This window comes from Corynebacterium sp. NML140438 (assembly GCF_001875725.1).
Lineage (GTDB): Bacteria > Actinomycetota > Actinomycetes > Mycobacteriales > Mycobacteriaceae > Corynebacterium.
Map to the genome: position 1 here is coordinate 401,560 of NZ_MLCQ01000017.1, position 57,671 is coordinate 459,230.

The window sequence follows — 57,671 nt, forward strand, 5'->3', positions numbered from 1 at the left end:
CGGGCACGGACGCGCGCTCATGGACATCACGATGAGCGTCGGCATCGTTGTGCTGCTGCTCGCTTGGTTGTGGCTGTGGCGGGCGCGCCCCTCCCTCGACACGGTGCAGCGAGCCACCTGGCTGTGGACAGCCCCGCTGGCGGTCAGCGCACCGATGCTCTCACGCGATGTGTACTCCTACCTCATGCAGGGCGCCATGCTTCGCGACGGCTTCGACCCCTACTCGGAGGGCGCGGCCGTCAACCCTGGTCCGCTGTTGTGGGAGGTCTCCCACGACTGGCGAAACACCACTACCCCGTACGGCCCCCTCCACCTGGGCCTGGGCAAGCTGATCACGCTGGTGACCGGTGACAGTGTGGGCGCCGGGATTGTTGCGTATCGTTTGTTGGCGCTGGCGGGGTTCGCGCTCATCGTCGTCACGGTCCCGAAGATTGCGAAACGCCTCGGGGGCGATGCCGCGTTTGCGCTCTGGATCGGTGCGACGAACCCGCTGATGTTGCTGCACATGGTTGGCGGGATGCACAACGAGGCGGTCATGGTGGGCCTGGTCAGCGTCGGTATCCTCTTGGCGCTGCGCAACCCGGCAAGCGTTGCCACGTTTAGCGGCGCAATCGGCGTGGTGGCGGTCGCGGTGTCGCTGAAGGCCACGGCGGCCGTCGCGATGCCGTTCATCGTGTGGCTGATGGTTTCCCATTTCGCTGGGGCATCGGCGTCGTTGGTAAAAAAGTGCACCGCGTTCATCATCTCCGCTGCGTGGTCGATCGCGTTGACGGTTGGAGTGCTCTACGTGGTCACCGCGGTATCGGGAGCATCCTGGGGCTGGCTTGCTGAGATCTCTGGCAACTCGAAGGTCATCAACCCTCTAGCAGGCCCCACGCTCGTTACCGAGATCCTCACTCCAGGGTTCCAGCTTTTCGACGACCACTTCTACTACAACAGCCTCCTCGGCATCGCGCGTACGGCGTCGTCCCTCCTGATGCTGGCAGGCCTGGCCGTCGTGTGGTGGTGGTTCCGCCCCAAGCCAGGCGCAGCGAACGATGTTCGGGCTGTGCAAGGCACAACCGCCGCGTACGTCGTCGCGTTTGTCACCAACGCGGTGACGCTCCCCTGGTACTACGCATCAATCCTCGGACTCGTGGGAACGTTCCGAGCTCCGCGGTGGGTCCAGCAGATCGCGGTGGGGGCCAGCGTGATCATCGTGTTGGCGTTTACTGGCGGCGGCAACCACCGCTTCTACGACGCCTGGTTCCTCGTCGCCGCGCCGTTCGTGGCCTTCGCCGCCGTCCTTGCGGTGTGGCCGGTCCAGCGGACTACAGCGCCATCGCCTGTGCGCGGCGAATAACTTCGCGGGCGCCGTGGCCGTGTAGCGCATCGATCGGCCGGCCTTTGAGGGACTCGTCAGGGGTAAATAGGTATTGCAGGGATTCTTCAGGGGTGAAACCGCCGTCGGCAAGCACGGTGATGGCCCCGCTGATAAACTTTGACAACTCACCGTCTGCCAGCAGGAGTGCAGGGATGTAGTTCACACCGTCCTTGCGGTACGCGAGGAGCTTGTCGGAGTGGACATAGTCATGGATTTTTGTGACTGGAACGCCGAGCGTTTCCGCGACTTCGGGAAAGGTCAGCAGTTCATCGTGTTCGAGCAATGAATCAATAGTCTGTTGAGCACTCACGTCCGACAGTTTACGCGTGGAGTGCTCCTTGGGCCATACTGGAGCGCATGGCACAGCTCGCAGTTGGAGACACGCTGGACAACCGGTACATCATCGATCGCCCCATCGCTCGCGGTGGCATGGCGACGGTCTACCGCTGCGTCGACACGCGTTTGGGACGAGAAGTGGCCGCCAAGGTGATGCACGAGTCCTATGTGCATGACAGTGTGTTTCGTGAGCGGTTTCGTCGCGAAGCGCGGGCAATGGCACAGCTGTCCCACCCCAACCTAGTCAACGTGTACGACTTCGCGGCGCAAGGCGAGCCAACAAACCAAGTGTTCTTAATCATGGAGCTGATTACCGGCGGGACGCTGCGCGAGCTGCTCGCCGAGCGCGGCCCCATGCCACCGCACGCCGCTGCCGAGGTGATGCGTGCGATGCTCACAGGACTCGCAGTTGCGCATCAAAAGGGCATGGTGCACCGCGACATTAAACCCGACAATATCCTGATCAACAGCGACCACAGCGTCAAGCTTGCGGACTTCGGCCTGGTGCGCGCGGTCTCAGACATCACGCACTCGACAGATCAGATTGTGGGCACGGTCGCGTACCTCTCCCCCGAGCAGGTCGACGGTTCCCCAATCACTCAGGCCTCCGACGTGTACTCGGCAGGCATCGTACTTTTTGAGCTGCTCACCGGACAGCAACCTTTCACCGGCGACACCCCCATTGCGCACGCGTTTGCTCGCCTGCACGAGGTTGTTCCCGCTCCGAGCTCACGCATCGGGGGCGTACCCAAGCTTTTCGACGAGCTCGTCGCCACCGCAACCGCGACCAACCCACGCGACCGCTTCCATGACGCCTCCGAGTTCCTCGCTGCTCTCAACGACGTAGCCGACGCACTCGATCTCCCACCCTACGCGGTCCCTGTGCCCAGGCACTCCGCGGCGAACCGCGCGGCCGCCCACCCAACACAATTCCGGCTTCAGCCAAGTTCGCCGGATGCATCCTCCGAGACTCGCGTGGATGCGCCCGCTGTCTCACCCCCAGCACCGGCTCCATCGGCGCGGCGAACGCCTACGCCTCCACCCCCTGCTGCACCTCAACCGCAGGCTCCCCTACCAATGTCTCCGCCGCGGCCTCGGAAGCCAGTAAGCAACCGCTCTGGCCTCGGCCTGGCGGCGTTCCTAGTTTTCAGCGCCGTGTGCGTCGGGTTGGTCGCGGTCGGCGGATGGTGGCTAGGCTCCGGCATGTACGGAGAGGTTCCTCAGATCCTCCTGCCGATGCAGTAGCAGCCACCACCCGCCGGTGCGCTGCGCTAGTAGCGCAGCATCTCTGCTACAAGGAAGGCGAGCTCCAGCGCCTGCTCAGTATTCAGGCGCGGGTCACACGCAGACTCATAGCGACCTGGCAGGTCGACGTCCGTGATGTCCTGCGCGCCGCCGAGGCACTCCGTGACGTCCTCGCCAGTCAGCTCGATATGGATGCCGCCCGGGTGCGTGCCCAACTGGCGGTGTACCTCGAAAAAGCCCTGGACTTCGTCCAGAATCTTGTCGAAGTGCCTGGTCTTGTACCCGTTCGACGCCGTGAACGTGTTGCCGTGCATCGGGTCGGTTTGCCAGATCACCTTGTGACGGGATGCTTCCACCGCGTTGACGATGGCAGGCAGGACTTCGCGAATCTTGTCGTGACCCATGCGAATCACCATGGTCAAGCGGCCCGGTTCGAAGTTCGGGTCGAGCTTATCTGCGTAAGCCACGGCTTCTTCCGGCGTAGTCGACGGCCCCAGCTTGATCCCGATCGGGTTGTCGATCATCGCGGCGAAGTTGACATGGAAATCTTCCAGCCCACGGGTGCGCTCCCCGATCCACAGCTGGTGCGCCGACAGGTCGTACAGGCGAGTCTTGCCCTGATCATCTTCCGCGAGACGCAGCATGGCACGCTCGTAGTCCACGAGCAGCGCCTCATGCGAAGCGTAGATCTCCGAGGTCCGCAGGTGCTCGTCGCTCACGCCACAAGCGTCCATGAACGCGAGTGAACGAGAAATCTCACGGCCGAGCGCTTCGTAGCGCGCACCCGCTGGAGAGTTCGTCACGAACTCGCGGTTCCACGTGTTGATGTTGTGCAGATCTGCGGTGCCGGAGGCAGTCAGCGCACGGACCAGGTTCATTGCTGCGGACGCGTTCGCATACGCGCGGACCATACGGGCAGGGTCATGACGCCGCGCGTCGTCGGTCGGCTCCACACCGTTGACGATGTCGCCGCGGTAGTTCGGCAAACCGTTGCCGTCAAGATCCGAGGAACGAGGCTTCGCGTACTGGCCCGCGATGCGGCCCAGCTTCACAACAGGCATCGACGCGCCATACGTCAGCACCGCCGCCATCTGCAGCAGCGTGCGCACGTTCGCTCGGATGTGTGGCTCCGTGTTGGACTCAAACGTCTCTGCGCAGTCGCCCCCCTGAAGCAAGAACGCCTCGCCATTGGCGACCTTGGCCATTTTCTTCTTCAGCGCTTCGACCTCAGGGGCAAGAACTACTGGCGGAACAGACTCGAGAATCTTCCGCACATACTCTGCCTCATGCCGGTCCCAGCTCGGCTGCTGCTTCGCGTCACGCGACAAGGCGTCCTGGAACTGCGCATTGAGGTCTCCCGGAAGCGGTGGCAAATCGGGGAGAGCTTCTTTGGGGATATCTACTGTCCAACTCACACTTATTGTTTAGCACGAAGCCACGCCGAATACCACAACTCTGCGACCCAAATACCTGCACAGACTCAAAATGTGAAACAGCTGTCTCACGATCTAGACGCACGTCCGAGCCGATCAAGCGGCAGATGCTCCGCGCACACGCGATACTTTTTCAAGTTATGGCGCGCATCCACCAGCGCATCATGGTTCCCGTGCGGCACCTGCGGCAGCCGTGGCCGACCCGCCATTTCCCAATACTGCTTCAACTCCCGAGTAAACCGGGGAAGGTTCTTTGGCAGCCCCGCCATATCGCCCCACAACTGCGCTAGCACCACATGGTCATACGCCCCAACCCACGCCCACAGTTCCGGGGCGGAGCGGGACGTCGTCAAGAAATCATAAACCTCGCTGCGGATCTGGTCCCTTGACTTCCATGCTGGGTGACCTGTGCCCGGCAACTTGTCCAAAACATTGTCGCGCACCCACTGATTCGCCCGAGTAGCGTCGAACTCGTTGGACACCGCGTAGTACTCGCGCCCGTCCTCAGCGACAATGCCGATGGACACGAGCTCAATGGTGGATCCATCCTCGATAAATTCCGTGTCATAGAAATAGCGCACTAGTGAACCTCGCCCTCAGAGCCCTCACGCTTGCGCGGCCAAAACATCACAGCTGCGACGAACAGCACAAGCAGAGGCGAAATCACATTCCTGGCTATCTCAAGTTCACTCGTGATGAGATACGCCCCGACCGCGCAACACACAAGCACGATACGAGTAACGAGGTCCCGGTCCATCACAACGTCCTTACTTAATCCTTTTCGGGCTCGACGCCATCAGGATAGCGCCCCGTCTCCTCGAGATGCTTTTTGACGTCCGAAGCGTACACATCCACGTACGGGAATCCGGACAGCGCAGACAGTTCATGCATCACGAAGTCGGTAAACGGGCGCATCACCTCGCGCGAGTGCGGATCAAACCCGTGCTCGGCCGCCCAGGCGTGGGGGTCAATAGGTTCGCTGAGCTTGATGCGAACCTTGGACGGGCGCGGAACCACTGATCCAATCGGGTTGGCCTCGCGGGTGCCAATCATGGCCACCAAGATCACCGGGGCGCCCGTTTCCATCGCGACACGCGCCATACCGGTGCGCCCCTTGTAGATCCGGCCATCTGGCGAGCGAGTGCCCTCAGGGTAGATGCCGAACACGTCTCCGCGGTCAACGATCACCTCACGCGCAGCCTCCAACAGGTTCGCGCCCGCCTTTGAATCGCCACGATGCACGGGGATCTGGCCAACGGAAGTGAAAAAGAACTTTTTAAACCAGCCCCTCACACCAGGTTGAGTAAAGTACTCGCTCTTCGCAGGAAACGTAATCTGGCGACGCAGCATCAGCGGCAGGTAGAACGAGTCCATCACCGCCTGGTGGTTCGAGACAAGAATGACACCACCTTCGTCCGGCACGTGTTCCGCCCCGTCAATCGTGGGACGATTCCACACAAGCAGCGCTGGCCCCAGCACCGCCTTGAACGCCGAATACCACTTGTTATGCACGCTGTCTCCCTGCTAGCTCCTCACGGGCCAAGTCCGCGACACCGATCATACCTGCTTGTGGCCCCAGCTCTGCGCACAAAATCTCTGGAACGGGGCGGTACCCGGAGCCAACCATGCTGCGGCGCAGCGAATCTTGCGCATCGTCGATGAACAGATCAGCGTCCGCGCTCACGCCACCGCCAAGGACAATCAGGCCTGGGTCGAGCACATCCGCGACAATCGATAAGCCTCGGCCCAGCCACTCAGCAAAACTCGAGAGCGCCTTCACACCGAGCTCGTCACCCTCACGCGCAGCCGCCATCACATCCTGCCCAGTCGCACGCTTATCGACGACCTTCCGGTACAACCCGCACTTCTTAAACCCACCACGAGCCGCGACTTCCAACGCGCAGTCCACCAGCGATGTTCCCGAGGCATAGCGTTCCAAGCACCCCTGCTTGCCACACGAGCACACACGACCATCCGGCACGACGGTCAAGTGGCCGAACTCCGGAGCGGTCCCAAACGACCCCCGGTAAATCTTGCCGTCGATCATCAACGTTGCGCCAATACCTGTGCCAACAGCGAAGAATACCCAGATATCCGAGTCCTTCGCTGCACCAAAGCGGTACTCCCCCCACGCGGCCGAGTTCGCGTCATGCTCGAGACGAACCGGCAGCCCCAGCGCCTCTTCGAGCTGCGCCCGCACAGGCTGATCATTACGCCACGGCAGGTGGGGCGCGAACCGAACGATCTCACAGCCCGGATCAAGGAAACCGGCGATAGCCAACCCCACTGCGTCAACCGTGTACTCCCGCTGCAGCTGCCTGACCATATCAACGATGACGTCAATCAGCTCGTCCCCGGTCTGCGGGGTACTAGTGGAAATCGATGACACGATACGCCCAGCGTCATCGACCACCGCTGCACGAGTATTCGTCCCGCCGATATCAAAACCGACATTCAGCTTGGATTCAGTAGACATACATGACCATGCTAGTCGCCTCGAGGCTGAGAAAATAATATGTTCTCACACCGCTCCCCCAACGCCTCCCACGAAAACTCACGTTGCACATGGTGGCGACCCGCCTCCCCCATTGATTCCCGCAACTGAGGATCGCGCAGCAGACGCACCAGCGCCGAAACAAGCAACGCATCATTCGTATCGACGACCACTCCGCTCTCCGCCGTCACGGTCTCCGGAGCGCCACCCGAATCACCGGCGACCACAGGCACTGCGCACGCCTGGGCCTCAAGGAACACGATCCCCAGTCCTTCCACGTCTAAGCCCCCACCACGGGTACGGACAGGCATCGCAAACACATCTGCGGCGGCGACAATCCGGCACAGGTCCTCATCGCTCACCCTGCCAGTGAACCGCACTCCCTCTACGCCTGCCGCCATCGCGCGCAACCGACGCTCATACGGGCCCTCCCCGACAATCATCAGCTGGGTACCCGGCACCTGCTCACGCACCTGCGGCAAAACACGGATCAGACGGTCTTGACCTTTGCGCTTCACCAGACGCGACGCACACACAATCAAGGGGGCATCCTGACAAATCTGGAACGCATCCCGTGTGTCCAGCTTTTCCTGCAGCGTCGCTGGTGCGTAGCGGGACGTCGATACGCCCGAAGGCAGCGCGACGAACTGTGGCGTCGGCCCAAAAGCGTTTTGGAAACGGCCCAACGTGTATTCCGAAATGTAGGTGACCACATCTGCGCCATCACCCACTCTGCGCAGCAGCCGACGCCCCACCTCGAACATCGACCACCCGACCTCGTGGCCGTGCGTGGTCGCCACCACTCTCGAAGCCCCCGCGCGCTTCGCCGCAGCCCCCATCACTCCTAACGAAGCCGCAGCACCGAACCACACAGTGTCAACGTGTTGCTCTCTAATGATGCGCTGCATCGTCCTACGCACCGTCGGTGTAGGAAGCATCACCGAAAACGGCCAACGAATAATCGTGTACGGCTGCTCAGCATCCCACGCCAACGCAGCTTCCTTGTCTTGCATCGACGCAAACACAATGATGCGTTCCGCCCCACGACGTCGAACGATCTCGTGCACATAATCTCGCAGGTAGGACTGAATCCCGCCAACAGTCGGCGGGAAGTCATTCGTCACTAATAGAACGGTCATGAACGCTAGTAACGGACTGCGCCCTGCACGGGCATCGAATTCAGCGGCACAACCTGGACCGGAATACCATAGTCAGAGGCGTGCACAACCATGCCGTCACCGATATACATTCCCACATGCGTCACACCCGGGTAGTAACCCACAATGTCACCCGGCTGCAGGTCCCCCATGCTCACCGGCATGCCACCTGCGAGCTGCGCCTGAGACGTACGCGGAATTGTCTTTCCGTTCTGACCGTACGCCCACACCATCAGGCCCGAGCAGTCAAACGCCGACGGGCCCGTAGCACCCCACCCATACGGCTTACCGACCTGCGCAAGGGCCGCACCCACGACACCGTCGCCCACTGGAGGCAACGAGCCAGCATCGACAGGATGCAAACGCCCCTCCCACAACGAACGCGCCTCTGGCGACAAATTATCGACGCGCGCTTCGATCTCTTCGATCTTGCCCTGAAGGGATTCACGTTCCCTCTCGAGCTTCGACCGCTTCGAGTCGAGGTCGTTACGGAGGTACTGGGCTTCCGCGAGCGCTACGTTAGCTGTGTTCGCCTTTGTCGCCGCGTCTTGTGCAGCAAGCTCATGCTCGTCCAAAACGGCGCGTTGTTTCCGTGACAACGAATCGAGGTACGCTGCGCGGTCAATAGCAGTCTGAGGACTTCCAGAGTCCAAGGTCGAAAGGATCACGTCAGCCTGGACATTGCGATATCTCGAGGCAGCAAGACGGTTCACCTCACCCTGCAGCTCATCCCGCGCAGTGCGAGCCTCTTGGACTCTAGCGCGCGCACCCGCAGCATCGGCCTGCAGCCGCTCTAACTCCTCAGACTTGGCAGCAATGTCGTCCTCAACACCCTTGAGCTCCTCCACTTTTGCGGTGACCTCATGTGAGAGTTCATCAACCTGTTTGATCAAATCTTCAACATCGTCTGCCATGGCGGACGGCACAACTGGGCCGCTGCCTACAAGCACAGATATCGACGCGCACAGCGCTGCACGCTTACCCCAAGTGCGACGACCTGCTGCGTGACGCGCATGTAAAGAGTGTTTAGCCACTGAAAGCCCCTTCGCTGGCAAGAAAAACTATCACCAATATAGCGAGAGGGGCTTTAAGTTACAATCTTGTAATTTCGGCGCCCGAACCCCGCAATTGCTGCGCAGATTGGGCGTTAAATACAGTGCTTAGAAACGCACAGCGGAGTGCACCGGCATCATGTGAAGCGGACGCTCTGCAACCGGAGCGTTCGTGTTCAGCGCGTCAATAATGGTGCCGTTGCCGGTGTAAATGCCAACATGGGATGCGCCGCCGTAGTACGCAACGATGTCACCAGGCTGAAGCTGGTCAAGAGGAACCGGGGTGCCGGCGGAAGCCTGCGCCTGGGACGTACGAGGGATCGACTTGCCAGCCTGGGCATAGACCCAGGAGGTGAAGCCAGAGCAGTCGAAGACGTTCGGGCCTGCAGCGCCGTACACGTACGCGGAACCAATCTTGGAACGAGCAATGTCAACGAGACGCTGGCCGGCTGAAACCTGTGGCGCAGGTGCAACCGCCGGAGCAGCAACGTTTGCAGAGTACGCCTTGGCAACCGGTGCTTTGAACTGCGCCTCAACGTTTGCCAACCACGCACCAAACGAAGGAACGTTGGCCACACCCGGAACCGCGCGAACCTGCGCGATAGCCGTCGGAACGTCCGCATTGGACGACTGACCCGCCAAGGACGGAATCCAAGCCTCGATGCCAGGGATTGCGGCGATGCCCGGAACATTCTCAATGCCCGGAACCTGAGCAGCTACCGGCGAATTCGGAATACGAACTTCAGCCGCCTCAGCGGAGAGTGGCGAGAGCAGCGAGGCACCTGCAGCCGCTGCGGTCATTACCGCGACGTTACGTGCAGTGCTGCGTGCCTGACGACGGTGCTTAGCCATAATTGTAAAACTCCATATCTTCTCTTTTGCCGGCCGGGTTAGCTGACGGGTTGGGCTAGAGAACCAGCCTTGCAAACTCCGCGGAAACTTCCACTCTCGTTCGCATTCACCCCAGAGGGACAAATCCTGCTTGGGTCCCCGACTCCCCACCACATCGAACGCGACAGGGATTAGGCGCTATATGTACTTACTGTTTGCTTTCAACGGCTGTTGCTGCAATGTCTCGATTAGGTTACGAAACGGAAACATCTTTGTCCAACGACGCGGCCGTTATCGTTCCGTGATTTTTTAGCGCTCCCCCTTTTCCGTCAATTTCCTGAGAGTCCGGTGCATGAAGGCCAATACAGCAGCCCTCCGTTTACCCCCTTTTACCTTGCGTTTTACGGCTAACTTGCACGCTGGCAACCGTGGAACAATCAGTAAGAATCCACTAAATCAGACTTATGTGACATTCATCACGACCCATCTATAACGCTTTCATAACAGCGTGGAATCGTGACAAATCCGGCGGTGCTCACGGTCCAAACTCAGTGAATAGCGTAGAAGCATACGAACAGGACTTGTAATACATGAGCATGTTGAAAAGACGGAATGGGGTGCAGGCACGTCACACTCCGGCATGCAAAAGCGCCCTGACGTGCCGTACTTCCGTACAGCTCGCCAGGGCGCTCTTTTAGCGACCGCTAGTTATTTAGAACCTATTCAGAGGCATTGCGATCGTCGAGGTGCTTCGTCTCCTCGAGCTTGCGCAACGTCTCGATTTCTTCGCGGTGATTCTCGCGCTGCGCATCGCGGACGCGCTCGGAAACACCAAGCTCTGCAGGCTTGAACTTACCGATAGTTTCGGAGTCAGCGAACCCGAGCTGGTTGAGGCGCTTCGGCACCGGCGCACCGGCGTACTCGAGCGGCACAGGGTGACCGTGCTCGTCCACTGGGCCGAGCGGCTGGTGAATCTCAACGAATGCACCGTTAGGCAGCTTCTTGATGATACCGGTCTCGATACCGTGCTCCAGAACCTCACGGTCTGAACGCTGCAGGCCAACACAGATACGGTAGGTCAGCCAGTAGGCAAACGGAGGCAGAACGATCAAACCGATGCGACCGAACCAGGTCATTGCGTTCAGCGAGATTTGGAAGAAGTGAGCAATGTGGTCGTTGCCGCCAGAGATGGTCAGCAGCAGGAAGAACACAAGTGCCATCACGCCGAGCCCCGTGCGCACAGGAACGTCACGTGGACGCTGCAGTAGGTTGTGGTGCGCCGTATCGCCAGTTACCTTCGCTTCGATGAACGGGTAGCTGATCAACAGGACAACCATGACACCACACATGAGGGCAACCCAGAAAGCACCCGGGATGGTGTAAGGGCCAAGGTAGAGTTCCCACGCGGGCATGACACGAGCAGCACCGTCAGTCCACAGCATGTAGACGTCCGGCTGCGAACCAGCAGAGACCTGCGATGGGTTGTAAGGACCGATGTTCCAAATGCCGTTGATGGTGGTCAGACCAGCCATTGCCGCCAGAACACCGAAGACAACCATCATGAAACCGATCGCCTTGACAGCAAACACCGGCATAATGCGGATGCCCACAACGTTGTTCTCCGTACGACCTGGGCCTGGGAACTGGGTGTGCTTCTGGAACCAGACAAGCAGCAGGTGCGCTGCGATCAGAGCCAGGATGACGCCCGGCAGGATCAGCACATGCAGGATGTAGAAGCGGTCGAGCATCAGGTCGGACGGGAAGTCGCCGCCGAAGATTGCCCAGTGCATCCAGGTACCGATGATCGGGATACCCACGATGATGGCGGACATAATGCGGAGACCAACGCCAGAGAGCAGGTCGTCAGGCAGGGAGTAACCCATGAAGCCTTCAGCCATGCCGATGAGGATCAGGGTGACACCGATAACCCAGTTTGCCTCACGCGGACGACGGAACGCGCCGGTGAAGAAGATGCGCATCATGTGGGCGAACATCGCCATCATGAACATCAGGGCTGCCCAGTGGTGCATCTGACGAACGAACAGACCACCGCGGACCTCGAAGGAAATGTTGAGGGCCGTGGCGTACGCGCGAGACATCTCAACGCCGTTCAGTGGCAGGTACCCGCCGTCGTAAATCACCTTCGTAATAGAAGGGTCAAAGAACAGGGCGAGGTAAATGCCTGTCAGCAACAGGATGATGAAGCTGTACAGTGCCATCTCACCGAGCATGAACGACCAGTGGCTCGGGAAGACCTTATTTAACTGTGGCCGGAGGAAACCGGCTACCGAGTACCGCGAATCAACGTTGTCCGCGGCTTGTGCAAGTTTAGTACTCATTAGGATTTACGCTCCCAGAATGCCGGGCCGACGGGCTCGATAAAGTTTCCGTTGGCGATGAGGTAACCGTCTTCGTCAACAGTCACAGGAAGCTGAGGCAGAGCGCGGGCCGCCGGTCCGAAGATCGGCTTGCCGTACTGCAGCGCATCGAACTGTGACTGGTGGCACGGACAAAGGATGCGGTTCGTCTGCGCTTCGTAAAGCGAAGTCGGGCAACCAATGTGCGTACAAATCTTGGAGTATGCGTAGTAATCCCCGTAGTGGAAGTCTTCCTGACCTTCACGCTCGACGACGCGCTTCGCGTCCTGGGAGCGCAGACGGATCAGCATGACCGCGTTACGCGGGCCGTGCAGCGAGTGCATGTGGTGCTCGTACACGTCGCGCTCAGGGTCGTAGACGTCACCATCGTTGACGTCCTCCGGGTAAAGCGGGAAAACGGTTTCCATGGAGGCTGCGGCCAGATCCTCTGGACGCATACGCACCAGGCGGGACACGCCCGCCGTGGAGTAGTGCGAACCTGAGACGCCTTCGTGCAGCTCGGCAATCGCGCCGGTGTCACGACCAAGATATACCTTGACGCCCTTCTCCTGCATGGTCCAACCGTGGGTCCACAGAGTGCCGTCGCCCATGTAGTTCAGGTCGTGACGCTTCTTCCACGGGTTCTTGATCATGCCGCCAAGAGGCGCAACGACCATCAGGCCGGCAAGGACACCCGCAGTGCCCAGCAGACCCTTCATCACTTTACGACGACCAAGGGTCGAGGTTTCCCAAGCGTCGTTCAGCAACGCAGTCGTCGTGCGACGGTCCAACTCAGAGGAACGGCCGTCATGGCGACGCTGTACGGAGATCTCCTCCGGGATGAACTTCTTCACGTACTGCACGATGGCGATCCCCAGCGCGGTAAACCCAACACCGGCGGTCAGACCGAGCAGTGGCGTGTACAAGGTGTATACCCACAGTCCCTCATCACCGTGGAAACGTGGCTCCCACGGCCAGAAGAGGTAGACGCCAAGGAACGCGATGCCGCAGAGCACCGAGATGATCAACCAAATGTTGATACCGAGCTCGGACGACTTTTCACGAGGATCGCCGTCAACCGGGAAGCGCTCCTTGCGATAAGCGACGGTAACGTCGTCTAGTTCTGTACCCAGAGCCGCGAGTTCCGCATTGTTCATGCGGTCCAGTTCTTCGGATGTGTAATTCTTCTTTACTTCACTCATGAGCGCGATCCAATCCAGATAGCTGCGGCGGCAACGAGCGTTACGCCGATCATCCACATAGCCATACCTTCAGAAACTGGTCCAAGGCCACCGAGGGCGTAACCACCAGGGCTTGGCGTTTCCTTCGAAGACTTAATGAAAGCGATAATGTCGCGCTTCTCGTCAGCACTCAGCTGACGGTCCGAGAACTTAGGCATGTTCTGCGGACCGGTCAGCATTGCCTGGTAGATTTCCTGCTCGTTTGCAGGATCCAGCTCGGGCGCGTACTTACCGGAGGAAAGCGCGCCACCACGGCCGGTGAAGTTGTGGCAGGACGCACAGTTGAGGCGGAAGAGCTCGCCACCGCGGGCGACATCCGCAGCCTGAATCTGGCCGTCGTAGTTCTTGCCGCGGAGTTCTTCCTTCGCGAGTGAACCGTCTGGGTTGTACACCAGCTCAGGGCCACCGCCGTTCGCTGCTACATATGCAGCCAGCGCGAGTGCTTGAGACTCGGTGTAGCGTGGGCGCTTACGCTCTGCCTGAGCGTCATTCGACATCATCGGCATGCGTCCAGAGTTGACCTGGAAGTACACGGCACCTTCGCCGGTACCGATCAGGGACGGGCCACGGCCTTCAACACCCTGGAGGTTCGCACCGTGGCAAGTGATGCAGGCAACGTCGTAAATGTCCTTGCCTTCTTGAATCATTGCCTGGTCATCTTTTTGCGCAGTTGCGACCTGCGCGTTCGGGGCAAGCGCCGATGCGAGGAAACCCGCACCTGTAAGGCCGAGCGTTAGGGCAGCTGCACCTGCAAAGGTGCGCTGTGCCTTGCGCCGGCTGCGCTTTTTCTTAGGTGATTTTTCCATCTTGTTCCCTTTGAGCGTCAGTGTCTAATACAGATAAATGGCCTTCCGTCTTCAAGACGGGGACTCGACGTATCAGATACCTATTGAACGATATACAGAGTAATGAAGACGCCGACCCAAATTACGTCGACAAAGTGCCAGTAGTACGAGGTCACCATTGCCGCGGTAGCTTGCGCCGGAGTGAACTTCGACTTAGATACGCGGAGCAGCACAACTGCGAAGGCAATGATGCCTGCGGTCACGTGCGCCATGTGGAAGCCAGTGATGATGAAGAACACTGACCCGAAGACACTCGCCTGAATGGTCACGCCGTGCATGATCATCTCTCCCCACTCGAATGCCACGAGGCCGAGGAAGACAACGCCAAGCGCGATCGTTACAGCGAACCATTTGCGGAGCCCAAATACGTCACCCCTTTCTGCTGCGAATACGCCAAACTGGGAAGTCACCGAAGAGGACACAAGCACAATCGTGATGATCAAACCGAACATCACGTTCAAATGTGCCGTCTGGTTATCCCAGTCGCCTGCGGTCATACCGTTTGCTCGTGAGGTGAAGTACATCGCGAACAAACCGGCAAAGAACATCAACTCTTGGGCGAGGAACGCGATCGTGCCAACGCTGACCATGTTTGGTCGATTCAGCGCCGGGACACGATTCTGCGGTGTCGCCATACCTTGGTTAGAAATTGCGGTCGTCACGCATGTGATTATCCCCTGTTTTCGGGTTAAAGTCATCTCCTTTCCCCACCAAACTTTTATGGAGATGTAGCGCTAACCTGCCCTTTCACAACCATTCCCCTCCCCTAAGAAAAGATTTGGATGAGTCGGGAACTTTTTCACCCGCGCTTCCGACTACATCAATGCAGGTCACCACTTACTTAGAATTCACCAAGTGATTTTTCGAGGGTTTCCAACCACTTCCACAGCCGCATGCCGGCAATAATCGGCGATCTTCAAAAGTTCCCATTAGTGACAGGACTCACAATCTTCCGGCCGGATTTTCCGCGAGGGACCTACTTTCGGATGACCCCCAACTGTAACTATCGTGTTCAACCAAAAGGATGAACACAGGAACGCAAAATCCCCCTGGCGAGAGCCAAGGGGGACTTTCTTTGGTCGCCTATCTCCCGAAGGCAGGGAGATAAACGAGTCTTAGTGCTTTTCGCGTGGAATGCCGTACTGCAGATTCAGTTGCGTGGTCGTCCACACGAGGAATACTGCACCGAATACGACCAACCACAGCTGCCAGAACGCGATTCCAAGGCCGAGGAACATCACCGCGCCAGACATTGCGAACGGCCAGATGGAGCTTGGCGAGAAGAAGCCGAGCACGCCGGCGCCGTCCTCAACCTCCGCCTCTTCCCAGTCTTCCGGAACGACGTCCATGCGACGCTCGGTGATGTCAAGGTAAACAGCAAGCATGAAGCAGAGTGCAGTTGCGAGCACAAGGCCGACACCGCCGACCCACTCAAGCCCGTAGAGGTACGCATCCTCGCCGATCCAAGCCGTGCTGATCATGTAGAAGACTGCCATCAGCGCCAGGAAGGTGCCGATTGCGTAGAAAACCTTTGAACCAGTTGCCATTGTTCTGCCTTCTCTTTCTATACCGTCGCGTTAGGGTCGTTGGTGTTGTTGCCGTCGCGGGTGCCGTGACGGTCAGACACGAACGGACGTGTGGAGGTGGCGTACGGGGCTTCACCGATGGATGCGAGTGCATCAGAGTTCGGCGCGTCTGGGTTGTCGATGCGGAACTGAATGTAGTCCGCAAACTTCTCCGGGGTTACGGCACGAACTTCGAAGTTCATCATCGAGTGGTAGGTACCGCACATCTCGGCACAACGTCCGACGAATGCGCCAGTCTTGTCAATCTTCTCGATCTGGAATGTACGCTGCTGCTGGTTTACCTCAGGGTGAGCGTAGGTATCACGCTTGAAAAGGAACTCAGGAACCCAGAACGCGTGGTTCACGTCGCCAGAAGCGAGACGGAACTCAATTGCACGGTCGGTCGGCAGCACAAGTACTGGAATCTCTTCGGTCGTGCCAAGTGTTTCAATCTCGTTGAAGTTGAGGTACGACAGGTCACCGGTGGAGGTGCCGTGGATCGGGTTCGGGTTCTTGATGTTTTCGTCGTCGTACTTCGTTGCCTCAGCCTTTGCCTGACGCTCAGTGTCGACACCGTCGTACGCCTGGCCGTTCGAAGTGAACTCACCGTCGACGTTCGCGTAACCGAACTTCCAGTTCCACTGGTATGCGGTGACATCCACGGTCACCTTCGGATCCTTGTCGAGGGCCGTCGTCTTCGTCTGTGCCTGGACGGTGAAGAAGAAGAGCACCATGACGATAACGATCGGGATGATCGTGAGCACGAGCTCGAGAGGAACGTTGTACTGGAGCTGCTTCGGAAATTCGGACTTACCGCGCTTCTCCTGGCTCTTTGCATTCCACTTGAAGATTGCCGTGAGGAAGAGGCCCCACATGATGATGCCAATAATCCAAGCTGCCACCCAGGTCCATACCCAGAAGTTGTACATCTGCTCACCCTCAGGAGTGACTGGGTCTGGCCAACCCATATCCAACACCTTCGAGATCGCCTCTGGTGGCGCAACCTCACAACCAGTCAGAGCGAGACCGCCCAGCAGGAGCGATCCAGCAACTGCGATTTTCTTCGCGAAGCTGCGGTCCTTTACCTTTTCCACGTGTGTCTGCCTTCCTGTCCACACTCGCTATTTACGGCAGGACGCACACCACAGGTGCGTCCAAGCATTGCTACTCCGCCAGAATAGTTGATTAGCCGCCCTGCCTCTGAATTCTGAGGATTTTTCGGAGATACATCATCTCGTAGCTAATCACCATTGAGAGCAGGGCGTGCAAAACCCGTGTACTCAATGGGTTTTAGATAAAACGGTACAAACGTCCTGGTAAGAGCTTTATTTTTCACCCAAATTACTCAACCATAAGTTGGCCCCCTTTTGGGGACCGAATAAAGGATGAAGAATTTCTGAGTTTTGTCCACGGTTCCGCTGGTTCGCGTATCCCCTACACAAAACCCTATTGTTGAATGGAAGAAACGCTTCGTGGCCCAGCACTCCGCATGGCTGCGTGCACCTTATATATAGGAGAGGTTTTCAAGTCTATGTGTGGCCTGTTGGCTCTACTCACCACTCACAACAACGCCGCCAGCTTCGTGGAAGCCGCGGAACGCGCTTTGCCCTGCATGTATCACCGTGGCCCAGACGCCGCTGGCACCTGGAACGACGACCACGCGGTCTTCGGCTTTAATCGCCTGGCGATTATCGATCTGGAACATTCACACCAGCCTTTGCGCTGGGGACCGAAGGAATCCCCAACACGCTATGCGTTGACGTTTAACGGCGAGATCTACAACTACATCGAACTTCGGGAGGAGCTCGAGGCAGCTGGCTACTCCTTCAATACGTCGGGCGATGGCGAGCCTATCGTGGTTGGTTTTCACCACTGGGGCGAGAGGGTTGTTGAGCACCTGCGCGGTATGTTCGCATTCGTCATCTGGGATACCGAAACGCAGCGCATGTTCGCAGCGCGCGACCAGTTCGGCATCAAGCCGCTGTTCTACGCCACTACCCCAGCCGGCACCGTGTTCGCGTCCGAAAAGAAGTCCATTCTGGAAATGGCACCAGAGCTAGAACTGGGTCTCGACCTGGATCGGCGGGCTATCGAGCACTACGTGGACCTGCAGTATGTTCCGGAGCCAGAGACGCTGCATGAGAGCATTCGTAGGGTCGAGTCGGGGTGCACGGTTTCGCTCACCCCTGGCGGCGAGGTCGTCTCGGAGCGCTACTTCAAGCCACACTTCAGGCCTCAGCCCGTGCCCCAAGGTCAAGAACAGAAGCTGTACGACAGGATCGCTCGGGCGCTCGAAGATTCCGTCGAGAAGCATATGCGTGCGGACGTGACCGTCGGTTCTTTTCTCTCCGGCGGCATCGATTCGACGGCGATTGCGGCGCTCGCGAAGCGCCACAATCCAAACTTGTTGACGTTCACCACCGGCTTCGAGCGCGAGGGGTACTCGGAGGTAGACGTGGCGGCGGAATCCGCTGAGGCGATTGGCGTCGAGCATATCGTGAAGATTGTGTCGCCTGAAGAGTACGCGGAGGCGGTGCCGAAGATCATGTGGTACCTCGACGATCCGGTGGCGGACCCATCGCTGGTGCCACTCTTCTTCGTCGCCCAGGAGGCTCGCAAACACGTCAAGGTCGTGCTTTCTGGCGAGGGCGCAGACGAGCTGTTCGGCGGCTACACCATTTATAAGGAACCATTGTCGCTCGCGCCGTTCGAGAAGTTGCCGACGCCACTGCTCCGCGGACTCAACAAGCTCAGCCAGGTCCTTCCGGAGGGGATGAAGGGCAAGAGCCTCCTTGAGCGCGGCACGACCCCGATGGAGGACCGTTACTACGGCAACGCTCGCTCCTTTAACTTCGAGCAGCTGCAGCGCGTACTGCCATGGGCCAAGCGCGAATGGGACCACCGCGAGGTCACCGCTCCGATTTACGCCACGTCGAAGCAGATGGATCCAGTTGCTCGGATGCAGAACTTGGACCTGTTTACCTGGATGCGCGGTGACATCTTGGTCAAGGCGGACAAGATGAACATGGCGAACTCTCTGGAGTTGCGCGTGCCGTTCCTGGACAAGGAGGTCTTCGAGGTCGCGCAGACGATTCCGTACGACCAGAAGATTGCACACGGCACCACCAAGTATGCGCTCCGTAAGGCGATGGAGCAGATCGTTCCGCCTCACGTGCTGCATCGCAAGAAGCTGGGCTTTCCTGTCCCGATGCGCCACTGGCTGGCTGGAGATGAGCTCTTCGGCTGGGCGCAGGACACCATCCGTGATTCGCAGACAGACCATATCTTCGCCAAGAACCAGGTGCTGGAGATGCTCAAGGAGCACCGCGATGGTGTCTCCGACCATTCCCGTCGCCTGTGGACGGTGCTGGCCTTCATGATCTGGCACGGCATCTTTGTCGAGCACCGCATCGATCCTGGCATCGAGCACAAGGAATACCCGGTGCAGCTCTAAGGAGATTCCTCCCATGTGGACCAAGAAACGAGTACTGACCACCATCGTCGCGATGCTCAGTGCACTGCTCCTCACTGTCGCCGCCGTGGCGTTCGTCTATGGGCCGACGCTCACCGCGATGCTGACGGGCACAGCTCGTTTCGCGGGGACTCAGACACCGAAGCGGTATAGCACGACGGTGCTCGCGCTCGCTGAGCAGGGCATCCACGCCGACTCGAAGGAATTCGAGGACGCGAAGGCCCGCGCAAAGGAGGCCGCCAAGCAGGCAGACACGCTTTACGACGTCTACCCCGCCCTGGCAGACGCCGTGAAAGCTGCTGGCGGCAAGCACTCCCGGCTGATTGAACCTGATAACCCTAACCTCGGCTGGACTATGAAAGAGAAGCCGGAAGCCGCAGTCAGCGTCGAGGGCCGTGTTGCGGTGGCAACGGTGCCTGGCGTCGATCGGCACGATGATGTGCAGGGGTACGCAGACACGCTCGCGACAGGCATGGCTTCCGCACGTGATGGCGGGGCCTGTGGTGCGGTCGTTGATCTGCGTGGCAACGACGGTGGTGACATGGGCCCAATGGTCGCTGGACTCTCCCCGCTGTTGCCTGATGGCACGGTGCTCGAGTTCGTATCGCGTTCGAGCACCAGCCAGGTCACGGTCGACGAAAACTCGGTCACCGGAGGAGGCACGCCGCTCACGACATCTGGCGGGAAGTGGGAGGCGCCGGTGGCAGTCTTGGTCGATGGTGACACCGCTTCGTCAGGCGAGGCCACGATGCTGTCGTTCCGGGGACTTGAGCGTTCACAGAGTTTCGGCTCCCCTACCGCGGGCTACGCCTCGGCCAATAAGGTGTACGACTTCCCGGATGGCAGCCTGCTGATGCTTACCATCGCGAAGGACAAGGCACGCACTGGTGAGGAGTTCGCCGAGGAGCCGGTGCAGCCTGACGTCGAAACCGATACGCCGTTAGAGCAAGCGAAGCAGTGGCTTGCGACCGAGCACGGCTGCCAATAGTCCACGCAGACAAAACACCCCGCGCTCCCCTCAATCATGAGGTGGGCGCGGGGTGTTGGCGTCGAAAAGCTACTGCTTAGTTGAAGCTGTCACCACAGGCGCAGGCCGAGCCAGCGTTCGGGTTGTCGATGGTGAAACCCTGCTGCTCGATGGTGTCAGCGAAATCGATCGTCGCACCGGTAAGGTACGGCACGCTCATCTTGTCCACGACAAGACGCACACCACCAACGACGTCGGCCTTATCGCCGTCGAGCTCACGATCATCGAAGTACAGCTGGTAGCGCAGGCCAGCGCAGCCTCCCGGCTGAACAGCGATGCGAAGCGAAAGGTCGTCGCGGCCTTCCTGGTCGAGCAGAGCCTTCGCCTTTGCAGCTGCTGCTTCAGTAAGGGTCACGCCCGTTGCAGACGTAGGTGCAGTCATTCTTTCTCCTTGCTTAGCGAATACCTTCACGCAAAATGCGTGCTTCGGAGTGTGGCACTAGCGTACTCGCATCACACCGTCATCGTCTACAGCGTATGGGAGCGGGCGCTTATTCCCCACTTTCGGGGACGGCCTTGTAGCCTGTATAGCGTGAAACTTCCTTGGCAGAAATCTGATGAGGCTCCAACCGCCGCTGCAGATGCAGCGAATCGAGCGGAGACTCCCGAAACGGACGCGGAACCCGCGAAGAAGTACCCGAAGGGCTACACCCCTCCGAAAGGCCGGCCGACGCCGAAGCGCCTCGATCAGGAGATCAAGCGTGGCGTCGTGCGCGACCCCAACGCGACGACTCCGGCTCAGCAGTACCAGAAGAACAAAGAGCTGAAGAAGTCGATGTCGAAAGAGGAGTGGAAAGCATATAAGAAGCAGCAGCGCGAGGAAGCGAAGAAGCACAATCGCGAGATCCAGGCCAAGATGGACGCTGGCGACGAGCGCTACCTCATGGACCGCGACCGTGGCGAGACCCGCCGCTTCGTCCGCGACTGGGTGGATTCGCGCCGCTTCATGAACAACTACGCGATGCCTCTGGCGATCCTGTTGTTCCTCATCCTCTTCATCGGCTCCTGGTACCCGGAGATCGCCGGAGCTATCGCGATTTTGCCGATGGTGTTCATCGTGCTGATCCTTGGTGAGGCGTTCTTAATCGGCAAGCGGGCGAACAACGCTGTCCGCGCGAAGTTCCCAGGCACAGCGGATACCGGCTTTGGCCTTGGTATGTACGCGTTTTCGCGTGCCTCACAGCCGCGTAAGTGGCGCTCGCCGAAGCCGCAGGTTCGCATCGGCGATTCGGTCAACTAAACGGACGAAGGACGTTTCATGGCTGTCACATTCGACCCGATTGAGCACCCGAGCGAGATCCTACGCCGCGAACTCGCTCGCGCCCTGCATCGCAACCCCGAGGGGCGCGGGCTAGGTCGCGTGGCCACGATTGCGGAGTGGACCACCTCGGTGCAGAACCGGAAGCGGCCGGTGGCGTTTTCGAACCCACAGTGCGTGCTGGTCGCCGGCAACCACGGCGTGGCAGCGCGAGGCGTTTCCGCGCAGCCGCATGACGCCGCCTGGACCGCGGTAAAGCAGGTCGCCGCCGGTGGTGGCACGGCTCGTGTCGCAGCACAAGCCGCTGGCGTATCGATCTTGCAGGTCAACGACTATCTCACACTGCCGACGGGTGCGATTGACCGGCAGTCTGCGATGACGCCGGAGGCGTTCGAGCAGGCTGTAGCGCACGGCGCACGCGTGGTAGATAGCGGGGTAGATAGCGGGGTTGACCTGTTCATTCCTGGCGATATCGGCGTCGGCAATTCGACGGTTGCTGCCGCGATCTACGGCGCACTGTCGCGCACTGAGCCGGTCAAGGTCATCGGACGCGGCTCCGGCATCGATGACAACGTATGGAAAGTCAAGGTCGCCGCGATCCGCGACGCAATGTTCCGCGTACGCACGTTCAGCGACGACGTCCCGCGCGTCCTCGCCGAGCTTTCAGGGCCGGACTTCGCGTTTCTCGTCGGCATGTTCGCACAGGCAGCGGTTCGCCGCACCCCCGTGCTTTTCGACGGCCTCTACGCCACCGTCGCCGCCTACGCTGCTGAGCGCCTCGCCCCCGGCACGAAGCGGTGGATTATGGCGGGCCAGCTCAGCCCTGAGCCAGCGCAGATGCTCGCGCTGCAGGCACTCGATATCATCCCGGTCCTGGCGTTGGACTTGTCTCTGAACCAGGGGTTGGGCGCGCTCGCAGCGCTGCCGCAAATCAACCTGGCTGCTGAGCTCGTTACTACTGTGCTCGGGCCGGAGGCCCCGGAGGTCTCCCCGGCCTAAACCCTGGCCGAAGCCGTCGCTAGCTCTCTGCTGGGACGAGTGTGTGGTTCCAGCCGTGGATGTCCTCGACGGACCCGTCCTGGATCCCACGCAGGCGCTCGCGAAGCTGCATCGTGATGGTGCCTGCCTCGTTATTGTTGACGGTGAACTCGCCATGGCGGCTCAGCACACGGCCAACGGGGGTGATCACTGCCGCGGTACCGCAGGCAAGCGTTTCGGTGATGGTGCCGTTCTCTGCACCATCGTGCCACTGCTCCACCGTGATCTTGCGCTCCTCGGTGTCGTAGCCGAGATCTTCGGCGACCTGCAGGAGGGACTTGCGGGTAATGCCTGCCAGGAGGGAGCCGGACAGGGTTGGAGTGATCAGCTTCGCATCCTTCCCGCTACCCTCGACGAACATGAGGTTCATGCCACCCATCTCTTCGATGTATTTGCGCTCGATGGCGTCGAGCCAGACAACCTGGTCGCACCCCTTTTCCTCTGCCTGGGCTTGTGCGAGCAGGGAGCCTGCGTAGTTGCCTGCGAACTTCGCGTCGCCGGTGCCACCGGGTGCTGCGCGAACATACTCCTCGGAGATCCACACGCTGACTGGCTTCACGCCGCCGGAGAAGTAGGCACCTGCCGGGGAGGCGATGAGGTAGTAGCTGTAGGTGCTCGAAGGCTTGACCCCAAGCGTCTTCTCAGTGCCGATCATAAATGGGCGCAGGTACAGCGCTGCTTCCCCGCCGGCCTCGGGGACCCAGTCCTTATCAATCGTTACCAGCTGCTGCAGCGATTCGATGAAGAGGTCCTCTGGCAGCTCTGGCATGGCGAGGCGGCGAGCAGAGTGAGCGAAGCGGGCCGCGTTCTGCTCAGGGCGGAACGTCGTAATGGAGCCGTCATGGTGGCGGTAAGCTTTCAGACCCTCGAAGATTGCCTGCCCGTAGTGGAAGACGTTGGTCGCTGGGTCCAGCGAGATCGCCTCGTATGGGCGGACTTGCGCATTGTGCCAGCCGTTGGTCTCGTCCCAGTCGATGGAGACCATGTGGTCGGTAAATTCCTGCCCGAACGCAGGGTTCGCGAGGATGGCCTGGCGTTCTTCGTCGGTTGCTTTGTTCGGATTCTCGATGATTTCAAACGGTGTGCCTTGAGTCATGCAGACCACCCTACTCCCAGATTCCACACTTTGGGAACAGAATTCCATATTTTCTTACACCTGCGAGGAGCCCTCCTCGACCACACGGCGTCCATTCAAGGTAGCCTTGTCGATGTTCAATAATCCTAAGAAAGGCGCATGTACTCATGACTTTTTCGGTTCCTGAATCGCTGCTCCCAGTCCGGGGCGACTCTGTCTCCCTGAACTTTTCGACGACCGCTCCGAGCGACACCGCGGCAATCCTCCTACCGGTGACCTCGGATGAATCGAAGATCGAGGTTCCGGTGACCTCCCTGGCGCCAAAGGGCACGCTCGAGGCTCTAGAGACTGTCGGTGCGAAGGGCACGGCCGGCGAGGTCACCCGAGTGGTGGTTGACGGCAAGCTGGTCATCGCATTCGGCCTCGGCAACGCGGACGAGATTGATGATGAGACCGTCCGCCGCGCTGTCGGCGCGCTGGCCCGAACACTCTACGGCACGGAATCTGCGGTGATTTCGACCGAGTTCGGCGTCAGCCCTGTTGTGGAGGGCCTGCTGCTCGGCGCGTACAAGTACAAGGGCTTCAAGGCCCCGTGCCAGTGCGGCTGCGACGGCGAGCACGGGCTTACAAACGTCACCGTTGTGGGCAAGGAAGACGAGCAGGAGGCCTTCGACCAGACAGTCATCCTCGCGGAATCGGTCATGCTGGCGCGCGACCTCGTCAACACGCCTTCGAACCACCTCTACCCTGCTGTGTACGCGGAGCTCATTGAGAACGTGGGCAAGCAGATCGGCCTCGAAGTCGAGGTGTTCGACGAGAAGTACCTTGAGGAGCAGGGCTTCGGCGGTATTCTTGCCGTCGGCCAAGGTTCTGCTCGCGCGCCTCGCCTGGTGCACCTGAAGTGGACGCCTTCGACGTCGAGCTCCTCCGTCGCGCTAGTTGGTAAGGGCATCACGTTCGACACCGGCGGTATTTCCCTGAAGCCAGGTGCGAAGATGGAGGACATGATCTCCGACATGGGTGGCTCTGCTGCCCAGTTCGGTGCGATTGTCGCGGCGGCTCGTCTGAACCTGGGCGTCGCTGTTGACGCCTGGCTGCCACTGGCAGAGAACATGCCGTCCGGCAGCGCTACCCGCCCAGGCGACGTGATTCGCCACTACGGCGGCATCACCAGCGAGATTCTGAACACGGACGCTGAGGGGCGCCTCGTGCTCGCGGACGCTATGGCGCGCGCAGCAGAGGACAATCCTGACTTCATGATTGAGACGTCCACGCTGACCGGTGCCCAGCTCGTCGCCCTCGGCAATCGCACCGCCGGCGTGATGGGCTCTGATGATTTCCGCGACCGCGTTGCTGCGCTGGGCCGCGAGGTCGGCGAGCAGGCGTGGGCGATGCCACTGTTGGAGGAGCAGGAGGAGGAATTGAAGTCCCCAATTGCTGATATCCGCAACGTCCACAATGCCCGCACTGGTGGCATGTTGTTCGCTGGCCTGTACCTGTCCCGCTTCGTCGGTGAGGACACCGAGTGGGTCCACATCGACGTCGCTGGCCCAGCATGGAACGGTGGCTCGCCGCACGGCTACACCCCGAAGCGCGCGACGGGTGCCCCGCTGCGCACCATCGTTGCAACGCTCCGCGGCATCGCTGAAGGCAACTAAGCCTCGGTTTTAAGAGAAAGGATGTTCGCCGCGCTCAAACTTGGCGCGGCGTTCTTTCTGTTCCGCCCGCTTCCGCAGGATGCGCTCCTGCTCCATCTTGCGGCGCATCCGGTCTGGATAGCCGGTTTCCTCAACGTCGTAGAGAGAAATATTCAGGAGCTGAGCGACGGCATCGATGCCTTTCGGCCCTCCGATGCGGCGGCGGGTGTAGTTTCCTTCTTCGTCAACTAGCACGACGGACATCTCATTGACCATCGTTTCTGGCTCGACAAACCCCTCCACGAAGACACGCCTCGCGACCCATTCCTTGAGGTAGGCAGCGTCTTCCGGCCGGATGGTTTCGCCGGGCGCGCGTGGTGGTTTGAAGGTTGTTTGCTTCTTCCGCTTGCCGAACAGGTTAAACACTTCTCTCATCATACGGATATTTCTCGACGCCCCAATTCTGCGTTTTGTAGCCTTCAACAAAATAGTTGCCCCCGAAAGGCACGAAAGTCTTCGGTGACAGGTACGCTATTGACCTGTATAGCTTCTACGAAAATGTATCTGCGAGGAGACTAAATTATGGCGCACTCTGTCGAGATGCCTGAGCTGGGCGAATCCGTCACGGAAGGCACAATCACCACCTGGCTGAAGGAAGTCGGCGACACGGTAGAGGTCGACGAACCTTTGCTGGAGGTTTCCACCGATAAGGTCGACACGGAGATTCCGTCCCCTGTCGCCGGTGTAATCCTCGAGATTAAGGCCGAAGAAGACGACACCGTTGATGTCGGTGACGTCATTGTGATTATCGGCGAAGAAGGCGAAGCCCCAGCTGCGGACTCGGCAAAGGACGCGGAACCTCAGAAAGAGGAAGAAAAGGAAGCTCCGAAGGAGGAGAAGGCAGAGCAGCCTTCTTCCGGCGACGCCACCGACGTCTCCATGCCTGAGCTTGGCGAATCCGTGACCGAGGGCACCATCACCACCTGGCTGAAGGAAGTCGGCGACACCGTCGAGGTCGACGAGCCACTGCTCGAGGTCTCCACAGACAAGGTCGATACCGAGATTCCTTCCCCAGTCGCCGGCACCCTCGTAGAGATCCTCGCTGAGGAAGACGACACCGTCGAGGTCGGCGAAGTCATCGCCCGCATCGGCGACGCCAACGCAAAGCCAGCAGAAAAGGAAGCTCCAAAGACCGAGGAGCCAAAGGAAGAAAAGAAGGAAGCCCCGAAGGAGGAGAAGACTGAGGAGCCTAAGGAGGAGAAGCCGAAGGAGGAGAAGCCAGCGCAGCAGGCTTCCACCAAGGTAAACAAGTCCGACGGTTCCGTCCCGTACGTGACCCCGCTGGTGCGCAAGCTGGCAGAAAAGCACGGCGTTGACCTTTCCACAATCGAAGGAACCGGTGTTGGCGGTCGTATCCGCAAGCAGGACGTCCTTGCTGCGGCGAAGGGCGGCGCCGAGGACAAGGCCGAGGCGTCGGCTGTGAAGTCCGAGGAGAAGAAGGGCGCTCGCTCCAACTGGTCCACCAAGTCCGTGGATCCGGAGAAGCAGCCGCTGATCGGCACGACGCAGAAGGTCAACCGCATCCGTGAGATCACCGCTGCGAAGATGGTCGAGTCGCTGCAGACTACTGCTCAGCTCACGCACGTCCAGGAGGTCGATGTCACCCGCATCGCGGAGCTGCGCAAGCGTGTGAAGCCGGAGTTCATCAAGAAGCACGACGCCAACATCACCTACCTTGCGTTCTTCATCAAGGCGACGGCGGAAGCCCTTGTTTCCCACCCGAACGTCAACGCGTCGTACGATGCGGAGAAGAAGGAGATCACCTACCACGAGGACGTCAACATCGGCGTCGCAGTGGATACTCCACAGGGCCTGCTCGTACCAGTGATCAAGCGTGCACAGGACCTGAACCTGGCACAGATCGCCCAGGCAATCAACGACCTGGCCACCCGCGCACGCAACAAGAAGCTGCGCCCGGACGACCTGTCTGGCGCTACGTTCACGGTGACCAACATCGGTTCCGAGGGCGCGCTGCTGGATACTCCGGTGCTCACCCCACCGCAGGCCGGCATCCTGGGCACCGCGGCGATTGAGAAGCGCCCGGTCATCGTCACGGAGGAAGGGAGCGACTCCATCGCAATTCGCCAGATGTGCTACCTGCCGTTCACCTACGATCACCAGCTGATCGACGGCGCAGATGCAGGCCGCTTCATCACTACGATCAAGGACCGCATCGAAACCGGTGACTTCGAAAGCGACCTGGACCTCTAAACCCTTCAAATCCAGGTCAATATGAGGAACCTTAGCGGTGGCCCCGATACCAATACGGTGTTGGGGCCACCGCTGTTTTCACCCCTGGTTGCTTTCAGCTGACTGGCCGACCTCGTACAGTTTTGCCCCGTAGACTATCCACTACATCAAGTTCAGAACTACCAAAGGAGTAGATCTTGGATTACATCACACGCCACATTGGTCCGAACATGCAAGAGACGGAGGTGATGCTGCAGAAAGTCGGCTACGACTCCCTCGACGCACTCACCACCGCCGCCATCCCAGGCGATCTGCTGCTTCAACGGCCACTTGATCTTCCCTCCCCGCTGACGGAGTACGAGGCGCAGGATCAGTTGCGTGAGCTGGCGTCGAAAAATGAGGTGCTGAAGGCCTTTTACGGGCAGGGCTACTCGTCGACGCTGACCCCACCGGTGATTCGTCGTGGTGTGGTCGAGGATGCTGGCTGGTACACGGCGTATACCCCCTACCAGCCTGAGATTTCGCAGGGCCGCCTCGAGGCGCTGCTGAACTTCCAGACGATGGTGCAGGACCTGACTGGTCTGGATATTGCGAACGCTTCGCTGTTGGATGAGGCGTCGGCGGCTGCGGAGGCTGTTGGTCTGATGGCACGCGCGGTGCGGAAGGGCCGGACTGTGTTGTTGGATGCGCGTCTGCACCCGCAGGTGTTGCGGGTCGCGTCGGAGCGTGCGCGCACGCTTGACCTTGAGGTACAAATTGTTGACCTGCGCGAGGGCGTCGTGGGCGACGGCATCGTTGGTGCCATCGTGGCGTACCCGGGAACGGAGGGCGACATCGTTGATCCTCGCGCGGTGATCGAAGCGGTGCACGAGCGTGGTGGCTTGGTAGCGGTGGATGCCGATATCCTCGCACTCACCCTGCTGGAGTCCCCTGGTGAGCTCGGGGCGGATATCGCGATTGGTTCCACGCAGCGCTTTGGTGTTCCGCTGTTCTACGGTGGCCCGCACGCCGCGTACATGGCGGTCAAGGAGAAGATGAAGCGCCAGCTGCCGGGCCGTCTGGTGGGTGTGTCGAAGGACGCTGAGGGAACCCCCGCCTACCGTCTGGCGTTGCAGACTCGTGAGCAGCACATCCGCCGTGAGCGCGCGACGTCCAATATCTGTACCGCGCAGGCGCTGCTCGCGGTGACCGCGTCAATGTACGCCGTGTACCACGGACCGCGTGGGCTCGAAGCTATCGCTGCCAAGGTGCACGACTGGGCGGTGCGTTTCGCCAAGTCCCTGCGTGACGCTGGTGTCGAGGTGAAGCACGACGCGTTCTTCGACACGGTAGCCGTCGTCGTAGACAGCTCCGAGGCAGTGTGCGAGCGCTTGTCGGATGCGGGGTACTTGGTCCGCCCGATCGATGCGATCACCGTCGGCGTTTCCTTCGGCGAGGACACCGCAGAGGAGGACCTCGCGGCGCTGCTGGCGGGCTTCGGCGTCGATACCGTGGCCAGCGAAGCGCCGTCCGCGCTGCCCGAAGCACTGCGCCGCACCACGGAGTTCATGACGCACCCGAACTTCAACTCAGTGCACTCCGAGACGCAGATGATGCGCTATATCCGCAAGCTTGGCGACAAGGACCTCGCGCTGGATCGCACCATGATCCCGCTTGGCTCCTGCACGATGAAGCTCAACCCGACCGCGGGTCTGGAGACCATCACGTGGCCAGGATTCGCAAATGTACACCCGTACACGCCGGATCGCTTCACTGCCGGTTGGAGAGAGCTTATCGACGAGCTCCGCGCCTGGCTGGTCGAAATCACTGGGTACGCCGAGGTATCCATGCAACCAAACTCTGGCGCGACGGGCGAGCTGGCCGGCCTGCTGGCGATTCGCCGCTACCACGTTTCCCGCGGTGACCATGGGCGTGACATCTGCCTGATTCCTGCTTCGGCGCACGGTACGAATGCGGCGTCGGCGACGCTGGCGAACCTTCGGGTGGTCGTCGTGAAGACTGCTGAGGATGGCTCGATCGACCTGGCCGACTTGGATGCGAAGTTGGAGCAGCACGGCGAGCACGTTGCAGCGATTATGGTCACCTACCCGTCCACGCACGGTGTGTACGAGGACACGGTGCAGGCCGTCGCGGAAAAGGTGCACGCGGTGGGTGGCCAGGTCTACATCGATGGCGCGAACATGAATGCGCTGACTGGGCTTGCGCGCCCGGGTGACTTTGGCGGCGACGTGTCGCACCTGAACCTGCATAAGACGTTTACGATTCCGCACGGCGGTGGCGGCCCGGGCGTTGGCCCGATTGGTGTGGCGGAGCACCTGATTCCGTTCCTGCCGACGGACCCGAATGTGGATCCAGCGCATGCGGCCGACCCTGCCCCGGTTGGCGAGGGCGTGCCGGTTGCCGCGGCGAAGTTCGGCTCGGCGGGCGTGCTGCAGATCGCGTGGTCCTACATCGCGATGAGCGGTGCGGAGGGGTTGGCGTCGGCAACTGCGCATGCGGTGCTGGCGGCGAACTACGTGGCGAACGAGCTGCACGATTCCTTCCCGGTGCTCTATACCGGCGAACATGGCCTGGTGGGCCACGAGTGCATTCTTGACCTGCGCGAACTGACTGACCGCTCCGGTGTGACCGCAGCGGATGTGGCGAAGCGTCTGGTGGACTACGGCTTCCACGCCCCTACCCTCGCGTTCCCGGTGGCGGGCACGTTGATGGTGGAGCCGACCGAGTCCGAAGATCTGGACGAACTCGACCGCTTCATCGAGGCAATGCGTTCGATCCGCGCGGAGATCCAGGAGATTATCGACGGCAAGATTGCCTACGAGGCCTCCGTCCTGCACCACGCACCGTTTACTGCGCACAGCGTCGCCTCCACCGCGTGGGATTACGAGTTCTCCCGCGAGCAGGCCGCCTACCCGGTCGATCGCTTGGTGCGCGAGAAGTATTTCCCGCCGGTGCGCCGCATTGATGAGGCGTACGGCGACCGCAACCTGGTGTGCTCCTGCCCGCCGCCAGAGGCATTTGATATTTCGGAGAGCTCGGAAAAGTAAGGAGTGATTGTGATGTCTGAAACCCCTTTGTTTGCAGCGCATAAGGCGCTTGGTGCTTCCTTTACGGACTTCGGTGGTTGGAACATGCCACTGAAGTACAACAATGAACTTGCAGAGCACCGCGCGGTGCGCGAGCGCGTCGGCATCTTCGACCTCTCGCACATGGGCGAGATCGATGTGCGCGGACCGCAAGCCGCGGAGTTTTTGGACTACGCGTTGATTTCCACGCTGTCGACCTTGCGCGTCGGCAAGGCGAAGTACTCGATGATCGCGGCCGAAGACGGCGGCATCATCGACGATTTGATCTCCTACCGCCTGGACGACGAGCACTTCCTGGTCGTGCCGAACGCCGGCAACACGCCTGCGGTGTGGGAGGCATTCCAGGAGCGCGCGGCGAACTTCGACGTGGAGCTGACGAACCGCAGCGCGGACGTCGCGCTCGTGGCGGTGCAGGGCCCTGATTCCTTATCGACGATCGCTTCGCACCTCGATGGCGACGCCGGCGCCTTGGCGTACTACTCGGCTGCACCGATGCGCTTCGGCGACTGCGGCGTGCTGGTCGCCCGAACCGGCTACACCGGCGAGGACGGCTTCGAGATCTACTGCGATAACGCAGACGCCCGCACGATCTGGGACGCGCTCGCGCCGGACGCGACACCATGTGGTCTGGCTGCGCGCGATTCCCTGCGCCTCGAGGCATCGATGCCGCTGTACGGCCACGAGTTGTCCCGCGAAATCACCCCGGTTGAGGCCGGGATGGGCCGCGCGTTCGCCAAAAAGGAGGCGGACTTCGTGGGCAAGGACGCGATTGTCGGTCGTGAGCCGTCGGTGGTCATCGCTGGGCTTTCTTCGGAACAGCGTCGTGCCGCGCGCGAGGGCGCAGAGGTCTTCATCGGCGATACACGCATCGGCGTGGTGACCTCTGGTCAGCCGTCGCCGACCTTGCAGCGTCCGGTAGCGCTGGCGCATCTCGACCCAGCGCACGCCGAGGTGGGCACGGCTGTTGAGGTTGATATCCGTGGACGCCGCTACCCGTTTACTATTGTGGATACACCGTTCTATTCGCGAAAGGACCAGTAATCATGTCTTTGAACCCTGATTTTTACTACTCGGAGGATCACGAGTGGATTGATGCTCGCCCTGAGGATGCTGTTGGCACCAAGGTGCGCGTAGGCATCACGAACGTTGCGGCTGATCGCCTCGGCGAGGTCGTGTTCGCTGAGCTGCCACAGGTTGGCGACCAGGTCACGGCGGGTGAGACCTGCGGCGAGGTCGAGTCGACGAAGTCGGTCTCCGACCTGTACGCACCGGTGACTGGTACGGTCACCGCGGTCAACGAGGACATCGACGGCGCCTACGAGGCCATCAACGAGGACCCGTTCGGCGCTGGCTGGCTCTTCGAGGTTGAGGTCGAGGAGGTCGGACCGTTGATGACGGCAGATGAGTACGCTGCCGCTAACGGTGTCGAAGGCTAGCGACTATCGTTGGCAGGCATGACAGCTCCACGCGATCCGTTCTTTCCTGCCGACAAATCCATTCGAGCCTCAGCCGCGCCGATTGATGTGCGCGAGCTGGGGCTCGTCGATTATGAGGAAGCCTGGCACCTCCAGGCGGAGCTAGCCAAGCAGCGCGCGGCTGACGAGATCCCGGACACGGTGTTGGTGTTGCAACACCCCTCGGTGTTTACCGCCGGCAAGCGGACCCAGCCGGAAGATCTCCCGGATGCGTCCTACCCGGTGCCAGTCGTCGACGTTGACCGCGGGGGCCGTATCACGTGGCACGGCGAGGGTCAGCTCGTCCTCTACCCGATCATCAAGCTTGCCCAACCGGTGGACGTCGTGGACTATGTTCGCCGCCTTGAGGAAGCCATCATCGAGACGGTGCGCAAGGCTGGTGTACATGCCGCCGGGCGTATCGATGGCCGCTCCGGCGTCTGGGTCCCGAAAACTGTCGAGGCGGCCGATCGCGCGGCGTCCCACCGCGATCGGAAGATTGCGGCCCTGGGCATCCGCATTACCCGCGGGGTGACCATGCACGGGCTCGCGCTGAATTGCGACAACACGTTGGAACACTACGGCCACATTGTCGCGTGCGGCATCGACGACGCTGACGTGACCACAATGAGCCTGGAGCTCGGCCGCGACGTCACGCCTGAGGAGATGACCGCGCCGCTACTCGACGCCCTCAAGCGCGCGCTTGCCGGGGAGCTTGTGGTGGCTGACCACAGCTTTGGTTCGGCGCCGGATCCGACGAAGGGGCTTAAACGTCGAGACGTAAGGCGAGCCTCCCATTAATCCTCGACTTTGCGGGAAGTGTTGGTTACGGTGGACGGCGTGACTATTGCACCAGAAGGACGCAGGCTACTTCGCGTAGAAAAGCGCAACGCGCAAACCCCTATTGAGACGAAACCGCGCTGGATCCGCAATGCGGTGAAAACTGGTCCTGAGTACGAGGACATGAAAAAGAAGGTGAAGGGCGCGTCCCTTCACACAGTGTGCCAAGAGGCTGGCTGCCCGAACATCCACGAGTGCTGGGAGTCGCGAGAGGCAACCTTCCTGATCGGCGGAGCGAACTGCTCGCGCCGCTGCGACTTCTGCCAGATCAACTCCGCAAAGCCCGAGCCGCTCGACGTCAACGAACCGCAGCGCGTCGCGGAGTCCGTACGCGAGATGAACCTCAACTATTCCACCATCACGGGCGTGACCCGCGACGACCTCGAGGACGAGGGCGCGTGGCTGTACGCAGAGGTTGTGCGAAAGATTCACGAGTTGAACCCGCATACTGGCGTCGAAAATCTCACCCCGGACTTTTCCGGCAAGCCGGATTTGCTCCAGGAGGTCTTTGAGGCCCGGCCGGAGGTTTTCGCGCACAACGTGGAGACTGTGCCACGCATCTTTAAGCGCATTCGTCCGGCGTTCCGCTACGACCGTTCCCTGGACGTGATTCGTCAGGCGCGTGACTTCGGGCTGATCACTAAGTCGAACCTGATCCTCGGTATGGGTGAGACCCAGGAAGAGGTCATGCAGGCGCTTCAAGACCTGGTGGATGCTGGCACGGACATCATCACGATTACGCAGTACCTGCGCCCCGGTCCGATGTACCACCCGATTGACCGTTGGGTAAAGCCTGAGGAGTTCATTGAGTACCGCGACGCGGCCTACGAGATGGGCTTCGGCGCCGTCATGTCCGGCCCCCTCGTGCGCTCCTCCTACCGCGCGGGCAAGCTCTACGTGGAGGCGATGGAGCACCGCGGTTTGGAACTGCCGGAGAACCTGCGCCACCTGGCGCAAACATCGAAGGGCGACACCGCCCAGGAGGCATCGACCCTCCTGGAGAAATACGGCGCGTCGAAGGATCACCCGGTAGCGACGCGCTCCTAGCTCACTTTGTCCACTTTGGCCTGGCCATGTTCGTGACATAGAGTTGACGACATGGCTCAGTCGAAGGATAAGGCAGCCCTGAAGGCTGCGAAGAAGCAAGAGCGCGCAGCGAAGCGCGCAAAGGGAAAGCAGACACGTAGCCAGATCTGGCAGGCGTTTCAGATTCAGCGTAAGCGGGATAAGAAACTCATCCCGATTATGCTGGCCTGCCTGCTGGGCGTGGGTCTGCTGTTCTTCTTGATCGGCCTCATTTGGGGCGGCCAGTGGTACATGCTGGCGCTCGGCCTGGCGTTCGGCACCGTGCTGGCGATGTGGATGTTCACCCGCCGCTTGGAGCGTTCGATGTACGACGAAGTCGGCGACACCCCGGGCGTTGCTGGTTGGACGCTGGAGAACTTGCGCAACTCCGTCGGCATGGTGTGGATCACCAAGACCGGCGTGCAGGCGAACACCCACATGGATACCGTGCACCGCGTCATTGGCCTGCCGGGCGTCATCCTTGTCGGTGAGGGCAACGAGAATCGCCTGCGCACTCTGATGAAGAAGGAGTCTCGCCGCGTCGATCGCCTGCTGGCTGGCGTGCCGATTCACGAGGTGTACGTGGGCGAAGGCGAAGGCCAGGTCGCAGTGCGCAACCTGCAGAAGCACCTGATGAAGCTGCCACGCCACTACCGCAAGGACGACGTATACGCGATGAGCGCCAAGCTCGAGGCGATGGATGCGCGCACGCAGCCGGGCCAGATGCCTGGCCTGCCTGGTGGCCCGTTGCCGAAGCAAGCTCAGAACATGGCTGGAATGAACCGCCGTATGCGCCGGATGCAGCAGCGTCAAGGCAAGTAAGTATGTCTTCCTTCGACATGGGCGTCGAGGCCAGCACCGCGCTGCGCCTCGGCGCTCTTTTGTTGTCCGCGGGCGCGCCCGGCTACCGGGTCACCCGCGCCGTGAAGCGTTGCGCGCGTGCGATGCACTTCGATGACGCGGACGTCGTCGTCGGCTTCGACACGATTACGTGCACCGTGCACCGCGGGGATAACTTCCGCACACTCGTGGCGGATCTCCCGCTGCCTGGGGTGAACGCGTCGCGCATCGAGGCGCTCGAAAACCTCACGAAGCACGAGATGCACCGCTACACCACCGCGGAGGAGATCAACGCCGCCATCGACGAGATTGAGGCGATCCCAACCCCGCGCTGGGGTCCGCTGACGTCCAGCTGCGCGGCTGGCCTTGCGTGCGGTGGCTTCGCTGTGCTGAACCATTTCTCGTACTTCACCGCGCTGCTGGTGATTATTGCGGCTGGTGTGGGCCAGTACGTGCGGCTGCGCTTGGCGCGTCGACACCTCCTGCAGCTTGGTGTGGTGATGGCGGCGGCGCTCGTCTCGACGCTGCTGTTCCTGGCCCTCGCGTGGGCACTGCCCCACTCCGACTTTGAGCTTTCCGCGGGCTTCGTCCCCGCCATTTTGTACCTGGTGCCGGGCTTTCCGCTGTTCGTTTCCCTGATGGATCTTTCCTGCTTCGACTTCACATCAGGCCTGCCAAGGTTGTTCTTCGCGCTCGAGGTGGTCATCACCATGATGCTCACCGTGGCAGTGGTCGCGATGGTCACCGACGCACCCGCGCCGAGCACGGTCAGCACTACGCCGGACCCCTCGTTTTACGGGGCGGCTGCGCTCGCCAGCTTCGTGTCCGTGGGCGGGTTCGCCATCTTGTTTAACGCCTCTCGTAGGATGACACTGCTGGCAGCCACGCTCGGCACCGTCGCGAATGTGTTGCGCCTCATGCTTGTCGACGCCCACGTGGAATACTTCCTCGCCTGCCTGTTAGGCACCCTCGTGATCGGTATTCTTGGTTCCTGGCTGGGCCAGCATTTCAGGGTGCCGCGCACGACGGTGACCATCCCCGCCGCCGTCGTGATGATCCCTGGCCCCACCATCTATGCGGCCCTGCACCAGATCACCAACGGCAACATCTCCGCCGCAATCGACTCGACCACCACCGTCGTGCTCACGGTGCTGTTCCTCTCGGGCGGCCTGACGGTTGCGCGACTGCTCACCGACAAGAACTGGGCGTTCCAGCGCACCGTGGAATTCCGCCCCCTCGACGAGCCCTAGCTGCGGATCACGGTCGTGTTCGTGGCACGATCGTGCATGCCGCGGCCGTCGGCGTCGACAAGTGCTGCGGGCAGAATAAACGCGGTGAGTAACGTGCGCACTGCCGCGCGCCACAGCCCGACGGGCTCCTCCGCGTCGACGCGAGCAACCCCCATCCCGAGGACTGCCATGCCTGGCGTACGCGCGAACAGCCAACCGCAAACGATGCCCAACACGATCCACAACAGATACGTCAGCGTGGAGGTTCCACCGAAAACGGTGGTATTCGCATGGATGAACGCAGCAACAGCCCAGGCAATCGCCCAATCGATCGCGACGCCTCCCATGCGCCGCGCCACCGACGCCTGCGCACCTGCGCCCTCCTTCGGCAGCCCAAGGAACTGCCCGGGGTAATCGGGGATCGCGTCATCGCCTTTGAACTGGCCCGGAAGCTCCGGGCCGTCGAGCCATCGTTTTCCTTGGGATGCAGACATGCGACATAGCCTATCCTCTTTTCCCGAAAAGCTGTTACAGAACGGGGTGCTACGCGCTAGAATTGTGCGGAGTTCCCAACGCCGTCCGAAGGAGAAAAGGTCGTGTCTTTCGAAACTATCGAAGACGTAAAGAAGTTCATTCAGGACGAGAATGTGGAGTTTGTCGACGTCCGATTCACCGACGTCCCTGGCATCGAACACCACTTCTCCATCCCTGCCTCCATGTTTGACGAAACCGTCATGGAAGAAGGCCTCGCCTTCGACGGCTCATCCATTCGTGGTTTTACCACCATCGAAGAGTCCGACATGACGCTCATGCCGGATCTTGCCACCGCAAAACTCGACCAGTTCCGCGCAGCGAAGACCCTGAACGTGAAGTTCTTCGTCAACGACCCGTTTACCTTCGAGCCGTTCTCCCGCGACCCACGCAACGTCGCGCGCAAGGCAGAGCAATACCTGTCCTCCACCGGCATCGCAGATACCTGCAGCTTCGGCGCCGAGGCCGAGTTCTACCTGTTCGACTCCATCCGTTACGAAGTCGAAGGGCACCGCGCGTTCTACGAGATCGACGCCGAAGAAGGCTGGTGGAACCGCGGCAAAGAAACCGATGCTTTTGGTGGGCCGAACCTCGGCTACCACAACCGCGTCAAGGGCGGCTACTTCCCCGTCCCACCACACGATAAGACCGTCGACGTGCGTGACGCCATGGTCAAGAACCTCCGCGAATCCGGCTTCGAAATCGAACGCTTCCACCGCGAAGTCGGCAACGGCGGCCAGCAGGAAATCAACTACCGCTTCAACACCCTGCTGCACGCGGCTGACGACCTGCAGGACTTCAAGTACATCGTCAAGAACACCGCCACCCAGTACGGCAAGACGGCGACGTTCATGCCGAAGCCCCTGGCCGGTGACAACGGTTCCGGCATGCACGCCCACCAGTCCCTCTGGAAGGACGGCAAGCCACTGTTCTACGACGAGAACGGCTACGGCGGACTCTCCGACATCGCCCGTTGGTACATCGGCGGCATCCTCGAACACGCCGGCGCTGTCCTGGCGTTCACCAACCCGACGCTGAACTCCTACCACCGCCTTGTCCCCGGCTTCGAGGCCCCAATCAACCTGGTGTACTCCCAGCGCAACCGCTCCGCCGCGATCCGCATCCCGATCACCGGCACCAACCCGAAGGCGAAGCGCATCGAGTTCCGCGCACCGGACCCATCGGGCAACCCGTACCTCGGCTTCGCCGCGATGATGATGGCAGGCCTCGACGGTGTGAAGAACCGCATCGAACCGCACGCTCCGGTGGACAAGGACCTGTACGAGCTGCCACCGGAGGAAGCCAAGGACATCCCGCAGGCGCCGACCTCACTCGAAGCCTCGCTGCAGGCCCTGCAGGACGACTACGAATTCCTCACCGAAGGCGACGTCTTCACCGAAGACCTCATCGACACGTATGTGAAGCTGAAGTACGACAGCGAGATCACCCCGGCGCGCCTGCGCCCGACGCCGCTGGAGTTTGAGCTCTACTTTGACTGCTGATCTATGAGGCCGGGCTGTGCTCGGTGCTTGCCCACGGTTTCCGTCGCGGTTGCCGTGGGTTTTTCTTTGCCGTCTTCGTTTGCTTCGGGTCTGCTCCGGAGCTTTCGCACCAAATTCCTCGTTTCCGGCTCGGCGCTGTTGCGTTTGCCCAGGTGGCGGAAAATTTAGCTGGATTGTGGTGCGCCTGGTCAGGGTTCAGTGACAAAAGACGCAACCACTTTTGGACCATATATTCAAACGCGCAGGTAGATAAAGGCCTGGCGGTTTACGGGTGCGACATTTGTCACTGCATCGCGGGCAAGGACACCAAATTCGCCATTCCTCAGAAAGGCGCCGCCGCGTTTCCCCAGGTTCCGGAAGTTCGAGAAGGGATTGTGGTGCACAGTGTTGCGCGGGGGTATCTAGTAACACCGTGGTGACTATCGGAGAACGCAATGGTGGGTATCGAGTAACGCTTTGGGAGAAGATTCTTCTGACCGCGCGGCAAAAGGGCACGCGGCATCATCAGAGGAGTCCGATCGTGAGTGATTACCGGGCCGTGATGGACCTTGTCTTACAAGGCCGGTCCATCGCCAAATCTGCTCGACTGTGCGATGCTCACACACCACAGTCCAAAAAGCCCGCCACACAATGGCGGCACACCAGATCACAACCTGCGAACAACTCGCCGGTATTACCGACGAAGAAATGGCCACATGGTTTGTTTATGGCCGACACCTTGCCCAAGGCGACTTCGTGCCCTTTCTTCCATTTATCCCTGCCGAGACACCTGCCCATACAACAGCAAAAATGGCCAACAGGGTAAAACCAACGCTTAACACTGCAGACGGGGAGAATGTTTGGATGAATATTGAAGCAAGCATCAGCGTAGATACGGCTCCAATTCGCCCACAGACACTAGCCAAAGACGTAACCGCGCTAATGCGCTCCTCTGACGAGGATTTTCGTATCCCGTACGTGGAATAGTTGGAAAGAGCAATGAGTAGAAATACTACGAAACCATAAAATAGCACGTACCACATTTCGCTTATTGCGTCAATGAGCAACGCACACAGGACAAAAACTGCACTGCCGATTCCGACAAGAATCTTTTTCCTGAAAAGGCGCTCAACGGGAAGATACGATCCTAAAAACGAGATCGCTATGAAAGCTAGGTAGAGCCAAATCAGTGCGCCATCCGGAAAACCTTTTTCCAACGCAATTGCTTGCCATAATTGCATGTGAAGTTGCATAAAGGCTTGGACAAGAATCGCCAGTAGAAGATACTTCTTCAATGAAGGAGAATTTCGCATTTCTTTGATCGTTAACCTCGCGTGATTCTTGATTTCGCGAAGTAGGCCCTGCATATTCGAATTTTCCTGTGAGTGCTGCTCGGGGATCCGGAAGAAAAACACAATTGACATGATTGCCAGAAGCGCCATCGCAAACGAAATGAAATATATATTCACGCCGATCGTCGTGAATAGAATGGCGCCGACAGTGCTGCCGATCATCATTCCGAGGAAGTTGCTTTGGTTTTCTTTTCTTACGAGCCAAGAAATGCGGTGTACGGTGGCAGCTTCTTGCTCTGATCTGTTCTTAGCATTATTCACTAAGGCCGCATCGAGGGTGCCGGAATCTAAAGCACTTGCAAATCCGTACACAATCCAAGCAATCAAAAGAGTCGGAAAACTGTGGCCGAATATTACGACCAGGAAGAAAACGCATAGTACTAGGCGCGAAAAGATATAGACCCACCGTCGACTAACGATATCTGCGATGGCCCCACTTGGGAACTCAAATAAAAGAACCGACAAGCTAAAAGCTGCTTGTATTATTAGAATCTGCGAAAGTGACAGACCCTTTTCTAACAAAAGTGGCGTAAGTATCGCATGGGGTATCGAAAGCCCTACGGTTGTTAAAAGTTGGGCTGCAAAATAAGGGGTTGCCACATCTTTGAACAACCAATTCTTTGAGTGTTTATTTGCCATGGTGATTTATCGAAGAATCGAAGAGCAGACGGGGCAATAGCTATCAACTCGCAAAAGGACATTCCATGGGGGCGACCTTGAGCCGACCATGAAACATAAAGAAGCTGGCTATCTCACCTACCGTGGTAAGAAGTCCTCCCCTGAAGGACTTATCGCCAGCTGTGCCGTAATGATAACCAATGATCCTCACCGATTCAAGAGTTTTATGAGATGTTTCATGCGCAGACAGCACTGAGGTTATCCTCGTTTGCCCGAGTTTGAAGAGTAACAGTTTGCTTACTCGCAACGTGCCTTCCGGCAGACCGAGGGGCTATCGCTTGCATACCATCGCCACTACTCCATCAGGCAGCAAGGGACTGCTGGGAGGAGATCATCGGGTGCAAGCAACTCTCGTCTTTGAAAGTCTGTAGGTAGGCGCATCACAATGTCGGGACCGCCATATAGAGTACGAACTATGTCCCGTATGAATCCGCTCATCCATGCCGTTCGCCAAGCGCAGGACGGCAATCCGCTTGAAAACCCCGTGACGGTGTTGTGCATGCCAGGTGCACGTGATGCTGTGATGGATGCGTTGTCACAGTCCGGCGTGGCTGTGGGCGTGAAAGTCCTGTCATTGCAGATGTTTGTGGAGTCCCAATTCCCCGGATTAGTAGACGCTGCTGAGGTTGCTGTGCTGGTGGTACACGCGTTGCAGGAACTCCCGGAGGATTCAGAGATCCGCGCGCGTGGACTTGCCGGAGAACCGGCGACACGAACGGGTGTACGAAAGGCGGTATGGCAGCTGTTGCAGTCCCCCCGAGAGCGGTGGGGGCTGACTGGTACCAGGACACTGCCGAAGGAGATCGCCTCGATCGCCGAGCGGATAGCGGACAGGTTTACGTCACCGGGTGAGGGCAAGCCGGTCAGGACCCTTCCCTATGAGGCTTGGGAGCAAGCACGTATCCCCGAGCGCACGATTGTGTGGGATGTCGTGGGGCTGACGCCTGCTGAGGATCGTCTGCTCGAGCGGCTGCCGGAGCCTTTGCGTCCGGAAGGCTCTGCCCAGGTCACCACGATGGAAGTTGCGGATGAACACGTCCAGGCTCTCGCTGTACTCAGCAAGGTCCGGGAAAGCATCGCCGAGTCGTCTGCCCCACAAGAAGAGGCGCTGGACCGCGTCGGGGTTGCGATGATGAATCAGGCGTTCTACCCGGTGTTAGTTGACGCTGCGCAGGGTCTCCCGCTGGTGGGTGGCGCAACGGAGTGTCTACTCGACGCCCCGGAGGTCGCCACGGTGGTCGGGCTTATGTCGCTCGAGGTCGACACGATGCCACGAGCGCAGCTTGCGGAGATTCTGCTGCGCGGACGGATCGGCTGGCAGGATGCGGCAGGTAAACGCCCGACAATCTTCGGGTTCGATTCGCTCAGTCGCCACCAAAACGGCCCGCGTTCTTGGCCTCGCTGGCAAGAATTCAGCGTGGATCACGTGGTCAATGGCGAAAAGGTCCCAGCGCGGGTGGAGGCAACGTGGGTTGTGGCGCTCCACGACGACCTGGTGGCGCTTCGCGCGTCTGAATCTTGGGGCGAGTGGGCGACACAGGCGCTCCAGCTGGCCAAGAAGCATGTGCAGGGGCCTGTGCCGGAGGCTCTGTTTTCAAACTTGGCGCAGTTTGACCAGTTGGGGATCGACTTCAGCGTGCTCGCGGCACAGGAGGCGCTGTGGGAAGCTGCGGTTGCAACCCCGCTTCGTACAGATGATGCGTTTCCGGCTGGTTTGCGCATCGGTGCATTGTCCGGTCTGGTCGGTGGGGATCTGGACGTGCTGTTGGTGTGCAACGCGTCGTCGATATTTATGCCGCACGGTGTGCCGGAGCTTGCTGGTGTGTCATTCGAGCAGCTCGGCACTAGCGTGGAGCGCGAGACCAGCCGCCAGTATGAAATCCTCGAGGCCGCTCTGCGTACGGCAAATGAGGTGCGGTTTCTCCACGCCGCACAGCTCAACGGTGGCGAGTTCGGTGGGGAGCCCAGCCAGTGGATCCCAGCGAACCACACCTCAATTGCTGGCTGCGAGGCGAATGACTTCCCTGCCGCAAGCAGGCGAACCGCCAGCTTCACCCACGCCCTGCGCGGAGCATGGCCGGCATCCACGCAACAGACAATGACCGTGTTGCAGGCTCGCAGCGAGGGCAATCCGAGCAATGAGTTCAATGGCTTCGTTGAGGGCCTCAGCGACTGGATTGCCGACCACGAGTTCTCTGCGTCGGCGTTGAACCTGTATGTGCAGTCGCCGTACCTGTTCTTTATCCAGTACGTGGCGGGGATGCGCGAGCTTGAGGCGGATCCCGCCGAGGACCTGGATCCGCGCGATAAGGGCACGATCTTCCACTCGATCGTGGAGGAATGGACGCGCCGAGTGTGGCTCGATGCGTCGCCTCGACCTGCGAGTTATGCAGAGTTGGACTGGGATGCGGCTCGTGAGGTGCTGGATTCTATCGCCGACGCGCATCTGAGTGCACCCCTGCTCAGTGAGGTGAGCGCGCTTTCGCGGCACGCCTTCGAGCTGCACCTGACCAGGGCTCTGGCCGACTGGTTTGAGGCAGAACGCCAGCAGGCGGAGTTGGGTTGGATGCCTGTTGGTGTCGAGCTTGCATTCGGTCGGGGTTCAGACATCGAGGTATTTTTCGACACCTCCTTCGGCCAGGTATCGCTGAAGGGGTTCATCGACCGTGTCGATTTCCACCCGGAGACCAGAAGTCTGCGCGTGGTGGATTACAAGACTGGCAGGAACCGGATCGCGAAGAAGGACGTGCTCGCGTGGGATAACGTCTCATCGTTTACCGTCCAGCCGGACTTCTACGGCCTAGCCATGTGGCAAGCCATTTCCAACGGTGCGCTCGCAGCGTGGTTAGACAAGATGGGCATCGGCGAGGATGTGATCACGGTTTCTCCGAGCGTAGACGTGGACTTCCACTTCGTGTTTGCCGACAATCCCAATGAGGAGCACTACCTTGCTGTCTTTGACCAGGATCGCTACGACGATTTCGTGCACCTGTTGGGCAACACCCTGGAATTGATGGCCCAGGGAGTCTTCTTCCCCCGGCAGGTTGATACTGAACGCTTCCTCCCCACCCCGATCCTGCGCTTGGGTGCGAACAATTACGCCCGCCAGGCCGACACAATCAGCGATTATCTCTTTGAGCTCTACCAAAGCCTGACACCTGCGGGCGACAACGAAGGTGAGAACTAACATGACTCTGTTGCCAGATTTTGAAAACCGTGAGCGGATTCGCACGGATGTCGACGCTACCTTGTTCGTGGAGGCCGGCGCCGGGGCTGGTAAAACGTACTCACTCGTCCAGCGCCTGCTCACGCTCATCCTGGAACGCGAGGTCCCGGTCACGCAGATCGCAGCGATCACGTTTACGAAGAAGGCTGCGGCGGAGCTTTCGGAGCGCCTCGCTCGCGAGCTGGCAAAGCACGCGGGCAACCCCGTGGCGGATCGTGCACTGTTGGAGTTGCCCAGCGCAGCCATCGAAACACTGCACAGCTTCTGTCAGCGCCTGCTGTGTCTCTACCCGCTCGAGGCCGGCATCCCTCCAGAGATCACGGTGCAGGATAACTTCGCCGCCGAGCGTCAATCCGACATGCTTCGGCGTCGAGTAAGCGAAGCGTTTTCGAGTGCGCTCGAAGGGGTCTTCCCGATCGCTGAGCTGAGCGGCGGCAAGATTCTCGACGCCGACTTCCGCGAAGCCCTGGAGCATTTCGCTGGCGAGAACGGTTCGATGTCTTCGCTGCTGCAGCTTGCCCAATACATGGACGACAACTGGGGTGAGTTGGAGCCGACGATCGCAGCTACCCTGCCGGAGGCGTTCGTGTTCGATGAGGACGCAGCCATGCGAATCGTGGGTGAGCTCAAGCGCACCCTCGATGAGTGCTCAGACCCTGAAGATGCGTTTGCGTTGACCTTGGGAGAGCAAGTTACGGAACTTCAGCTGCGGATCGCCGCGGGTGATTTCACGAAGGTGGGAAAGTTCCGCAAGGGCAACGGTGGCCGAAAGGCGAACTGGGGCGGAACGGTTGTGAAGGAGATCAAGTCGGCGTGTGAGCGTGTCTGGGACTCCTGGAACGAGAACGTGGAAAGGCAAGCGGCGCGTCCCAAAGCGGTGCTTCGCGCGTCGTTGGCGTTGATTGTGTTGGATAACACACGTCGACGCCACCGCACTGGTGAGCTCCAGTTCGGTGACCTGGTGTACCTGGCGGACCAGCTGTTGAAGCACCACCCGCATGTCCGGGAGGACGTGCACACGCGGTTTACGCACCTGCTTGTGGACGAGTTCCAGGACACCGACCCTGCTCAGTTACGCATTGTGCGCGCGATTGCCACTGACCCTGCTACCGGGAAGCTCACTCCCGGGGCCTTGTTCACGGTGGGTGACCCGAAGCAGTCGATCTACAGGTTCCGCCATGCGGACCTGGACACGTACCTTGCTGCCCGTGACGCGCAGGACTGCGAGGTCGTCGAGCTGACTACGAACTTCCGCTCCACCTCGAAGGTGTTGGACTGGTCCAACCAGGTCTTCTCGCGCTATTTCCCGAACGCCATGGCTACAAGCAAGGAACCTGACCCGAACCTTGTGCCTCGGGAAGTTGCCTTTACCGCACTGGACGCGCGGCCTGGGCTTGATAATGCCCCAGAGCTGGCAGGCTTCAACAGCCGTACGAGCGTCGCACATTACGAAGCCATCAAGGAGGACAATCTGTCCAAGGAGGAGGCTGAGTGCCGCCTCATCCTGAGCATTATCAAGCAGGCACTCGCTGAAGACTGGCAGCGCCGCAAAAAGGTTGTACGTGACGACGGCACTTCGTATGAGACCCTGGTCGGGTTGGAGCCGCACGACATTGCGATTCTGGTGCGCACGCACCGTCAGGCGGCGTCGTTAATGGCGTTTCTTGATGCGCATGACGTGCCCTACGTCCCGGAGGGCGCTGCGCTGACGTATCTGGCCCCTGAGATCGAGGAGCTCCACGTCGTGCTGCACGCGGCGGCTGATCCGGCGGAATCGCTGTCGGTGGGTGCTGCGCTGCGCACGAGCTTGCTGGGCATTTCTGACCTTGAGCTGGCGCAATGGGCCGCTGCGGGCAACAGTTTGAACATTTACGGGCCGCGATTGCACGACCTGACTGGGCGCATTCCGGATGCTCTCAACCTCATCTTGAAGCTGCATGATGCTTCCCGCGAAATGTCCGTCGGTGCGCTGGTGTCCTGGGCGTGCGACCAACTGAACATGGTGGAGCTGGCCGCTGCGCGAAGCGCGTTCCCCTTGGAGGCGCTGCGCCGTCTCGAGTTCGTGAAGCACAATGCGCGCGCGTTTACCGAGGCGACTCACGGCACCCTGCGCGAATACACCGCGTGGACTGATTCGTTGGCCAACGAGCGTCATCAGATCACCGACCCGGAGAGCACGACTGCGGGCGGGGTGCGCATTCTGACGCTGCACGCGTCCAAGGGGCGGGAGTTCCCGATGGTCATTTTGGCTGGGATGTATGGCGGCCGGAACAACAACCCTCAGGTCAGCCGCCCGCACCCTGCGGACCATGTGTTGGAGTACAGCGAGTTCCGGCTCGCCTCCCCGCGTTCGCGGGAGATCCTCGAGCACGAAAAGCTTGCCGACGCCGCCGAGCGCGCCCGCCTCTTCTACGTCGCCGCGACGCGGACGCGTGACCACCTAGTGGTGTGTAAGCGAACTGATAACCCAAACAGCGTGGCATCGAGGGCGTTCAATACGGCCATCGAGAACACGATCGCCGAGGGCGCAATCCCGGAAGCGATTGCTGCGGAGGACATCCCGGTATACGACTACGACTTCAAAACTTCCGCCACCCCGCTCACAGAGCCGAACGCCGAGGGACTGCCGCATCTTCACGCATCCGAGATCGCGTGGCAGTCGGCTCGTCCACGCCGTGTCGCCAGCACGGCGGTGGCTCATGCTCGAGACGCTGACGTCGCAAGGCTTGGCCTCACGCGGGAGACGGCCTCACTCGACCCGGCGTTAGTGGTTGCTGGGGAGGCTCGCGCTGAGCACGGCGCGGCAGTGGGCACCGCGCTGCACGCAATGATGGAGCGCGCGACGCTCGATGGCCTCACAACTGCCGGTGGCGCAGCCGATTATGCGGCCGCGCTTAGCCGGGATTGTTGTGCGCCCGCGCAGTTCCGGGAAACGCTCGCGTCAATGGCGGAGCAGCTGCTGGAGTGCGAAACCGTCACGCACGCCTTTTCTTCGCAGCATTACAGGGAGCTGCCGGTATTCGGCCGACTCAGTAGTGGCGGCCCAATTATCGACGGCGTCGTTGACCTGCTCTACCGCGACGGGGATAACTGGGTGATCGCCGACTACAAAACGGATGTCAGCGCCGATACCCAAACCGTGTCCGAGTATTTCGACCAGCTCCAGCTGTACGCCGAGCTCTTGGACGGGGAGCTCGACGCCCCGATTACGCGCTTAGAGCTGCTCTTCCCCCGCAAGCAAGGAGTGCTGATGCGCACGCGCACAATGGAGTAGGCCGGCCACAACAATATCGATATGGCCTGCATCAATACACACCACGTTAGGGATTTGGCAAGTCGCACTTTAGGGATTTGGTAAATTGCACTTTAGGGATTTGGTAAGTCGTACTTTAGGGATTTGGTGAAATAGTGTTCATTCCGAGGGAGTTGGGTACACATCTTGGGCAGCTGGCATCGTGGTTTCCGATCGTGAGCGTGACCGGCCCACGACAAAGCGGAAAATCAACGTTGGTTCGCGAACAGTTTCCGGGATTTACATACCTCAATCTCGAAGACCCAACGCTACGCGCGTTAGCCACCGAGGACCCCACGGGTTTTATCCGTGATCGTGGCTCTGCCCTCATCATCGACGAGGCTCAATATGCGCCCGAGCTATTCTCGTCCCTGCAGGTCTTGTCGGACGAACGAGGCACACCTGGACAATACGTGCTCTCCGGTTCGCAGAACTTCCTTTTAATGGAGAAGATCTCGCAAAGCCTGGCTGGAAGAGTAGGTATCACTCACCTGCTTCCACTTTCTTTCCGGGAAGCACTCACCGCACGACCAGACATGAGCATTGAAGAATTCATGGTTCGTGGTGGCTACCCACGCCTGTATCAAGTAGATATGCCACCAGAGATCTACTACCAGAACTATCTCCGCACATACGTCGAACGGGACGTCACGCAGCTACTGAACGTCCAGAACGCGGAGGCCTTCCAAAAGATGATGAAGCTGTTAGCGCTGAACGCAGGAAGCCTCATCAATTACACCGGCTTGGCTCGCGAGCTCGGTGTCTCGTTTGCAACCGTGAAGAACTGGGTAAGCATCCTGGAATCCAGCTTCATCGTGTTCGCGCTGCGCCCTTTTCACACTAATTCCCGGAAAACGCTCACGAAAACCCCTAAGTTGTACTTCTACGACACCGGCTTGCTTTGCCACCTCCTGGGTCTTCACACAAAAGCAGACCTCGTGAGGTCTCCAGCTTTGGGTGCTGTAATGGAGAACCTTATCGTGGCGGAAACCGCCAAGTGCTACCACCACCAAGGGGTAGCTCCCGAGCTGTATTTCTATCGTGATGACAGCAAGATTGAGGTAGATCTCCTCGATATGACGCACGAGCCGCGCGCTGTGGAAATAAAGTCCTCCGTGACGTTCCGCTCACGCCATGGTAAAAACCTCGCCACGGTGGGGAGCCAGTTGGACATTGATCCGGCGCAGCGCTGGGTGGTCTACCGTGGCGAACATAGCCAACAGTTGGAAGAGTTCAAGGCGATGCCTGCAGCCGAGTACCTGCGGCTCAATTTCACCCAACCGGAAAACCCGGTACGCTGACACCCGTACAGACTCTGGATGGTGGTGTAGCAATGCGTAATATCGTGTCCACACTCGTTGCTGCGGCGATGCTGTGTACTGCACCGCACGCGGTCGCGAACACGCTCGCGGGCAGCTCGCAGGCGTTTTCCCAGTCCAGCTCCCAGGCTGGTGAGGAAGTCCGCACAGCAATCTACCGGGCGCTGCCTCCGCAGGCGCGCAACCATCCGTTGGCGCAGCAGCTCGCTCCGGCCCCTGCGCCCAGCGCACCGGCGCCTTCCCAGGATCAACCTGCGGACTGTTCCAACTGTGTAGCCGTCACGTTCGATGATGGCCCGGCGACCTCCACGAATGAGGTGCTGGATATCCTCGCTCGCAAGCACGCCACGGCGTCGTTTTTCGTGTTGGCACCGAAGGTGCGCGCGAACCCAGGCGTTGTGCAGCGGATGCGGGCAGCGGGCCACACGGTGGGCAGCCATACCGCCACGCACCGCGACTTGACGAGGCTTTCGCAGCCGGAGGTGCGTCGTGAAGTGGAGGAAGGCTCCCGCGCGATTGCGGAAGCCACTGGTGCTTCCCCGCGGTTTGTCCGCCCGCCGTATGGGGCGCTCAACGCGACCGTGTCCGACGCGGCGCGGGTGCAGGGACAAGCGGTGGTCTTGTGGGACGTCGATACGCTGGATTGGAAGCACCGCGACCCGGCGCGGACATGCAAGACTGCAGTTGACCAAGCGCGGGCAGGGTCGATCGTGTTGATGCACGACATCCACCCGACGACGACCCAAGCCGTGGAGTGCGTGATCGACGGCCTGCGCGCGAAGGGGCTGCGGCCGGCGAGCTTGGATCAGATGGTGCCGCAGCCGGTGCCCGGCAAGACGTACACCACAAGGAACAGTTAGCTCGCCCGCATCCGGGTGACCATGTCGCGGGTGATCCACGCCTCCACGGGCTCGCCGTCGATGGTCCACGCGGGGTGGTCGCCGCCCTCGAAGTAGGACAGGTGGTGGGGCATCATGTTCATCACGTGCGGGATGAGGTCGATCAGTGACATCGGGAGCTGAGGAACGCCTATCCCGGCGGCCATCGGCAGCAGTTCCTGCGCGGCCACGTGGAGCAGCACGCCCAACCCGGTGATGTCTTCTCCCGAAAACGGCGGTGTCTCCCCCTGGTAATCCCGCACCACGTTCGACACGGCAGCAAGTTCCCACGCCAATGCAAGCAACGTAGCGATGGGGTTGTGCCCGAAATCCTTGAAGCCCCGCCCGGCCAGCTTGTGCAGCGGGGCCGCGGCGGGCTGGGCGAGGCGCACGCCGACGCGCTGCGCCAACCCGTCGTGCTGCGTGGCGCAGGCGAGGTCGTTGCTGTGGCAAAACGTGAGAACCTCAGCGTCGTGGAATGCGGCACGGCGTGGGCCTGTGAGGCCGGAGACGTCACTGGCGAGCTGTACGCCGTCGAGCGGGATGAGGATCTCCCCGTTTTCGCCACGGACGCCACGCGCGCCGGTCGCGGTTTCCGCGGGTCGGTAGGTGGTGCGGCTGCGCCCGGGATCGGCGATCAAGTAGGCGGCGACGAGGCGCGGGTCAGGAGTCTCAGCCACGAGGTCCCCGAGCAGGCCCGCACCTTGCGAAAACCCGAGGAACAGCACCTTCGCGTCCGGGCAGGCGCTGTGGAGCGTGGCGAGGTGCGTGCGCACCGCGCGCTTGCCCGTATCCAGCGACGCCCCGTACGGCAGCGCCATGTTCGTCCTGGTCTCGCCCAGCGTACCAAGCACGCCAACCGACGCCGTGTACGGCACCTGCCAGGCAGACACGCTTCCGCCAGCTGCGTCGACGTCGGCGAGCAGGGTCGAGCCAGGTCGCAGTCCGCGCACGTGCAGCGGGTCGTCGCCCTGGTTGGAGTCGCCGGTGCCGGCGGCAATCACAATCTCGAAATCGGTGCAGCGCTGCGGTGGGGCCGCGATGTTGCGCTCGTACGACTCGAGCGGGGCCGCGGGCAAGGGATCGCTATCGCCTTTCCCCAACAGCTGCGCGTTGGCGGGTGGTGTCATAACGCATCCGACGCACACCACGACTGCCAACACGGCGCGCACACCCTTCATCATGCTTGCCTCCATGCGTTGAGGTCCACCGTGAATCCCCCGATGAAGCCGCGGGAGGTGTACTGCCACACCTCGGGGGTGCCCATGCCGAGTGGGGTCGGCCAGGCGTCGACACCGGGGAAGGCTGGATTGTTGGAGCCCCAGTCGGCAAGCCAGAGGGCGCCGAACTGGGAGGGGCGGGCCAGGCGCATGTATCGGCGCCAATACCAGGCATTCGTGTAGACGCCAGCAACGCGCACCCCGAACCGCTGGAAGGTGTCGTAGGCGGCGCGGACGTCGGCAAGCGTGAGCCCAGCGGGGCTTTCCACGTCGAGCCACATCGGGCACTGCATGGCGCCGGGGCCGCGCTGGAGTACCTCGACGCTGGCTTCCACCTGCTCAGCCACGCTGGTTCCCTCTGACGGGCTGCGCAGGAAGTGGTAGGTGGACACGTTGAGGTGGGCGGAGTGGGCGTCGACAAACAGGGTGGGGAACGCGTGGTCCTGGTAGGTGCCGTCGGTGGTGCGAATGATGGCGAAGTCGAGCGGGCAGGCGGTGAAGTCGAAGCCTGCCTGGTGCTCGGATACGTCGACGCCGAACCGCATTAGTTGCGCTTGCTAAAGCCCATGCGTGGCTGGAAGCCCTCGGGGCGCTTGCGCTGGGCGGCGGCGTCGCCGATGACGAGACGCCACTTCGCGTCCGTGACCGGCATGTGGGAGAGCGGGAACCAGCCGACGTCGATGGATTCGTCGTCACCGACGACTGGCTCCTGAGAGGGGTCGACGGCTTCGAGGCGGATCTGCGTCGACATGTAGCTTGCGACGTCCCCATTGTCGTGTGTGACGGGGCCGATGGCGCCGACGCCGAGGATCGCTGCCGGGGTGGCCTTGATACCGGTCTCTTCGAGCACCTCGCGCACCGCGGCGTCGTGGGCGTCCTCACCCGGGTCGGCGATGCCGGTCACGGGCGTCCACTCCTCGTTGTCCGCGCGGCGGACGAGGAGCACTTCGGGCACTGCCCACGGGGTGTCCGCGGTGGAATCCCGCAGCACGACGGCGCATACGGAGGGAACCCACATTGGGTCGGTTCCGATCTTCTTTCGGGTCTGCACGATGAACTCGGGTATAGGCATGGGTTCAAGTGTACTTCGGTTACTATTTACGTCATGTTGCACACCACCACTGATGACTCCGCTCAGTCTGCCGCTTTGCTTCGTCGGGTGCCGACGGCGGTGTTCGTGGTGGTCTACGGCGCGCTTGTGGTGGTGTTGGCTTCGCTGGCAGTTGCGCTCTACGGCTACCAGCACAATGCCCCGCAGGAAACGCGGCTGCAGCGCGAGCTGGTGTTTTTACCGGAGGCGCCACAGGCCGATGTTGCGTCGATAGAGGCGAGCATTCGGCCGTACCTGATCGCGAACGCGGAGGTGCACGAGGCGCACCGCGGCGCGGCGGTGCGCGGCGATATCACGGATACCGCGGTGCAGGATGTGGACTCGTTCTCGGGCCACCTGTCGCGTTTGCTGCAGCAAAACTGCATCCCCGGCGTTGAGCTTCGCACGGGCAGCAACCTCAATGTGAGTTTGTGGGACTACTGCCACGATGCGCCCGCACCGGAATCGATTGCGCAGCTCATGCGCCTCGCTGTGGGGTATGACGCCGACTTCGTCGGGTTCCTGCACTACCCGTTCGGGCAGAAAGTCAAGGTAACGTGGATGAACGTGGCCGACGAGGCTGATCGCGACAGCCTGGTCGCAATGTGGGAGGAGGTCGGCCTGCCCGACGGCTTCGTCGAGGTGATTTACCAGGTCTATGGGGCGGGCGAAGTGACCACGCTCGAGATTGATAACAAGGGCAAGCACGACCTGCAGACGAACACGACGCCCGATACTCAGTAGCTCACCACTGCTGTTCGACCCACTGGGCGTCCGGCACGACGCGCTCGATGACGCTCAGGATTTGGTCGACATTGGAGTAGGACATCATGATCGGGTCCTCCATGCCTTCCCAGCACTCCTCCCCTGAACGGTCGGCTTCCGTCCCGGAAACCACACCGATGATGGTGGCCCGCCCGTTCACGTCGGCGAAGACGGGGCCGCCCGAGTCGCCGGAGGAGGCGCACACACCCGCGATGTCGCCGCGGGACTCACGTTGCTCTTCGTCGTCGTGGGCGGTCACGATCTGGACGCGCTCCGCGGCCTCGAAGTGACCGCAGGTGTAGCCGGTGGTTCCGCCCGTTTTGCAAACGCGGTCAACGGGCCCAATGTCGGCGCCGATGCCCGTTGGGATCGGGTCACCTACGAGCGGGACGGCGCGGTCCGTGTCGTAGATCTCGATGATGCCGACGTCGATGCGTTCGGCCTGCGGATCTTCCACGTCCGGGGTGTAGAGCCCGGAGTAGATAAACCTGCCGACCTCCTGCGAGTAGTCGTTGGTGTCCGACGCCCCCTTCGGCCACACCAGGTTGCCTTCGCGCCCGCAGTGCCCGGCGGTGACGGCGTAGGAGCGGCCGTCGGCACCTGAGAAGGTGAACGCGACGGTGCAGGACTGCGCGGTGAAGCGCTCCCCCGGCTCCGGGTAGTGGTCCGTGGACTGGATCAGCGAGCCCGGCGCCCACGGTGCGAACGCGGGCACAAGAATCCGGTTACCTGTATCGGCAGGCGGCTGCTCCCCGGGGCGCTGGACGGCTTCCTGGGCTTGGCGCTCCTCGGCCGTGCGCGTGTCTATTTCAGAGGTGTGCAGGCCCAGCCACACCACCATCCCGACCAAGCACAGCGCGGCGACGACGATAGTGAACCACGCGCCACCACCCAGCCCGCGCCGAGGCGCCGGCTGCCCTAGCGGGGCGACCGGCTCCGGGAACGTCCACTGTTGCCCGTCTTCGGGCTGGTATTTCTTGGCGAGGTCGCCGCTACTGCTCATCGCCCGCTTCATCGTCGGCGAAGGCAGGGTCGCCCTTGGCGGCCTCTTCCTTTTGGATCTTCATGTCACGGATGAACTTCTCCGGGTCGAACTCGGTGAAGTACTCCGGGCCTGCGAACTGTTCCTGTGCCATGTGCTACTTCCCTTCAATGGAGTCTTGGATAAAGGCCTTCACGGCTTCGGCGTCATTCGGCAATTCGGTGACGTGCCGTGGTTGGTCCATGATGCCACGGAAGCGCTCCGGCACCTCCGGCTGGGTGCCAGTGGCCGCGACGATGGTCTCGGCGAACTTCACCGGCAGCGCGGTCTCAAGCACGACGACTGGGGTGTCGACGTCGCCACTGACGGCACGGGCGGCGTGGACACCGTCGGCGGTGTGCGGGTCAATCAGCACGCCCGAGCGCTCGTGGACCTCGCGGATGGTCGCCACGCGGTCAGCGTGGGTGGACGAGGAGGAGCAGAATCCGAACGCGTCGCGGATGCGGTCGAGGACGTCTGCACCGCCGAAGTCCTCAGCATCGAAGCCGCCGTCGTTGACCTTGGTGCCGAACAGCTCGCTGGTCAGCGCTGCGTCGCGCCCGACGGCGTCGAACATCATGCGCTCGAAGTTCGACGCCTTCGAGATATCCATCGACGGTGAGGACGTCGCCTGGGTCTCAGCAGCGCTGCGCGGGCGGTACTGGCCGGTGCGGAAGAACTCGTCGAGGACGTCGTTCTCGTTGGTGGCAACGATCAGGCGGTCAACGGGCAGGCCCATCCGCTTGGTGATGTAGCCGGCGCACACATCGCCGAAGTTGCCGGTTGGCACCGAGAAGCTCACCTTCTGCGAGTTGTTCTCGGTCACGCGCAGGTAGGTCGAGATGTAGTAGACGGTCTGGGCAAGCAGGCGCGCCCAGTTGATCGAGTTGACGGCGCCGATGGCGTACTTGGCCTTGAAGTCGGCATCCCCGTTGACGGCCTTGACCACATCCTGGCAGTCGTCGAAGACGCCATCGAGGGCGATGTTGAAGATGTTCGGGTCATCAAGGCCGAACATTTGAGCTTGTTGGAACGGCGTCATCCGTCCGGCCGGGGTGAGCATAAACACGCGGATGTTGTTGCGGCCGCGCATCGCGTACTCGGCAGATGAGCCGGTATCGCCGCTAGTGGCGCCCAGGATGTTCAGGTGGCGGCCGCGGCGGCCAAGCTCGTACTCGAAGAGCTCGCCGAGCAGCTGCATCGCCATATCTTTAAACGCCGCGGTTGGCCCCTCAGAGAGGTGCGCCAGCCACAGGTCGTCCTCGAGTTTGGTCACGGGGACGATGGCGGCGTCGTTAAATACTGGGGTGCGGTAGGCGCGGGCCGTGATCGCTTCGATGTCGGCGTGCGGGATGTCGTCGATAAAAAGCTTGAGGACCTCTGCGGCAAGTGCCGCGTACCCGCGCTCGGCGAGCAGCGTGCGCCAGCTATCGAGCTGCTCAGGGGTCAGCTGCGGGTACTCGACGGGGAGGAACAAGCCGCCGTCCGGGCTTAAGCCGGTGAGCAGAATGTCGGTGAACTTGTAGGTTGTGCCTGCGGTATCGCGCGTTGAAATGTAATCCACGGTTGCACAGTCTACGTCACGCACCAGACCCGCATGCCAGATTGCCTAGCCGAGGGAGTACCTTGTACCGCATGCCTCAATCCAACTCCCCTGTCTCCCGGCCTAACGACCCGCAGCAGCGCGTCACCCGGCGCGCCCTGTTTGTGTGGTTCGGTGCGGTCGCGGTGTACGTGGTCGCTATCTTGGGTCGCACGTCCTTCGGTGTCGCGGGTGTTGAGGCGATCGATCGCTTTGGTATCGACGCCTCGCGCATCGCCGTGTTCACCGCCGTGCAGGTTGGTGTGTACTCGCTGGCGCAGATTCCGACTGGGGTGCTGATCGATAGGCAGGGGCCGCGCTTCATGCTGATTGTCGGCGCGCTCGTGATGGCGGTGGGCCAGATCTTGCTTGGGTTTACGTCCTCGTATCCTGTCGCGCTTGCGGCGCGCGTGCTCATCGGCGCGGGCGACGCCACCGCGTTTCTGGCGGTAATGCGCATCCTGCCGAGCTGGTTCCCACCCCGCAAGACGCCGCTGTTTACGCAGCTGTCGACGGCGATTGGGCAGATGGGTCAGTTCCTGTCCGCGGTGCCGTTTTTGGCGCTGCTGCACGCGAAGGGCTGGCAGGTCGCGTTCGTGTCGCTGGGTGCGGTCGGGGTGTTGGTGGCACTCGCCGCGGTGGTGGCGGTGGCGGACGCCCCCACGAAGCCCGGTGAAGAATCCCCCGCCAAGAGTGCAAAGGTGCCGCTTCGCACCACACTTTCGACGGTGGTGCGCTCCCCTGTGTGCTGGGAGGCCTTCTTCATCCACGGGTTTTCCATCTTCCCGATGATCACCTTCACGCTGCTGTGGGGCGTGCCGATGATGACGCTCGGCATGGGCTTGAACGAGCAGGAAGCGGGTTCGGTCCTCATCATCTTGACGGTGTGCATGATTGTTGCGTCGCCGGTGCTCGGGGCGGTCTCTGCGCGCATGGGGGTTCGCCGCGACATGGCGGTCATCGTGCTGTGCTCACTGACACCGCTGATGTTTTTGTGGTTCTTTTCGACGTCCACTCCGCGCGGATACGGCGCGATCCTGGCGGTGGTGATCGTGATGGGCACGGTGGTTCCCGCGTCCAACTTCGGCTTCGATAACGTGCGCGAGCACACGCCGCCAGGCATGGTGGCGACCGGGACCGGCCTGGCAAACATGGGCGGGTTTACTTCCTCCATGGTGTCGGCGCAGGCGGTGGGGATTTTGCTGGACCACTCGGCGGATTCGGTGCAGTACACGTGGGAAGATTTCCAGCACGCTTGGGTTGCTGTCTACGTACTGGCGGCCCTCCTGCTTGTGGGGGTGCTGGTGGCGCAGCCGCAGATGCGCAGGCTCAAGATCGTCGAGCAGGCGCCACCGCGGGCTGCGAACTAAGAACACCCGCTAGCGCCGCGGCGGTTCCTGGCGCCCGGTCAGGATGTCCACGACGGAGCGGATGGCGGCGTCGCCTAGCTGCGGCAACGCCGAGGAGCCCGGGGTGGAGACCGTCGTGTTCTCTTCGTGGGAGCGCTCGGGCACGCGCTGCTGGTGGGCATCCGTGGTGCCAGGCTCCACGGCGATGCTCAGCGTGGAATCTGCCAGTTCGAGTGCGGTGTCGGGGGTGACGCCGGCGACGCGGGCGGCGTCGACAAGTGCGACGAGGTCCGCGAACGTTGCGTGTTCAAGGTCGATTGCAATCTGTACAGCCATGGGCACCAGCATAAGTTATTCGAACTCGAGCGACGGGGCCTCGCCCCAAAACACCTCCTCCACCACGCGATATGCGCGGCGGGTGGTGCGCCGGTAGTCCTCCAGGAACTGCTGTTGGTGCTCCGGGCTGTAGCCCGCGGAGCCCGCAACAGGCCCGAGCTGCGTACCCGGTGCGGGCAGCTGGTCGGTGCGCTTGCCAGTAACGAGCACGATGGCGTTGCGGGCCCTGGTGGCCATCAGCCATGCCTCGCGCAGCTGGCGGGCCTGCTGCGGCGCGATGACCTGCGGTAGGTCGTCGTCGGGGTCGGCGAGGTAGTCGAGGGCCTCCAGCGTGGAGGTGGTGTGCAGGGCCGGGTGGGTGTGCGCGTGCATCATGGTGAGCAGCTGTACGGTCCATTCGACGTCGGCGAGCGCCCCGCGGCCCAGTTTGGTGTGGGTGGCGCGGTCCGCCCCACGCGGCAGGCGCTCGTTGTCCACGCGCGCCTTGATGCGGCGCACCTCCCTGATGTCGCGCTGGCTCGCGCCCTCCGGAGGGTATCGCACCGGGTCGATGACGCGCAGGAAGTCCGCGCCGAGGTCCCGGTCACCGGCGATGGTGATAGCGCGCAGCAGCGCCTGGCGCTCCCACACCTCGCCCCACTCGGTGTAGTAACGCTCGTAGGACTCCACTGTGCGCACCACCGCGCCGGAACGCCCCTCGGGGCGCAGTCCAAGGTCGACCTCGAGTGGCGGGTCGGCGCTCGGCTTCGCCAGGCGTGCGCGCATCGCCTCAATCACCTTGGCGGCCCACACGGTTGCCTCGTGGTCGTCGTAGCCCTCGTTGGCCGCCGCCACTACCATCACGTCTGCGTCCGAGCCGTAGCCGAGCTCCGCCCCGCCGAGTCTGCCCATCCCGATCACAGCGATGCGCGCCGGCGCTGGGCGGTCGGGATCCTCGTGCTGGGCGCGCATCTCGGCGGCGAGCGCTGCGCGCAGGACGGCGTCCCACACGTAGGTGAGCTCCTCGCAAACCTGGCGCACCTCCATGAAGCCGAGCAAGTCGGCGGCTGCGATGCGCGCGAGCTCCGCCCGGCGCAGCGAACGCGCCACCGACACCGCGCGGTCCGGGTCCTCGTAGCGCCCGGCGGCTGCAACGATCGCCTTCTCCACTTGGTCGGACGCTGCCTCGATGAGGCGCGGCCCCGAGGAGCCGTCGCCGAAGAGTTTGACCACCTCAGGGGCCGCGATGATCAGCTCAGAGGCGTACGGGCTGGTACCTAGAATTTGCATGAGTCGCTGGCTGACCACGCCTTCGTCGCGCAGCATGCGCAAAAACCAGTTCTTATCCTCCGCGGCCTCCGAAAGCTTGCGGTAGTTCAGCA

49 protein-coding genes and 1 riboswitch (2 of these 50 only partly in view) are annotated in these 57,671 nt (G+C 61.0%); of the genes, 22 read left to right on the plus strand and 27 right to left on the minus strand.

Annotated elements, in window-relative coordinates:
• Positions 1–1,342: the 3' portion of an alpha-(1->6)-mannopyranosyltransferase A gene (locus tag BJP08_RS04920; protein WP_071568521.1), read on the plus strand. The gene continues 131 nt to the left of window position 1, outside the view; 1,342 of the gene's 1,473 nt are visible here — the last part of the coding sequence; its start codon lies off the left edge, out of view; it ends in the stop codon at positions 1,340–1,342.
• Here BJP08_RS04920 and BJP08_RS04925 read toward each other — a convergent pair.
• Positions 1,311–1,673: an Rv2175c family DNA-binding protein gene (locus BJP08_RS04925; RefSeq protein ID WP_369816390.1), complete on the minus strand. Its 363-nt coding sequence runs from the start codon at positions 1,671–1,673 to the stop codon at positions 1,311–1,313. The two genes, BJP08_RS04920 and BJP08_RS04925, sit on opposite strands and share 32 nt — an antisense overlap.
• 47 nt (positions 1,674–1,720) lie before the next feature.
• Here BJP08_RS04925 and BJP08_RS04930 point away from each other — a divergent pair, with 47 nt between their 5' ends.
• Positions 1,721–2,944 (plus strand): protein kinase, encoded by a 1,224-nt coding sequence (locus BJP08_RS04930; RefSeq protein WP_071568522.1) that lies wholly within the window; start codon positions 1,721–1,723, stop codon positions 2,942–2,944.
• 26 nt (positions 2,945–2,970) lie between these two features.
• Here the strand turns inward: BJP08_RS04930 and BJP08_RS04935 are convergent, their stop codons facing one another.
• The 13 genes from BJP08_RS04935 to BJP08_RS05000 form a co-directional block, all read right to left on the minus strand.
• Positions 2,971–4,359, minus strand: coding sequence for a class II 3-deoxy-7-phosphoheptulonate synthase (locus tag BJP08_RS04935; RefSeq protein ID WP_071568523.1), 1,389 nt, complete (start codon positions 4,357–4,359; stop codon positions 2,971–2,973).
• Positions 4,360–4,445: 86 nt separating this feature from the next.
• Complete coding sequence (locus BJP08_RS04940; protein WP_071568524.1) at positions 4,446–4,958, minus strand: polyadenylate-specific 3'-exoribonuclease AS; 513 nt, start codon at positions 4,956–4,958, stop codon at positions 4,446–4,448.
• A gap of 190 nt (positions 4,959–5,148) precedes the next feature.
• Positions 5,149–5,889: a 1-acyl-sn-glycerol-3-phosphate acyltransferase gene (locus BJP08_RS04945; RefSeq protein WP_071568525.1), complete on the minus strand. Its 741-nt coding sequence runs from the start codon at positions 5,887–5,889 to the stop codon at positions 5,149–5,151.
• Positions 5,882–6,853, minus strand: a complete 972-nt coding sequence (locus BJP08_RS04950) for an ROK family protein (protein ID WP_071568526.1) — start codon at positions 6,851–6,853, stop codon at positions 5,882–5,884. Before BJP08_RS04950 ends, BJP08_RS04945 begins: the two co-directional genes overlap by 8 nt.
• Before the next feature lie 11 nt (positions 6,854–6,864).
• Complete coding sequence (locus BJP08_RS04955) at positions 6,865–8,010, minus strand: glycosyltransferase family 4 protein (protein WP_071568527.1); 1,146 nt, start codon at positions 8,008–8,010, stop codon at positions 6,865–6,867.
• 5 nt (positions 8,011–8,015) lie between these two features.
• Positions 8,016–9,062 carry a C40 family peptidase gene (locus BJP08_RS04960; RefSeq protein ID WP_255364761.1) on the minus strand — a complete coding sequence of 349 codons (1,047 nt, stop codon included), beginning with the start codon at positions 9,060–9,062 and terminating at the stop codon, positions 8,016–8,018.
• Positions 9,063–9,188: 126 nt separating this feature from the next.
• Positions 9,189–9,932, minus strand: coding sequence for a C40 family peptidase (locus tag BJP08_RS04965; RefSeq protein ID WP_071568528.1), 744 nt, complete (start codon positions 9,930–9,932; stop codon positions 9,189–9,191).
• A gap of 14 nt (positions 9,933–9,946) precedes the next feature.
• A riboswitch (cyclic di-AMP (ydaO/yuaA leader) is annotated at positions 9,947–10,119 on the minus strand.
• Between the two features lie 511 nt (positions 10,120–10,630).
• Positions 10,631–12,250: a cytochrome bc complex cytochrome b subunit gene (locus BJP08_RS04970; protein ID WP_071568529.1), complete on the minus strand. Its 1,620-nt coding sequence runs from the start codon at positions 12,248–12,250 to the stop codon at positions 10,631–10,633.
• Positions 12,250–13,470, minus strand: a complete 1,221-nt coding sequence (locus tag BJP08_RS04975) for a ubiquinol-cytochrome c reductase iron-sulfur subunit (RefSeq protein WP_071568530.1) — start codon at positions 13,468–13,470, stop codon at positions 12,250–12,252. The genes BJP08_RS04970 and BJP08_RS04975 overlap by 1 nt, the downstream gene beginning before the upstream one ends.
• Entirely contained in the window at positions 13,467–14,315 is an 849-nt protein-coding gene (locus BJP08_RS04980) for a cytochrome c (RefSeq protein ID WP_071566026.1), read from the minus strand. Before BJP08_RS04980 ends, BJP08_RS04975 begins: the two co-directional genes overlap by 4 nt.
• 80 nt (positions 14,316–14,395) lie before the next feature.
• Positions 14,396–15,016: a heme-copper oxidase subunit III gene (locus BJP08_RS04985; RefSeq protein ID WP_177221711.1), complete on the minus strand. Its 621-nt coding sequence runs from the start codon at positions 15,014–15,016 to the stop codon at positions 14,396–14,398.
• 453 nt (positions 15,017–15,469) lie between these two features.
• On the minus strand, positions 15,470–15,901 hold the full coding sequence (locus BJP08_RS04995) for a cytochrome c oxidase subunit 4 (protein WP_070362190.1): 432 nt from the start codon (positions 15,899–15,901) through the stop codon (positions 15,470–15,472).
• Positions 15,902–15,918: 17 nt separating this feature from the next.
• Entirely contained in the window at positions 15,919–17,013 is a 1,095-nt protein-coding gene (locus tag BJP08_RS05000) for a cytochrome c oxidase subunit II (protein ID WP_071568533.1), read from the minus strand.
• 437 nt (positions 17,014–17,450) lie between these two features.
• On the opposite strand from BJP08_RS05000, the gene asnB reads away from it, so the two are divergent.
• Positions 17,451–19,373 carry an asparagine synthase (glutamine-hydrolyzing) gene (gene asnB, locus BJP08_RS05005; protein ID WP_071568534.1) on the plus strand — a complete coding sequence of 641 codons (1,923 nt, stop codon included), beginning with the start codon at positions 17,451–17,453 and terminating at the stop codon, positions 19,371–19,373.
• Between the two features lie 13 nt (positions 19,374–19,386).
• Positions 19,387–20,379: a S41 family peptidase gene (locus BJP08_RS05010; RefSeq protein ID WP_071568535.1), complete on the plus strand. Its 993-nt coding sequence runs from the start codon at positions 19,387–19,389 to the stop codon at positions 20,377–20,379.
• A gap of 76 nt (positions 20,380–20,455) precedes the next feature.
• Here the strand turns inward: BJP08_RS05010 and BJP08_RS05015 are convergent, their stop codons facing one another.
• Positions 20,456–20,800: an iron-sulfur cluster assembly accessory protein gene (locus BJP08_RS05015; protein ID WP_070362187.1), complete on the minus strand. Its 345-nt coding sequence runs from the start codon at positions 20,798–20,800 to the stop codon at positions 20,456–20,458.
• A 150-nt stretch (positions 20,801–20,950) separates the two neighbouring features.
• Here BJP08_RS05015 and BJP08_RS05020 point away from each other — a divergent pair, with 150 nt between their 5' ends.
• Both BJP08_RS05020 and BJP08_RS05025 read left to right on the plus strand, forming a co-directional pair.
• Positions 20,951–21,658, plus strand: a complete 708-nt coding sequence (locus tag BJP08_RS05020) for a DUF3043 domain-containing protein (RefSeq protein WP_071568536.1) — start codon at positions 20,951–20,953, stop codon at positions 21,656–21,658.
• An 18-nt stretch (positions 21,659–21,676) separates the two neighbouring features.
• Entirely contained in the window at positions 21,677–22,675 is a 999-nt protein-coding gene (locus BJP08_RS05025; protein WP_071568537.1) for a nicotinate-nucleotide--dimethylbenzimidazole phosphoribosyltransferase, read from the plus strand.
• Between the two features lie 19 nt (positions 22,676–22,694).
• On the opposite strand, the gene BJP08_RS05030 is transcribed toward BJP08_RS05025, so the two are convergent.
• Positions 22,695–23,810 carry a branched-chain amino acid aminotransferase gene (locus BJP08_RS05030; RefSeq protein WP_071568538.1) on the minus strand — a complete coding sequence of 372 codons (1,116 nt, stop codon included), beginning with the start codon at positions 23,808–23,810 and terminating at the stop codon, positions 22,695–22,697.
• Positions 23,811–23,956: 146 nt separating this feature from the next.
• On the opposite strand from BJP08_RS05030, the gene BJP08_RS05035 reads away from it, so the two are divergent.
• Complete coding sequence (locus BJP08_RS05035; RefSeq protein ID WP_071568539.1) at positions 23,957–25,447, plus strand: leucyl aminopeptidase; 1,491 nt, start codon at positions 23,957–23,959, stop codon at positions 25,445–25,447.
• A 9-nt stretch (positions 25,448–25,456) separates the two neighbouring features.
• On the opposite strand, the gene BJP08_RS05040 is transcribed toward BJP08_RS05035, so the two are convergent.
• Entirely contained in the window at positions 25,457–25,852 is a 396-nt protein-coding gene (locus BJP08_RS05040; RefSeq protein WP_071568540.1) for an oxidoreductase, read from the minus strand.
• Positions 25,853–26,008: 156 nt separating this feature from the next.
• Between BJP08_RS05040 and sucB the strand changes: the two genes are divergently transcribed.
• The 8 genes from sucB (at position 26,009) to BJP08_RS05080 (ending at position 36,211) form a co-directional block, all read left to right on the plus strand.
• Positions 26,009–27,697, plus strand: coding sequence for a 2-oxoglutarate dehydrogenase, E2 component, dihydrolipoamide succinyltransferase (gene sucB / locus BJP08_RS05045; protein ID WP_071568541.1), 1,689 nt, complete (start codon positions 26,009–26,011; stop codon positions 27,695–27,697).
• Between the two features lie 176 nt (positions 27,698–27,873).
• Positions 27,874–30,723 carry an aminomethyl-transferring glycine dehydrogenase gene (gene gcvP / locus BJP08_RS05050; RefSeq protein ID WP_071568542.1) on the plus strand — a complete coding sequence of 950 codons (2,850 nt, stop codon included), beginning with the start codon at positions 27,874–27,876 and terminating at the stop codon, positions 30,721–30,723.
• 12 nt (positions 30,724–30,735) lie between these two features.
• Positions 30,736–31,803: a glycine cleavage system aminomethyltransferase GcvT gene (gcvT, locus tag BJP08_RS05055; protein ID WP_071568543.1), complete on the plus strand. Its 1,068-nt coding sequence runs from the start codon at positions 30,736–30,738 to the stop codon at positions 31,801–31,803.
• A gap of 2 nt (positions 31,804–31,805) precedes the next feature.
• A complete protein-coding gene (gcvH, locus tag BJP08_RS05060) occupies positions 31,806–32,198 on the plus strand; it encodes a glycine cleavage system protein GcvH (protein ID WP_083428409.1) in 393 nt (130 codons plus the stop codon).
• Positions 32,199–32,216: 18 nt separating this feature from the next.
• A complete protein-coding gene (lipB, locus tag BJP08_RS05065) occupies positions 32,217–33,017 on the plus strand; it encodes a lipoyl(octanoyl) transferase LipB (protein ID WP_071568545.1) in 801 nt (266 codons plus the stop codon).
• Between the two features lie 39 nt (positions 33,018–33,056).
• On the plus strand, positions 33,057–34,103 hold the full coding sequence (lipA, locus tag BJP08_RS05070; protein ID WP_071568615.1) for a lipoyl synthase: 1,047 nt from the start codon (positions 33,057–33,059) through the stop codon (positions 34,101–34,103).
• A gap of 51 nt (positions 34,104–34,154) precedes the next feature.
• Complete coding sequence (locus BJP08_RS05075) at positions 34,155–34,943, plus strand: DUF4191 domain-containing protein (RefSeq protein WP_071568546.1); 789 nt, start codon at positions 34,155–34,157, stop codon at positions 34,941–34,943.
• A gap of 2 nt (positions 34,944–34,945) precedes the next feature.
• Complete coding sequence (locus BJP08_RS05080) at positions 34,946–36,211, plus strand: threonine/serine exporter ThrE family protein (RefSeq protein WP_083428410.1); 1,266 nt, start codon at positions 34,946–34,948, stop codon at positions 36,209–36,211.
• Here the strand turns inward: BJP08_RS05080 and BJP08_RS05085 are convergent.
• Entirely contained in the window at positions 36,208–36,684 is a 477-nt protein-coding gene (locus BJP08_RS05085; RefSeq protein WP_071568547.1) for an RDD family protein, read from the minus strand. The two genes, BJP08_RS05080 and BJP08_RS05085, sit on opposite strands and share 4 nt — an antisense overlap.
• Positions 36,685–36,786: 102 nt before the next feature.
• Here BJP08_RS05085 and glnA point away from each other — a divergent pair, with 102 nt between their 5' ends.
• Entirely contained in the window at positions 36,787–38,223 is a 1,437-nt protein-coding gene (gene glnA / locus BJP08_RS05090) for a type I glutamate--ammonia ligase (RefSeq protein ID WP_071568548.1), read from the plus strand.
• Between the two features lie 704 nt (positions 38,224–38,927).
• Here glnA and BJP08_RS05095 read toward each other — a convergent pair.
• The gene (locus tag BJP08_RS05095; protein WP_083428411.1) at positions 38,928–40,193 is read right to left on the minus strand and encodes an MFS transporter; all 1,266 of its coding nucleotides are present in this window, start codon (positions 40,191–40,193) and stop codon (positions 38,928–38,930) included.
• Between the two features lie 454 nt (positions 40,194–40,647).
• Here BJP08_RS05095 and BJP08_RS05100 point away from each other — a divergent pair, with 454 nt between their 5' ends.
• The 4 genes from BJP08_RS05100 to BJP08_RS05115 all read left to right on the plus strand — a co-directional run bounded on the left by BJP08_RS05100 (position 40,648) and on the right by BJP08_RS05115 (position 48,929).
• Positions 40,648–43,419, plus strand: coding sequence for a PD-(D/E)XK nuclease family protein (locus BJP08_RS05100; RefSeq protein WP_071568550.1), 2,772 nt, complete (start codon positions 40,648–40,650; stop codon positions 43,417–43,419).
• A 1-nt stretch (position 43,420) separates the two neighbouring features.
• Positions 43,421–46,732, plus strand: a complete 3,312-nt coding sequence (locus BJP08_RS05105; protein WP_071568551.1) for an exodeoxyribonuclease V subunit beta — start codon at positions 43,421–43,423, stop codon at positions 46,730–46,732.
• Between the two features lie 200 nt (positions 46,733–46,932).
• Positions 46,933–48,051 (plus strand): ATP-binding protein, encoded by a 1,119-nt coding sequence (locus BJP08_RS05110; protein WP_255364762.1) that lies wholly within the window; start codon positions 46,933–46,935, stop codon positions 48,049–48,051.
• A 32-nt stretch (positions 48,052–48,083) separates the two neighbouring features.
• The gene (locus BJP08_RS05115) at positions 48,084–48,929 is read left to right on the plus strand and encodes a polysaccharide deacetylase family protein (protein ID WP_071568553.1); all 846 of its coding nucleotides are present in this window, start codon (positions 48,084–48,086) and stop codon (positions 48,927–48,929) included.
• Here BJP08_RS05115 and BJP08_RS05120 read toward each other — a convergent pair.
• From BJP08_RS05120 to BJP08_RS05130, 3 genes are read right to left on the minus strand one after another with little or no spacing between them, the layout of a single operon-like run.
• A complete protein-coding gene (locus BJP08_RS05120) occupies positions 48,926–50,131 on the minus strand; it encodes a cutinase family protein (protein ID WP_071568554.1) in 1,206 nt (401 codons plus the stop codon). The genes BJP08_RS05115 and BJP08_RS05120 overlap by 4 nt on opposite strands.
• Positions 50,128–50,712, minus strand: coding sequence for a glycoside hydrolase family 25 protein (locus tag BJP08_RS05125; protein ID WP_071568555.1), 585 nt, complete (start codon positions 50,710–50,712; stop codon positions 50,128–50,130). Before BJP08_RS05125 ends, BJP08_RS05120 begins: the two co-directional genes overlap by 4 nt.
• Positions 50,712–51,239 (minus strand): NUDIX domain-containing protein, encoded by a 528-nt coding sequence (locus tag BJP08_RS05130; protein WP_070477922.1) that lies wholly within the window; start codon positions 51,237–51,239, stop codon positions 50,712–50,714. Before BJP08_RS05130 ends, BJP08_RS05125 begins: the two co-directional genes overlap by 1 nt.
• 33 nt (positions 51,240–51,272) lie before the next feature.
• Between BJP08_RS05130 and BJP08_RS05135 the strand changes: the two genes are divergently transcribed.
• Positions 51,273–52,001, plus strand: coding sequence for a hypothetical protein (locus BJP08_RS05135; protein WP_071568556.1), 729 nt, complete (start codon positions 51,273–51,275; stop codon positions 51,999–52,001).
• A gap of 1 nt (position 52,002) precedes the next feature.
• On the opposite strand, the gene BJP08_RS05140 is transcribed toward BJP08_RS05135, so the two are convergent.
• From BJP08_RS05140 to thrC, 3 genes are read right to left on the minus strand one after another with little or no spacing between them, the layout of a single operon-like run.
• Positions 52,003–53,025 (minus strand): trypsin-like serine protease, encoded by a 1,023-nt coding sequence (locus tag BJP08_RS05140; RefSeq protein WP_083428422.1) that lies wholly within the window; start codon positions 53,023–53,025, stop codon positions 52,003–52,005.
• The gene (locus BJP08_RS11600) at positions 53,015–53,158 is read right to left on the minus strand and encodes a hypothetical protein (protein ID WP_168156175.1); all 144 of its coding nucleotides are present in this window, start codon (positions 53,156–53,158) and stop codon (positions 53,015–53,017) included. Before BJP08_RS11600 ends, BJP08_RS05140 begins: the two co-directional genes overlap by 11 nt.
• Before the next feature lie 3 nt (positions 53,159–53,161).
• On the minus strand, positions 53,162–54,607 hold the full coding sequence (gene thrC / locus BJP08_RS05145; RefSeq protein ID WP_071568618.1) for a threonine synthase: 1,446 nt from the start codon (positions 54,605–54,607) through the stop codon (positions 53,162–53,164).
• A 71-nt stretch (positions 54,608–54,678) separates the two neighbouring features.
• On the opposite strand from thrC, the gene BJP08_RS05150 reads away from it, so the two are divergent.
• Positions 54,679–55,995: a nitrate/nitrite transporter gene (locus tag BJP08_RS05150; protein ID WP_071568557.1), complete on the plus strand. Its 1,317-nt coding sequence runs from the start codon at positions 54,679–54,681 to the stop codon at positions 55,993–55,995.
• Positions 55,996–56,004: 9 nt separating this feature from the next.
• Here BJP08_RS05150 and BJP08_RS05155 read toward each other — a convergent pair whose 3' ends face one another.
• Entirely contained in the window at positions 56,005–56,310 is a 306-nt protein-coding gene (locus BJP08_RS05155) for a hypothetical protein (RefSeq protein WP_071568558.1), read from the minus strand.
• A gap of 15 nt (positions 56,311–56,325) precedes the next feature.
• Positions 56,326–57,671, minus strand: the end of a protein-coding gene (locus BJP08_RS05160) for a bifunctional [glutamine synthetase] adenylyltransferase/[glutamine synthetase]-adenylyl-L-tyrosine phosphorylase (RefSeq protein WP_071568559.1). 1,699 nt of this gene lie beyond the right edge of the window; the window shows 1,346 of its 3,045 coding nt (coding positions 1,700–3,045); its start codon lies beyond the right edge, outside the window; it ends in the stop codon at positions 56,326–56,328.

Coding starts and splice junctions, on each gene's coding strand:
- BJP08_RS05015 (WP_070362187.1), bottom strand. CDS start 20,800: ATGACTGCACCTACGTCTGCAACGGGCGTGACCCTTACTGAAGCAGCA.
- BJP08_RS04995 (WP_070362190.1), bottom strand. CDS start 15,901: ATGGCAACTGGTTCAAAGGTTTTCTACGCAATCGGCACCTTCCTGGCG.
- BJP08_RS05035 (WP_071568539.1), top strand. CDS start 23,957: ATGACTTTTTCGGTTCCTGAATCGCTGCTCCCAGTCCGGGGCGACTCT.
- BJP08_RS05025 (WP_071568537.1), top strand. CDS start 21,677: ATGGCTGTCACATTCGACCCGATTGAGCACCCGAGCGAGATCCTACGC.
- BJP08_RS05010 (WP_071568535.1), top strand. CDS start 19,387: ATGTGGACCAAGAAACGAGTACTGACCACCATCGTCGCGATGCTCAGT.
- BJP08_RS05140 (WP_083428422.1), bottom strand. CDS start 53,025: ATGAGCAGTAGCGGCGACCTCGCCAAGAAATACCAGCCCGAAGACGGG.
- BJP08_RS04980 (WP_071566026.1), bottom strand. CDS start 14,315: ATGGAAAAATCACCTAAGAAAAAGCGCAGCCGGCGCAAGGCACAGCGC.
- BJP08_RS04965 (WP_071568528.1), bottom strand. CDS start 9,932: ATGGCTAAGCACCGTCGTCAGGCACGCAGCACTGCACGTAACGTCGCG.
- sucB (WP_071568541.1), top strand. CDS start 26,009: ATGGCGCACTCTGTCGAGATGCCTGAGCTGGGCGAATCCGTCACGGAA.
- BJP08_RS05155 (WP_071568558.1), bottom strand. CDS start 56,310: ATGGCTGTACAGATTGCAATCGACCTTGAACACGCAACGTTCGCGGAC.
- BJP08_RS04955 (WP_071568527.1), bottom strand. CDS start 8,010: ATGACCGTTCTATTAGTGACGAATGACTTCCCGCCGACTGTTGGCGGG.
- BJP08_RS05075 (WP_071568546.1), top strand. CDS start 34,155: ATGGCTCAGTCGAAGGATAAGGCAGCCCTGAAGGCTGCGAAGAAGCAA.
- asnB (WP_071568534.1), top strand. CDS start 17,451: ATGTGTGGCCTGTTGGCTCTACTCACCACTCACAACAACGCCGCCAGC.
- BJP08_RS04930 (WP_071568522.1), top strand. CDS start 1,721: ATGGCACAGCTCGCAGTTGGAGACACGCTGGACAACCGGTACATCATC.
- BJP08_RS11600 (WP_168156175.1), bottom strand. CDS start 53,158: ATGGCACAGGAACAGTTCGCAGGCCCGGAGTACTTCACCGAGTTCGAC.
- BJP08_RS05095 (WP_083428411.1), bottom strand. CDS start 40,193: ATGGCAAATAAACACTCAAAGAATTGGTTGTTCAAAGATGTGGCAACC.
- BJP08_RS05080 (WP_083428410.1), top strand. CDS start 34,946: ATGTCTTCCTTCGACATGGGCGTCGAGGCCAGCACCGCGCTGCGCCTC.
- gcvH (WP_083428409.1), top strand. CDS start 31,806: ATGTCTTTGAACCCTGATTTTTACTACTCGGAGGATCACGAGTGGATT.
- BJP08_RS05150 (WP_071568557.1), top strand. CDS start 54,679: ATGCCTCAATCCAACTCCCCTGTCTCCCGGCCTAACGACCCGCAGCAG.
- BJP08_RS05100 (WP_071568550.1), top strand. CDS start 40,648: ATGTCCCGTATGAATCCGCTCATCCATGCCGTTCGCCAAGCGCAGGAC.
- BJP08_RS05130 (WP_070477922.1), bottom strand. CDS start 51,239: ATGCCTATACCCGAGTTCATCGTGCAGACCCGAAAGAAGATCGGAACC.
- BJP08_RS04950 (WP_071568526.1), bottom strand. CDS start 6,853: ATGTCTACTGAATCCAAGCTGAATGTCGGTTTTGATATCGGCGGGACG.
- BJP08_RS05105 (WP_071568551.1), top strand. CDS start 43,421: ATGACTCTGTTGCCAGATTTTGAAAACCGTGAGCGGATTCGCACGGAT.
- BJP08_RS05135 (WP_071568556.1), top strand. CDS start 51,273: ATGTTGCACACCACCACTGATGACTCCGCTCAGTCTGCCGCTTTGCTT.
- BJP08_RS05115 (WP_071568553.1), top strand. CDS start 48,084: ATGCGTAATATCGTGTCCACACTCGTTGCTGCGGCGATGCTGTGTACT.
- gcvT (WP_071568543.1), top strand. CDS start 30,736: ATGTCTGAAACCCCTTTGTTTGCAGCGCATAAGGCGCTTGGTGCTTCC.
- BJP08_RS05125 (WP_071568555.1), bottom strand. CDS start 50,712: ATGCGGTTCGGCGTCGACGTATCCGAGCACCAGGCAGGCTTCGACTTC.
- lipB (WP_071568545.1), top strand. CDS start 32,217: ATGACAGCTCCACGCGATCCGTTCTTTCCTGCCGACAAATCCATTCGA.
- BJP08_RS05120 (WP_071568554.1), bottom strand. CDS start 50,131: ATGATGAAGGGTGTGCGCGCCGTGTTGGCAGTCGTGGTGTGCGTCGGA.
- BJP08_RS05085 (WP_071568547.1), bottom strand. CDS start 36,684: ATGTCTGCATCCCAAGGAAAACGATGGCTCGACGGCCCGGAGCTTCCG.
- BJP08_RS05030 (WP_071568538.1), bottom strand. CDS start 23,810: ATGACTCAAGGCACACCGTTTGAAATCATCGAGAATCCGAACAAAGCA.
- BJP08_RS04975 (WP_071568530.1), bottom strand. CDS start 13,470: ATGAGTGAAGTAAAGAAGAATTACACATCCGAAGAACTGGACCGCATG.
- BJP08_RS04970 (WP_071568529.1), bottom strand. CDS start 12,250: ATGAGTACTAAACTTGCACAAGCCGCGGACAACGTTGATTCGCGGTAC.